Here is a 40669-nt window from a genome sequence, read left to right as displayed (position 1 = left end):
AGCAATCGTTTGGGGGTTTTGTGTTGCCGAATCTATCTTCCTTTCTCTCTGCTTAAATATCTGCGGAATGTGGGTTTTACCGCTATTTATGGACTTCCGCCGGAAAATGCCTAAAACCCTATCAGGGATTGAAACACAACAGCCCCCAAAATGCGAAAAGTCGGAAGTGCGAGCCGGAAAATGCCTAAAACCCTATCAGGGATTGAAACTAAACCACCTGCTCCCGTAGTCGCCCCAGTTGCAGCACCGCCGGAAAATGCCTAAAACCCTATCAGGGATTGAAACATCTCCTTGGGGTAGCTTGCCCGATATTTCAGGCCGGAAAATGCCTAAAACCCTATCAGGGATTGAAACCAATATCAAGAATGGTTACGGCGTTAACAAGTTGCCGGAAAATGCCTAAAACCCTATCAGGGATTGAAACTGCTTGGTGGTAGACTGATAGGAATTCCGGCGAAGCCGGAAAATGCCTAAAACCCTATCAGGGATTGAAACTCATCATAAGAATATCCAATCAAAAAACAACCTTTAGGCCGGAAAATGCCTAAAACCCTATCAGGGATTGAAACAATTGCGGACAGCTTAAAGGTGAAGAAAATCCTTCGCCGGAAAATGCCTAAAACCCTATCAGGGATTGAAACCAGCATCAACAGAGGGCATATTATAGCAAACCGCCGGAAAATGCCTAAAACCCTATCAGGGATTGAAACCTTATGACGGAACAGTTCGACGTGTCAAATTTGTGCCGGAAAATGCCTAAAACCCTATCAGGGATTGAAACATCCCGATCGCCCTTCACTTCGCCCTCCCCCGAAAAGCCGGAAAATGCCTAAAACCCTATCAGGGATTGAAACTAGAAACAACTATTTCTAAGCTCAATGCTAAAGGCGCCGGAAAATGCCTAAAACCCTATCAGGGATTGAAACTGGTGCTTTGCGCCTCCTGTGGTTTGGGGCTTCGGCCGGAAAATGCCTAAAACCCTATCAGGGATTGAAACGCGCCTCAAATCCTCGATAAGATTAGCTTGCAATTTGGCCGGAAAATGCCTAAAACCCTATCAGGGATTGAAACGCTTCAAAAGACGGAGACAACCGAGATAGACGAGCAGCGCCGGAAAATGCCTAAAACCCTATCAGGGATTGAAACTCGCTTGCAACCGGGATGAGTGATACCCGGTAAAGCCGGAAAATGCCTAAAACCCTATCAGGGATTGAAACAGAGAATCAGTAATACAGGTAATACTTTTGATAATATGCCGGAAAATGCCTAAAACCCTATCAGGGATTGAAACACGCTTCGTGTGCTTAACATGGTTCTTAGCCGAGTTGCCGGAAAATGCCTAAAACCCTATCAGGGATTGAAACAAAAAATATGATAAGGAGGATTAATGGGAATTACGCCGGAAAATGCCTAAAACCCTATCAGGGATTGAAACGAGGGCTTTTTTGAAGAAGCCGCGCAACTGGGGGGTGGGCCGGAAAATGCCTAAAACCCTATCAGGGATTGAAACGCCAAAAAACAGGCGGATGAGGACGAAATTGAGTTGAGCCGGAAAATGCCTAAAACCCTATCAGGGATTGAAACGAATTTATAGACGGCTACGCTAAAACAGAGGAAGGCCGGAAAATGCCTAAAACCCTATCAGGGATTGAAACCCATGCTTGTAGTTGTCACCACTTCGGGATTCAATTGGCCGGAAAATGCCTAAATCCCTATTTAAGGCTTGAAACAGAAGCGGGATGGGAAGATCAACGATCGCGCTCAGAAAGCCGGTTGTTTTGCGAGCATACTTCCGAACCCCCACAAACAGCAAAAAACCCGCCTTCTTTGATTTTGATGCCTAGTCCTCTTAATATCCTCAAAACTCAGCCACAATTAACCCCAAACCCTATCAAGGATTTTTTGTCACCCGATCGATCCAACTTGCATAAAATGATACCCGCGTGTCGCCGGAAATTTCCCCAAAACTGCCATTATCGTCAATTTTATCAATATCGCTGATGTTTGTTTTGAAAAATCCTCGATCGCTATAACCCCAAGAACTAATCCCCGCAATCTTCCCGTCAACAAACGAAGGCCCGCCGGAATCTCCGCTAGCCGTAGCTATCTCATTTGTCCCCAAACCGCGATCGCGCAACCTCGGAAAATGCCTCCCCAAAGCATCATGTTCGCTAGTTCCCGCGTCAAAATCAAAGATTAATTGACTTCCCAAAACCAATTCCGACATATCTGATTCTGTAGCATCTTTCAAAACATCAATTAAAGCATCATAGCGATTCTGTCCGCTATATCTTTTCGCCTCAGAATTAGAATTTTCATCTTGTCCCTTTGCACCTAAACCTATATACCCGTATCCAACTTTTGTCAATACTTTACCCACTTCATTTTTGTTTCTATTTATCTCGTACTGTTCTATCCTTGGCGGCGCCATCCTTTTCAGCTTTAAAATAGCAATATCGTTGCCAACTTCCGATTCGTAACCAGTCCAGTCCGGATGGATATAATATTTGCTAACGGGGATGCTAACTTCACCCCTAGGCAATTTAAAAATTGCTTTAATTGCCGTTTCAGCAGGAACCTTAACTCCGCCTTCATTCAGACAGTGGGCCGCCGTGAGAACGTAAAACCCTCCTGTTAGCAGCGAACCAGTACAGGAAGCCGAATCGAGATAGGCGACGCCTGTATATTGATTTAAAGCTAAAGGTTTGCGGGAACTGCTGTCAGGAAAAGCGCTAATTATCGATCGCCCAACTCCGGCAGTTTCTAAAACTAAAAATACCGTCACAACCGCGATTAATAATATTTTGATTCCTGACTTCATTTTTGATAGTGAATTGGTTGGAGAGCTAATCGAGACCTGACTTGTTCAATAAGTCGGGTCTCGCGACTATTTCGTTTGTTAGAATTAGCTTACTTATTGCAACATTTTACTTCGATAATTCGACATTAAGTTCGTTGACAACGCGGCGTTTTAGCGGGATTGATTTTTCACGGGGCAGCAAATCAAATACTTTCCGAAAAGCATCATCCACCTGTTCAAAAGGTATTTGTCCTTTCTCATTAAAAACTACTTTTCCCGATTGGTCGAGGATGAGAGTTTGAGGTACGAAACCTTCGTAATAATGGCTCGGTTCGGTGAGTTCCGGTGACGGTTGGGGAGGCAAAGAGTCAACTGTTATCGGCATAAAATCGGCTTCGCGACCGTAAAATTCCTGAAGTTGAGAGACGACGATCGCATATTGCTTGGAGTCGCTGCTGTCGTCAGTGTAAAACACTAATAATACGGGTTTATGGCGTTTGAAAGAATCTGCAAGCTTGACTTTAGGAGGAACTAGGGAACCGTTACCGGCGTAGAGGGCATAAATAGTGCCGTCGAAGCGATCGTCTGTGAGAGTTGCGAAGGCTGGTGGCGTGCCGGTTAGCAGTATCAAGCTAAGTGCGATCGCCACTGTTAAAAGACAGGCTGACAAGATTCGCTTCAGCAAGCCCAGGCCAGAAGCAGGAGTAACAAGTGAATTTTTGTTCTCAGGAAATATCATAGGTTGTTGGCAGTTGCTGTAAGGAAAGCGAAATCAAATGCAAAAACTTTCCTAATTGTATCAGCAACTGTATGCAAATGTTCCTGAGTAGGTTAACGTAGTTTCGGATAGAGTATGATAATTTGCTTGTTGTAGCGCTCGACACGGTGATTCTACTGATCCAAGAAAACTATTTGCGATCGGCTTTTCAGGAGTGGGCTGAAAGTGTCTGCGCCACAATAAAATTTATTTGTTGCACGCTGAGCTTCTAGCTTCTGAGAATGATGCAAGATGTTAAATCCAATTGATAATTAGAAACTGACAACTGGGAACTTATCACTAATGATAGCTTTGCTTGATACACTCCTCGCCCAAACGCCCGCTGCTGATGTTTCCGGGCCCGCTCAAATCAATCTGTTGCAAGCGATTGTTTTAGGAATTGTACAAGGATTAACCGAGTTTTTGCCCATCAGCAGCACCGCTCATTTAAAGGTAGTGCCGATCGCCCTAGGATGGGGCGATCCGGGGGTTGCTTATACTGCTGTAATTCAGTTGGGCAGCATTGTGGCAGTGCTTTGGTATTTCTGGAAAGACTTGACAACTATAACTTTGGGTGCTGTAGATGCCGTGATGCAGCGGGACTACAAATCCCAAGAGTTTCAAATAGCCCTGGGAATTGTTTTGGGAACAATACCCATACTCTTTTTTGGGCTGCTAATCAAGGCATTGCTTCCAGATTTCGATCACTCGCCGCTCAGGAGTTTGGCCAGCATCGCCATTGCTTCGATCGTCATGTCGCTGCTGTTAGCAATAGCAGAAAAAACTGGCAAGCGCAATCGCACTTATGAAAAGTTAACTGTCTTAGACGGCATTTTTATGGGATTAGCTCAAGCAATAGCTTTGATTCCGGGGTGTTCGCGATCGGGTTCCACTCTCACAGCAGGATTGTTCATGGGATTGGAAAGATCCGCCGCCGCGCGATTTTCTTTTTTATTGGGAATTCCCGCAATTACTCTGGCTGGATTAGTGGAATTGAAGGGTGCTTTAGGAGAAGGAATCAGCGATGCTGGAGTTGCAGCTTTGATAGTGGGAACAATTTCGGCATTTGTGTTTTCTTATTTGTCGATCGCGTGGCTGCTCAAGTTCCTGCAAACTCAAAACACCTGGGTGTTTGTGTGGTATCGGCTGGCATTTGGTGTGGCCATTTTAACAGCGATCGCAGGTGGGGGGCTGAGAAATATCTAAAACACGACTAACTTGAACCTAATTATCGCCCTTCTCAAGGGCAGTGAAGTATGTCCGGTAATGGGTAATCGGTAATAAGTAAGAAAGCAATCGCTCGCCCTAGCACCTTACTCACACTTTTTTGCCCTATATATGCCCTCAGATCTGCCACTTGAGAAGCATGAGAGTTTAAGGCTTTGACAAAAGGATATTCGGCTTTCAACGCTGTATTGTGACGATACATATTTTTTTGTTCCACACCTCGGTTGCCCATCCAAAAACGGACACATTTGTGGCGGACAAACTGAGCGGTTTTAATCGCTTCGTCTGCAGCGTATAGAGTTGTTTTTGCCTTAGCCTTAAACTCTAAAACTATCATTGACGTGGAAAAAAATTACCAGAAAGAATTGGTTTAAAGCCTCTCCGCGATCGGGAGAAATTAAAATAAAACTATTCATTACTCCAATCCTCTTCCTTCCAGGTACAGGTCGCTATCAACTGTCAACTGTCAACGGAAGTAATTATTGTAGTATAGAAAAGCCGTCAAGCTAAGAATGGGGCTTGTATGCTATTAATTTCGGTAACGCTAAAAGGAGAGTGGCTGTGAAAAAAGTAGCAGTATTTGGCAACGCTGGAGGCGGTAAATCAACTCTCAGCAAGAGATTATCGGACATCACTGGGTTGCCGCTTTACGTCTTGGACAAGATTAAATATCGATCGGGCGGCGTTGAGGTGTCACAGGAAGACTACAAGCACGCCCATCAGGAAATTTTGCAGACTGACAGATAGATTATTGACGGGTTTGGCTGCATGGAAACCGTCTGGCTGCGACTTGATGAGGCGGATACTCTGGTTTATGTAGATCTACCGCTATACGTGCATTTCTGGTTGATGACTAAACGAATTATCTCGGGTTACTTTAATTCGCCCGAAGGCTGGCCAGAAAATAGTCCAATATTCAAGGGTTCGACGATCGGTTACTGCGTGCTTTGGTTGTCTCACAAATATTTGACTCCCATGATATCGCGAATATATCGATCGGGCGCGAAGTAGCAAAAGTGTTGCTCACATCAGGTATACTGAACAGATTTCGCAATTTTTTGAGTATATTGAAAATGAGACCAAAATTAAAGATGGTGAACTGATATAATCAACTTAATGACTCAGTTACGGTTCACATTAATACGATTAATTTATGGAAGCCACACTAGAAGCTAAGTTGTGATGCCGATCGAGAGATGGCTGCAACTACCCGCCAAGCTGTACAGGAAAAAATTGCCAGCGATCGCACGTTAATATTTGCCTATCATTTTGGGTATCCGACATTTCCGCGCGCGATAGGGGTGGATTTGAGTGGCAACCTGTCTACTGGCAGTTTGAAAATTAATTCTACTTGCGGAAGTCATGCAAAGGTTATCTGCAGCTACTAACCTTTGCCGTTAGACAGTTTCATTGTAATCTATAATCGAGCAGTAAATTCTTGCTAAGAAATGATGTAGCTCGACGATAAAAAATTATGCAGCAACAGAATTGGCAACCACCAGAATATATCCAACTCAAGGGTCAATTTGTCACGCTGAAGCCCCTCGTTGCAACAAGAGATGTAGGTGAACTCTATTCGATCTCGCATGGCACTCCTGAAAAGCAAGCTGTGTGGAATTATCTGTTCTATGGTCCGTTTGAAAGTCCCTCTGCCATGCAATACTGGATGGAAAGAGAAATGATTGGTAAGTCCGATCCTTTGACTTGGACAGTCTTTGAAAACTCCAGTAATACTCAAGTGGGAATTGTCGCATTACTAGCGATCGTCCCCAATCACAGTCGAGCAGAAATCGGTCATGTGTGGTTTAGCCCTGCTGTACATAAAAGTAAAGTTAATACAGAGTCACAGTTTTTATTACTTCAGCATCTTTTTGACGGCCATTCATACCGTAGAGTTGAGTGGAAATGCGATGCACTTAATCATGCTAGCCGAACTACGGCCGCCAGAATGGGATTTCTCTATGAAGGGCGTTTCCGACAACATATGATTGTTCGTGGCAGAAATAGGGATACTGATTGGTTTGCAATGACAGACAAGGAGTGGGGACGCTGTAAAGTGAATTTTGAAAAGTGGCTTTACTCAAACGACAAACTCTCGTTGATGGAACTCAACAATGGCTGAAGTTAACTTAGAATTATGATGAGGAGTTCTGGCACTATAATATATAGCAGTTTTCAGCTATTGGTACAAAGAAACCGGGTTTGTGGAGTGTGCTTCATAAACTTGGAATCTGTTATATGCTACACCCACTATCACGATTCGGCTTTCGCCGACGCTAAGCGATGTCTACCGAAACATTAGTTAACTGGCTCGAAGAGAGGACGGAATTAGGCATATTATCCCGCGAGATTTTACAGGCGATCGCGGGTGAAATGGAAATGGCAACTTTTCCCGCCGGATTTCGAGTGGTAATTGAAGATACGCCTGTCACTAATCTCTATATTTTAGAACGGGGACAAGCCGATCGCTACCGCCGCAAACAACCGGGATTAATGTGGGCCAGTAGTTTGTTGCCGGGGGCGATCGTGAATTTATCGGCCCTCCAGCGATCGCAACCTGCAGATAGTCGAATTATAACTCGGACAGAATGTCAATTTTGGGTAATTAGTGCCGATCGCTGGCGTGGTTTGCTAGAAAGATATCCACGGATCGCCGAAGCCTACGCTCAACGTTTGGCGGCGAAATTAGAGCAGCTAGAAGCAGAAATTGCCTACGAACGAGAGCGTCAAAATGCCCTCCGCAGCTATCTAGTACCTAGGGCGAGACGGGGAGTCATTGGCAATAGTCGTTATGCAGTGAAATTGCGCCAACAAATTCGCACGGCATCGAGTGACAGCCGATCGGTATTAATCTCTGGCGAACCAGGTTTAGAAAAGGATAATTTAGCTGCTTTAATTCATTTCGGTTCCCATCGCCGCAACGAGCCAATTATTCAGATTAAAAGTGCTTTACTTCAGAGCAATGGAGCGGAATTATTCGGGCGGTTGGGCGGCAAACCGGGGCTGTTGGAATGGTTAGGAGAAGGGACGTTAATTTTAAATGACGTGCAAGAATTACCCGCTCAATTATGCCCCCAAATTCAGCAATTATTAACCGAGGGAACCTATACGCCAGTTGTCAAGGAAGGACAAATACCGCGACCACCGCGTTTTAGTAAGGCCCGGATAATTTTAATCTCAGAAATTGTGCAGCCCAAGCTCGATAAGCTGACACAACACAAGATTAAAGTTCCATCATTGCGGGTGCGAAAATCAGATTTAGAAGCACAGGTTAACTATTATCTCAACCTCATTTGTCGCAAAAAGAAATTAGTCAAGCCCCAAGTTACACCGGAAGCAATTCGCCGCTTACAAGCCTACGATTTTCCAGGGAATTTGCAGGAATTGCAGGGAATGGTCGAGCGCGCTTTAGTTCAAGCACAGGGGAGTCAGGTATTAACGGAAGAAGTGTTTTGGGCCCAGGCAGCAAAGAAACAAAAGTTTCGGCTGAATTTATTAAATATTTATCCAAAATTTCGGCAATTTTTACGGAGCGATTGGTATCCCGATCGCGTGAATTATTGGTTTACCACCTGGGTGTTTGCATTGGTGGTAATTATCCTGTTTGTTGCTCCCCAAGATCGACAACATAATTTTGCGCTAAATATCTTTTGGGCGTGGTGGTGGCCGTTAATTTTATTATTATTCCCCATCATCGGGCGATTGTGGTGTGCTTTTTGCCCTTTTATGATTTATGGGGAAATCGTCCAAAAACTATCTCTGAAAATTTTTCCTCGAACTCTCAATAAATGGCCGCGCCAACAAGCCGAAAAATGGGGCGGTTGGTTTCTCTTTGGACTATTTACCCTAATATTTCTGTGGGAAGAGTTGTGGGATTTAGAAAATACGGCTTATTTGTCCAGTTGTTTGTTGTTGCTCATCACCGCCGGAGCGGTAATTTTTTCCCTAATCTTCGAGAGGCGATTTTGGTGTCGTTACTTATGCCCGATTGGGGGAATGAATGGATTATTTGCTAAACTCTCAATTATCGAACTGCGCGCCCAACAAGGAACCTGCGCGGCGGAATGCAGCACCTACCAATGTTACAAAGGCGGCCCCGGCTTGGGGGAAGGATTAACTACTAATGGCTGTCCGATTTATTCCCATCCCGCCCAATTAACCGATAATAAAGATTGCGTGTTGTGCATGACTTGCTTGAAAGCCTGTCCGCATCGATCGGTAGAATTAAATCTGCGCCCTCCCGGCATCGAATTATGGACTACCCACGTTCCTCACAGTTATGAAGTTGCCCTGTTATTTCTATTATTAGGCGGTATTTATCTGCATCGCTTGCCGGAGATAAATGATTTATTAGGGCTAGGCATTAATTTAGACCAGTTTTTACCTCATTTAGGACTCTCGATCGCAGTGTTAATGATTCCGCCGATGATTCCCCTAATTGCCTACGCAATCATGCAGGCAATTTATCGATTGGGACAAGCAGAAACCATGCCATTTACAGCCTACAAACCCCTCTCATTTGTCTCTCTCGCCTACGGTTATTTACCCTTAGTCTGGGGCGGTAGTTTGGCTCACTATTGGCGATTGGGTTTGCAGGAAGGCGGTCGAGTGATTCCCGTAACTTTTGCCACTTTCGGACAAATTAGAGATGATTTGCCGATTTTTATCGGCGATCCGGCGGTGATTAGCTTCTTGCAAGGTTTAACTTTGATTGTATCATTATTAGTCACAATATTTGTGACTCAAAAAATTGCCAAGCGCTCGATTAAATCTTTGATTCCACAGCATTTAGCGAGTTTGTGCCTGATGGTGAGTTTGTGGTATGCGATCGTAGGAACCTGAGAGGGAGTATGCGCGATACATTACTTTGAGTTTTAATTTTTTACTGGCTCTGACCAATTTAAGAGCAGGCTTCTTGCTGACAGGTACAGCAAAACACCATTAAAAAAGTGCCAGAGGAAATGAGTCCCTGGTGAAAACAAAGGCCAAATTGCCCGATCGCCAAATTCAGCCTAGACAAGTTAAACTGTAAACATTCTCCGCTAGCCACATCCTAAACTATGACCGCACATCAGGAATCCATCATCGACCAGTTCACTCGTCAAGCAATTCCATTCTCTAAATTGTACGCTCACACAAATCAAGAGTCTCTGTACCTGCTGAGAGAAATGGCGAGTGTATCTGACAAAGACACTGTTCTAGATGTTGCTTGCGGTTCAGGTATTGTTAGCTGTGCTTTTGCGGAAGTTGCCAGTCACGTTACGGGTATTGATATCACACCAGCGATGCTCGAACAAGCCCAGATTCTGGCGCAACAGAAAAACTTGATTAATCTGTCCTGGCAACAAGGAGATATTGAAACACTACCATTTCCCGATGCTACTTTTTCTATTGTTCTGAGTCGTTACGCTTTCCATCATTTTTTGCAGCCAGATGTTGTTCTATCAGAGATGGTTCGCGTATGTCGTCCAGGTGGTCGAATCCTGATTGCTGATGTTGCTTTGCCAGCGGATAAAGTGAATGCTTATGACCGGATTGAGAAGTTGCGCGATCCCTCTCATACTCGCGCCTTGACTCTGGAAGAGTTTCCAAAACTAGTCGCAGATGCCAATCTTCAAAATGTTAAATTGGCTTTTTACAAGGTAGAACTTGGGCTAGAACAACAGTTAGCTGCTTCTTTTCCCAACCCCGGCGATGACCAGAAAATTAGAGAAATTTTTAGAGAGGATATTGGTGTTGACAGTCTCGGAATTGGCGCGCATTTCCAAGGCGAGGAGATTTATTATGCGGTTCCAATCGCTGTCATCGTTGGCGATAAAATAGCCTAAGTTTTATAAACTCAAAACAAGTGTAACAGAGTCCCATAAATAACAAAAACTAATAACAAATAACTAATAAATATGAGCGATTTATCAACCAGACCCGCCCTAATCACCAAAGTCATCCCCGACAGCATCTGCGCTGAAATGGGATTTGAACCAGGAGACTCAATCGTCGCCGTCAACGGTCAAAAACCCCGCGATTTAATTGACTATCAATTTCTGTGCGCCGATGAATTTCTAGAATTAGAAGTATTAGACAGTAAAGGCAAAACCCATAAGTTAGAAATAGAAAAAGATTATGACGAAGACTTGGGAGTGGAATTTGAAACCGCCCTATTTGATGGACTAATTCAGTGCAACAATCGCTGCCCTTTTTGCTTTATCGACCAACAGCCTCCGGGGAAGCGGGAAACTCTGTATCTTAAAGATGATGACTACCGCCTCAGCTTCCTTTACGGTAGCTATCTCACTCTGACAAATCTGACTCAAAAAGAGTGGGACAGAATCGAACAAATGCGGCTTTCTCCTCTCTATGTTTCCGTGCACGCTACGGAACCGGAAGTGCGAATTAGGCTGTTAAAAAATCTCCGCGCTGGGAAGATTCTCGAACAAATCAAATGGTTTCAAGAACGCCGCTTGCAAATTCACGCTCAAGTAGTTGTTTGTCCCGGTATTAATGATGGCGAACATTTAGAACGCACTTTGTTAGATTTGGCAAAGTTTCATACCGGAAATATTCCTGCTGTAGCATCGGTGGCTGTCGTGCCAGTGGGTTTAACTCGCTTTCGCCCTCCAGAAGATGAATTAATCGCAGTAACTGCGGAAAAAGCGCGAGAAGTAATCGAACAAGTACAGAAAATTCAAGTGCTTTTGAGTCAAGGAAAAGGTGGCGGAAAACCTAAAAAGCATAATTCAAAATCGCGGTGCATTTGGCTGGCTGACGAGTGGTTTTTAATAGCTGGTTTAGATTTGCCGTCGGCTGCAGATTACGAAGATTATCCACAAATCGGTAACGGTGTCGGTTCTATCCGCCAGTTTATCCAGCAGTTTGAAACGGCTTTTGAGAAGCTACAACCGATGCAAGTCGAGCCTGCGCGAAAGTTAGTTTGGGTGGTGGGGAATGCTGTCGAAAAAGCTTTTGAGCCGATCGTACAACAACTAAACCAAATTCCCGGCTTGTCCGTCAACATGGCAGCACTGTGCAGCCACTACTGGGGACAAACTATCACTGTTACGGGTTTGCTCACCGGGCAAGATTTACTCGAAGCTTTGCAGGGGCGAGACTTGGGAGATGGTATCCTGCTGCCGTCGGTGATGCTAAAACAGGGGGAACCGCGTTTTCTAGACGACATGACCCTAGAACAGCTCGCCAGCTCGCTGAAAACCCGGATTTTGCCGGTGAGCGGAGTAGAGGAACTAATCTCGGCGGCGATCGGTCTGGCAAATGCTGAAGTTAAATTCTAAATTTTGAATCGAACATTCAAAAGTTAAGATGAGTATGGTAATTGTGACTTGTAACCGTCGAGTTCAGGCTACAGACTAGAAACTTGAGACCTCAATCTTCCTCTAAAATTGTCTCTAGGATTGCAGAGTAATTAAAAAATTATGCGTGTTTTTCGTCAAATCATCGTAGTCGGAGTAGGCGCTGCAATTACTTTCAGCAACGCCGCACAGAGTGCTTCAGCACAGCCTCCGGCTCAATCTCAGGACAGTTTGGCCCTTAGCAATCAGCTCGAATTAGGACAGAATGTTCGATCGACCTCGAACACAGCGGCAGAATCAGCATCAGAGGCCCAAGAGTCGATCGCCCTTAACCCTCAAACCTCAAAGTCTCAGCAGCCAGGGGGAGCCAAGATCGCATCAACTCCCCCAACCGGGCCCGAGCAAGCATCAAAGCCTCAACAGGCTGCTCAGGCTTCCCCATCTACTCTGTCTCAGGGCGGTTCGACACTTCTAAGAGGGTTGGAACCGAAAGACGCTCAGCAGTCTTCTCCGAACCCTCCCAACAATATTCCTGTGCCCAATTCCCCGGTACCTATTCTCCGGGGCACTCCCAACGAAAGTTTCCCCCCTGTGCCTCCGAGGGGCATCCTAGACACCAAGCCTCCGGCTTCCCTGGAACCCAACCCTAATCCACTGCTGTTTCCGACAAGCCCGGAGGATGTCAGGATCGAGCAAACTGAGTCAATTACCTTGCAGCAGGCGATCGACCTCGCCCGCCGCAACAGCCAAGTTTTGCAAATCGCCGGACAGCAAGTGGAACAAAGCAGAGCAGCTTTGCGCGAACAGCAAGCTGCTCTTTATCCAGACCTGAATTTTCAAATGGACGCCAGCCGTTCTGTGAGTGCCGGCGGAGAACTCGGAATCCGGGCTGGGCAGCGTCGCCTCAACGCTCTGGCTAACCGAACCGGGCAGCCCGCCGAGCAAGCCGGCACAAATTTCGGCAGCAACAGTCTTAATAGCACTTTGCAGTTGAGCTATGACGTAGATTTGTTCGGAAGACGGCGCGCTAACATCCGCGCTGCAGAGGAACAGTTGCGCCTTCGGGAACTGGATGTGGAACGCCAAGCCGAGGAACTCCGCTTTGACACTGCTGAGGCTTACTACAACTTGCAAAACGCGGACGGGCAAGTTGCCATCCGCCAAGCTTCGGTGAGAAATGCCCAGCAAAGTTTGCGGGATGCCGAAGCCCTGGAACGGGCAGGGGTCGGAACCCGGTTTGCTGTGTTGCAGGCTCAGGCAAATTTGGCTAACGAAGTGCAACAACTGTCAGTAGCCCGTCGCGATCAGCGAGTTGCCCAGCGGCGTCTGGCTGAAATTTTGAATGTCAGCCAGTCGGCGAACTTGACAGCGGCGGACCCGGTAGAGCAAGCGGGGTCTTGGAGGCTGTCTTTGGAAGAGAGTATCGTGCAGGCTTTTAAGAATCGCCCCGAGTTGGAACAGCAGTTGGTGCAGAGGGATATCAGCAAGCAGCAGAGGCGATCGATTCAGGCGGGGCGTTTGCCTCAACTGAGTGTTGGGGGTAGTTACAACGTGCTGGGACAAGACCCTGATAACCCCGATCCGTATACTGCTCGCGGCTGGGCCGATGGTTATTCGATCCGGGCGAGTCTGACTTGGAGTATCTTCGACGGGGGCGCGGCGAACGCGAGGGTGAGACAGCGGGATGCTGATATTACGATCGCCGAAAGTCGATTTGACCAACTCCGCAACCAAGTGCGCCGGGAAGTGGAACAAGCTTATTTTGGCTTGGAATCGAGTTTTGAGAATATCGAAACTTCAGAGGCAGGGGTTTTGCAGTCGAGGGAAGCTCTGCGTTTGGCCAGACTGCGCTTTCAAGCTGGTGTGGGTACTCAGACGGATGTGATTCAGGCGGAAACTGATTTGACTAGGGCTGAGAGAAACCGATTGTCGGCCATTGTCACCTATAACCTGGGTCTTTCGTCTCTCCAGCGCGCTGTGAGCAATCTTCCGACTAATAACCTTTCGGATGCTCCTTGAGATTGAGTTGGGGCGAGCTTTAATTACCAGATCAATTGGACATCCTGTATTAAACGTCCGACACATTAGTTAATATTTTGTAATAGAGTTCCATGTCAACTGCGTTAAGGGATCGGCAATGGCCAATATCAAGTTTGTGAAGGAAAATCAGGAAGTCATCGCAGCAGACGGAGCCAATTTGAGGCTCAAAGCTCTAGAAAACCGCATCGATTTGTACACATTTTCGGGAAAGATGATGAATTGCGGGGGCTACGGTCAATGCGGCACCTGCATTGTGGAAATTGTAGAGGGCAGTGAAAATCTGTCGCCCCGCACTGACTTTGAGAACCGCAAGCTCAAGAAAAAGCCCGAAAACTATCGGTTGGCTTGTCAAGCTACGGTTAATGGCGAGGTCAGCGTCAAGACTAAACCGTGACTTCAGAGGGCAGAAGGCTAGAGATGCTAGAGATAGAGAAGGAAAGAAAAATGCAGAATGCAATAATTTTGTTTTTTTTTCCTATTTCACTGTATAATCACGCATTTTGCCGATCTAGGAAAAGAAACTTGGTTTCTAGGACAAATAAGAGATTGGGCAGCAAGGCATCCAGCCAGAAAGAGGGTTTCGACGCTTGTCGGTAAGCTCTTCTTCTGTCTTCGAGTTTGCCTTTTGCCTTTGAGTGATATCCTAGTTGTGTGTGTTTTTCTATTTTCCGATAGAGGCGAGCGTCTTCATGGAAGTTAACGATTTAGGGTTTGTGGCAACCATTCTGTTTGTATTGGTTCCCAGTGTTTTTCTAATCATTCTGTACATTCAAACAGCTAGCCGTCAAGGTAGAAAAGATTAGCAACTGCTGCTATTTCTGTCAGGCGCAAGCTGCTTGCAAAAAAAAGCGCCAACAGCTTTTTGCTGAGGCGCTTTTTTGTTAACTGTTGAGTTTTAGCTGCTAACTCTTAACAATAAGATCCTAGCCGACTGTGCGGGCTAGCAAGACCGGACAGTTGGCATAAACTCGCACGTAGTCTGATAGCGAATTTCCTAGGAGTCGATCGATATCCACAAAGTTTTTGGCAACGCTGGGTCGCCGATCCGGGGAACCGATTACCAACAAGTCGGCATTCAAGTCGTCTGCAATCCGACAAATTTCTTCCCCTGGCTTGCCTGTAGCACTCACGCAGCGGTAGCTAACTCCCATTTGTTTGGTTAGCGCTACTGCCGGAGCTAATACAGGGTCTTTTTCAGCACTTGCTGTTAAATCTTCGCTGGTTTTTCCCGTCAAATCTTTGGTGACGTGTACTAAAATTATCTCTCCGCCGCTGACTTCTTTGACCAAAGATAGCGCAAGCTGCAATGACTGTTTGGCAGCTTCTGATTTGTCTACCGCTACCATGACGCGCTTGATTTTTTTGACGTAAATGTCGTCTTTGACTAACAGCATCGGTCGGGATGTTAGCTGGAAAACGTACTGGCTTACTGAGTTTTCCAAAATCGATTGCAGCCGTCCGAGTCCCCGGGAACCCATAATTACTAAGTCGGATTGTTCTTCTTCTGCGACTTGGCAAACGGTGGTTTTCGGGTCTCCCTGTTTGAGCCGCGGGTTGACTTTGCTGGGATCTATTTTCAAAGACTGGACTGCTTGTGCTAAAATCTTGCCTCCTTCTTCCAACTTCTCGGCCATGCCATCGGAGGTTACTTGCGGCGGCACGACGTGCAAGACGGTGACAGAGGTTTGTTGCAAGGAAGGGATGTCCATCAACATATTAAACATCTCTTCGCACAAGCCGCGACCGGCTACGGCTACTAAAATTTTTTCTATCATGGTTTTGGCGGTAAAAACAGTTGAGTTTTCTTGTGCGACGTTAAACTAGGGCGTTGGTACTCTAGTTTCTTACTGTCAAGCATAAGCCTGAAGTTTGTCTTATGATTTGTAGAAATGTAGCGTTTTGGAACGATTTGTAAAGTGTTAGAGAACGATCGAACTCAACCAGAACTCGCACCGGCTGGTGCTATTCAAAATCGGCGCGGGATTGACTCTGAGGGCTGGTTTGAATACTTGGTGCGAGTGTATCCTCACCATACTGACTACAGCGGTGTGGTTTGGCACGGCACTTATATTGCTTGGATGGAGGAAGCTAGGGTGGAAAGTTTGCGCTCTCTCGGCATCGAGTATGCAGACTGGGTGGCGCAGGGTTTGGAATTGCCCGTGGTGGAACTTTCGCTGCGCTACCACCGGGCTGTACAAATGGGTCAATCTGTAGCAGTCAGAACGCGGATCGCTGCTACCGAGGGTGTGCGGCTGCTTTGGGATTACGAAATTCGATCGGCTGATACTCAGGAGTTATATGTGACAGCACAGGTAACTTTGGTTGGTGTCGATCGCGACAAGAACAAGATTATCCGGCAATTGCCACCGGCACTAAAAGAGGCTTTGACAAGGCTTTCTGTTAAACCTTCAACCTAAGCTGCTGTTAACTATAAAAAATAGTTAGTGCAGCCCTAGTAAGTAGAGTGCGTGACTTTTGAGTCACTCCATTCGTCGCCCAAATTTTATTTGGTCACGCACCCTACACAACTGCCTTCTGCCTTCATGGGAACTTTTAATAATGTCAAAAAAACTGGGATTGCCAGAGCCAAATATTGAACTTCAGCGCAATATTTTGGAAAAAACAGAGTTAAACTCTGCCTTAACAACTGAAGACAAAACTCTTGTTTCTGGAAAGCCAGACAGTTTAAAGAACGGTGAATTAGCTGAGAGTCAAGGGAAAATTTGGGCGATCGCATCGCTGTCGGCGGCGCTGCTAGCGGTGTCGCTGGCTGCGATTTTTATTAGGTTGAGCGAACGGGAAATCAGCCCGAATGCTACTGTTTTTAACCGTTTGTGGATAGCAACTGTAGTATTTGGGGTGTGGAATGCTGCGGGTGCTGCGCGTCGCCGAATGTCTGGGGCACAAGTTGAAGAGCGATCGAACTACACTCTGCAGGATGTGATGCTGTTAACAGCGGTAGGCGTGGTTTCTTCTGCTTCTGTGGGTTTCTGGGCCTGGTCACTGAGTCAGACTAATGTCGCTAATTCTACTGTACTGCGAAACTTAACTCCTTTATTTACTACTTTGGGGGGATGGCTGCTGTTGGGGCGGCGCTTTGACAGCCGATTTTTGGTGGGACTGGCGGTGGCGTTGTCCGGCGCAATTGCGATCGGCATGGACGATTTGCAAACTGCGGGAGACAATCTTGCCGGCGACATTGCTGCTCTTTTATCGGCGATGTTTTATGCAGGAAATCTGCTCATTTCAGAACATTTGCGAACCAAGTTTCCGGCAACAACTATATTGATGTGGCGATGTTTCATTGGCAGTATATTGTTTTTGCCACTCGTTGTGCTTGCGGGCGATCGAGTTTTCCCTTATTCTTGGCAGGGATGGCTGACTGTAATTGCTTTGGCGGTGATTTGCCAAGCTTTCGGTCAGGGACTGCTTATCCACAGTCTAGGTCGTTTGTCCTCGGAATTTGTAGCTTTTTTCCTGCTGCTAGAACCCGTAATTACGGCTATTATGGCTTGGGTGCTGTTTTCGGAAAGTTTGAGCTTGTTTAATTGGTTTGCTTTTTCTGTGGTTTTGGCTGGAATATATTTGGGAAAATCTAGCAGTTCGGTCGCTAAAAAATGAAACAAAAAGGAAAAATACTTAAATGATTCCAAGATCGATTAGCCGGAATCGCTGGCATTATGACTTTACTTTGCTGCCTCAATATTTGGAGGTACTCTTTGCTAAATTGCGGATTGCTGTGGTGTTCGGTGGCGACTGCGACCGCCCTGGTTCTGTGATTTACAAAACTCACAATCCCCGCGCTTGGAAAAGTTACGAAATCGTCGCCCGCGAGATTGCGAAAGCCTTAGCAGAGATTGGATTTCAGCAAGTTTTTGTCATTCCTGACGACATGAATTTGCCGCAACAACTCAAACAAAACAATATCCATTTAGTGTGGCTGAATACTGGCGGAGTCCAGGGCTACAATCCTGTTTGTCACACTCCCGCATTGTTGGAAATGTTGGGAATGCCTTATGTCGGTCACAATCCTTTAAATAGTTCAACTTTAGATAACAAACACGCTTTTAAGCGGGAACTGCAATCAGTCGGAATTAAAACTGCTCCATTTATGACTTGGCATCCTTCTCAAGGGATCTTGCAGCCTAATTTGCATCAGCGTTTTGCCATTGCTTTTGGTGACTATCAAGGACCGTTTGTTGTTAAACCAGTCTCCGGTCGCGCTTCGCTGCACGTTCATTTTGTAGACAAGATTGAGGGTTTGTCTCAGGCGGTTTCGGAAGTTCACCGAGACACTCACAATACTGCTTTAATTGAAAAGTATTTGCCGGGACGAGAATTTTGTGTAGCGGTCTGCGGCTATGTTACTTATGCTAAAGGCAGATTTTATAAAAATACCAAACCTTTTGCTTTTTCGACTGTAGAGCGGGTGCTGGAGCCGGAAGAACGCATATTTACTTCTATGGATCAAAAGGCGATTACGGCCGACCGAGGACGGTTGATGGGCGGTGACGAACCTGAACTAAAACAAGAGTTAATTGAGTTAGCTCGAAAAATTTATTGGGAGTTTAGTTTGAACAGTTTGGTGCGGATCGATGTCCGAAGTGATGCTGATGGCTCGCTTTATGTTTTGGAAGCAAATCCCAAACCGGATCTGAAACACCCAGGGGAAAATGTGACGAGTTTGGTAGCTTTAGGTTTGGCGGAATACGGGATGAGTTATAACGATTTAATTTTTAGTTTACTGGCGGATAGGTTGGATTATTTGTTGACTCAGCATATCCAAATTATTCCTCATATTGTGGATTTGCTTCATTAATCGGACTGGCAGGTTGCGCTGGGCGCACCTTACCTATAAACAAAAGGGCTTTGTAAAGAAATATAAATTGTTGAGCAAAGTGAACACAGGTTGGCAAGTTGTGATAGCTTTGAGTAAGATAGCGATTTGTAGATGTCCATTTTTCTGTCAGCATTTTCTGTCAGCATCAAAGTCACTCAATTTATATTAATTAGATAAAACAAATGCAAGCATTACTTTTATTTATAGGATTTGGAGGCGGGGCATTAGTCTGCTGGCTAATTTTGAATAAGCGAAATTCACGCAATTTGGTGCGGATGAAGGGTTCGCAGGAGGCTATATCGAATTTGGCGGCTCAGTTGGATGCCCGAAATTCGGAATTGCGGCAAAAGGTTCATAATGAAAATAAGTTAAATTCTGAATTATCCCAGTTGCAAAGTCGGTTTGAGGCTGTGACTCGCGAGCAAGATATTTTAAAAAATCAAGTGTCGGAAATGGAAGATTTTTTGGCAGGAATTGCCCAAGATCGATCGCAAATTGATGCTCTGATTGCTGATTTGCAGTTTCAGCTAGAAAATGCTCAACAAGCTGAGTCGCAGTTAGCAGAAGTGGCAGAACTTAAAGATCGGTTAGAAGTTGCGGAGCAGGAGCGATCGCAGCTTAACGCTCAATTGCTGGAAAAGCAAGCAGAGTTAGAGGCGGTTGATGCAGAACGTTCTCAATTTCAGGCTCTGCTGTCTGAATTTGAGACTCAGTTGGAAACGGCTAGCCAAAGCCGATTGCAGGTACAGTACCAGTTGTCGGAAATTCAAATTAAGTTCGATCGCTCCACTGAAGAGCGGGAGCAACTTCAGTCTCAACTGTCGGGTTTGCAAACTCAACTGCAATTAGTCGAAGCAGAGCGATCGCAATTTACTTTGGAATTGTCAGAGCTACAAGCTCAATTGGAGAGTGCAGAGCAAGAACGCGAAATACTCAACTCTCAATTGCAAACCGCTCGCGAACAAGCACAGCAACCTCCATTTGAATTATTAGAACTGCAAAGACAGTTAGAAGCTGCTAATTTGGATAAAACGCAGTTAAACTCTCAAGTTCAGGAAGTACAAATTCAATCCGAAATGGTTGTTTTAGAGCGAGAGAGACTGCTGGCTAAGTTGTCAGAATTGGAGTCTCAGATACATCGCAAGGAGGGAGATAGCTCGCAACTCCAGTCTCAGTTATCAGAATTGCAAGCTCAATTAGAAACTGCTAACACCGAACGATCGCACCTTTATTCTCAATTGTCGGAATCCCAAAGTCAAATCGAGACAGCCAACCAGAGCCAAACTCAACTTCAATCTCAAGTATCCCACTTAGAAGCTCAGCTAGATAGCCTGCGTCAAACTCGCTCTGAATTAGAATCTCAGCTAGAAACAGCTAACACAGAACGCTCGCAACTTTATTCTCAACTCTCGGAAATTCAAAGTCAAGCCGAGACAGCCAACCAGAATCAAAATCAACTTCAATCTCAAATCTCGGAGTTAGAGCACCACTTAGAAAGTGTGCGTCAAAATCGCTCTGAATTGGAATCTCAACTCACTTCTCAAATCTCGCAATTGCAAAGTCAAACCGAGACAGCCAATCAGAATCAAACTCAACTTCAATCTCAAGTATCCGAGCTAGAAGAACAGTTAGAAACTGTGCGTCAAAGTCGCTCTGAATTGGAATCTCAGCTAACTTCTCAAATCTCGGAATTGCAAAGTCAAATCGAGACAGCCAACCACAATCAAGCTCAACTTCAATCTCAAGTATCCGAGCTAGAACATCACCTAAATAGTGTGTATCAAACTCGCTCTGAATTAGAAGTTCAGCTAGAAACAGCTAACACAGAACGATCGCACCTTTATTCTCAACTCTCGGAATTCCCCGCTCAAATCGAGACGGCCAATCAGAATCAAAATCAACTTCAATCTCAAATCTCCGAGTTAGAACATCAGTTAGAGAGTGTGCGTCAAAGCCGCTCTGAATTGGAATCTCAGCTCACTTCTCAAATCTCGCAATTGCAAAGTCAAATCGAAACAGCTAATCAAAATCAAACTCAACTTCAATCTCAAGTATCCGAATTAGAAAATCAGTTAGAAAGTGTGCGTCAAAGTCGCTCGGCATTGGAATCTCAGCTAGAAACTGCTAACAGAGAACGATCGCGCCTTTATTCTCAACTCTCGGAAACTCAAAGTCAAATCGAGAGAGCCAACCACAATCAAGCTCAACTTCAATCTCAAGTATCCGAGTTAGAACACCAACTAGAGACAGTTTATCAAGAACGCTTGCTGCTAACATCGCAACTTTCCGAAGAGGGCGATCGACAATCTGAGCATTTTGACTCGGAATCAAAGCAAATTGAAGCATCTACTTCTAATCCCAAAGTTTTGAACAGTAAAAAATTTGTTGTTTCTCAGCAGGGTCAAGGCGATTATACTACTATTAGCGAAGCGCTGAAAAATGCAGCACCGGGCACGCGCATTGACGTGCATCCAGGCGTTTACCGCGAAAGTTTAATTCTCGACAAATCGGTAGAAATTATCGGCAGCGGAGAGGTCGCTCGCATTGTGGTTGAAAGTATCAACTCAAACTGCATTAAAATGGCAACTGACCGTGCTTTAGTGCGGGGGTTAACCCTGAGCGCGACAGGGAAATATTACGCTGTAGATATTCGCAAAGGCGAGTTAATCATAGAAGACAGCGATCTCACTTCTGCGGACTATTCTGTGGTGGGAATTTGCGGCCCTGATGCAAATTCTATTCTCCGCCGCAGTCAAATTCATGATGGGGTATGGAACGGAATTTTTATATCGGATAATGCGAAAGCAACGGTGGAAGATTGCAGTATTTTTGACAACGGCAGTTTGGGAATAGGTGTCGGATTGGGAGGAAAATTGATCGTGCGCCGGTGTCGGATTAATGGTAATGAAGGTGAGGCGATCGGCATTTACAGAGATGGCATTGCTACCGTGGAAGATAGTGATTTAACGGGCAATCCTGGAGGTGCTTGGCGCATTGCAGATAACGGATACCTGCGCGGCAAAGGAAATCAAGAATAGAAGAAGGAAGAGGGAAGTTCGGCAACGAGCACTGTACAAGATGTAACGGATGTCAGGAAGAAGGAACAAGGAAGAGAAAAAAGGGAAGAGAATTCCTAATTAGCGATTCCAAATCCCCGATTACCAATTACCAATTACCAATTACCAATTCTAAATGCCTAACAATCGAGCTGGATTGTGTTTCATCATTAAATCAATTTCGTGCGGAGAAATGCCTTCACCTATCAATTTTTCCACAAATAATTTGTAACCTTCCGCAGGCAAAGGATCGGGTTTCCTTCCTAAATCCGTGCTGAGAACAAAATGCTCTGCTCCGATTAGTTTAATCGCTGCTGCCATCTTACTAATAGAAACTTGATGCCAGTTTTTGTGACCGTCATCAGCGGCATTGTCTCCCATCAAATCGTTGACAAATGCGAGTTCTAGAAAAGCTCCCATCTGGGCGGCTGTTTGCATATTTTCTAGGGACAAACCGGGTACATCTGCCATTGCGTGGGTAATCAGGATGTTCTTAATGTTGAGCAGGTTGGCTTCAGCTACAACTGCCATCACTTCTTCTGAGGAAATATGACCAGTTTCCAATACCAAATTATCTTTGGCTACCATCTTCAACACCGCTGCTGTTTCCGGTAGAACCTTGCCATTTTCCGCAACTTTAATCCCCATTCCCGATTTGTGAAAAACCTGGAAGTGATGCTCAGCATCAACTGTTGGCAGCCACACTACTTTACCGTATTTGCCCCCGACGCGGTGCATTGCGTCTACAGCGTCGGGATTAATGCCACCGACAGCATGATTGAGAACAACTCCTCCGAAAACTTCGATTTCTGGTACTATTTTATTAACCAAAACTGCCCGCGCTGCTGTGCTGGCATAATGATTTTTCAATACCACAGCTTTCATCTTCGCCCTAGCAGCTAATTTCGCTACTTCAAAATCATCCAACCTGCGGGGAATCACATCAGGAGAAGAATGAATGTGAAAGTCGATCGCACCTTCGATCGTACTCTTTGGCAAATTGACCATCGGCGAATCTCTGACAGCATAAACTGGCAGACAAAACCAATAGCAAACCATCCAAACTAACGTAAAAAAAACAGCTTGCATTCATCCCCTCTGCGTTCTCTGCGCCCTCTGCAGTTCATTTTCTCTTAATTCTCTAAAATAAAAGATTTAACCGCATTTGCTAAAGCTTCTGCATTCTCTTCGTGCATACCCAAAGAACCGGGAATAACTCGCGATTCAACACCCGGTAATTCCGTTAATGCTTCCATTTCAGCCTTTGATTTTGGCGGCGCATTCTCAGCAATTACAACCATCACCGGCACTGCTAATTGTTGAAAATTATCTGTAAATTCCGATCGCACTTTAGCCGGATCTAAACCACCAGTCACAAAGGCAGCGGGACCGTAGCGAGCACCGGGTTTTTGCGTGATTTTCCACTTATTTTGAATGAAGTCGGGCGTGACTTTTGCAGCATCCACATAGACGTGACGCCGATACATCAAACTCAGGAAAGACGGCGCAGTGTTTAGTTTGTATAGGAATTGTCCCAGTAAGGGCGATCGTACTAATTCTCTCACAATTCTATGCCACCCGCTTTGCTGTTTGCTCATCGTCGGCAAAGGCCCGCGCCAAGTCGGCGCAGCTAACACAATCTTTGACCAAACATTAGGCTTTGATTGCACTAATTGCATCACATAACCCGCAGCGTGACCTGCTGCAACTACAGCAACCGGGCTATTAAAAACTGACTCAACAAAATCTTTCAGAAATTGATGGTACAATTGCGGTTGATAGTCGGTTCGCGGGCGATCCGATTCGCCAAAACCAGGCCAATCTAAGCTCACCACTTGAAAGTTAGAAGCTAACAATTCTGCTAAAGGACGCATTTCTTCTCGCGTGGAAACTGTACTGAAAGCAGGCAGCAGCAATACAGGATTTCCCTGTCCTCTGGTTTCATAAATAACTTTGATTTGCGTTTCTTTCCAATTCCAGAGATATTCTTGAACTGCGGCGGGATAGTTGCCAGAACCGGATTTTGTTAAATTTGTAGTTTGAGTCATAACTGTTTATTCTTTTAATTTGCTTCGGCTTGCTTGTTCAATTCACAAGCAAGTGCCTTATTTTTCATCATTTGAAAGATGTTGTAAAATCCGTTAGCGCGGGAAGGTGTCAGACTCACATTCAATCCGGTGTCTTGAATAAAATCTGGGGTAATGGTGACAATTTCAGCAGGCGTTAATCCGCTCAAACCTTCCACCAGCAAGCCAACTAATCCTTTGACTAACTGAGCGTCTGAATCGCCTTGATACAATACTTTTCCGTCTGCCAAATTTGCAGTAATATAAACTTGCGACACGCAGCCAGAAACTTTGTTTTCCGGCAGTTTGTCGCTTTCGGGAAATGCTGGGAGTCGCTTGGCATACCACAGCAGTTGTTCGTAGCGCTGTTTTGGATCGGAGTGTCGCTGAAAGCGCTGGACGATTTTAGCTAGGGCTGCGGGTAGCGCGGTGTTTGCGGACATGATTCACTCGTAGCGGTTTACTTCGTTAATATTATACATTTAATTTTGCCGGCGGGTGCGATCGCCTGCTCATCTGCTCCCACTGAAGCCGTATTCAGGTGAATCGGTTATTGTTATTGTAGTTAACGAGTTAGAGCATTCAAAACAGAGGAAATATGGTATTTAGTGCTGTTAATGAAGATTGGTGTCGAGTCGTAATGAACCGCGAAACGCGCAGAATAGTTAAAAGCTTGCAGCCAGAGGGCTTGAATGTATTAGAAATATCCGGCAATAGTTGGGGTAATTGGGAGTCTTTCAAAAGCTATAAATCACTTAAGTATCCCGATTTTGATATTTGCGAGTCTTGCCTTGATGAAACATTTGATTTAATAATTGCCGAGCAGATATTTGAACATTTACTTTGGCCTTACCGCGGAAAAAATATATATAGAATGCTCAACAGCAAGTGATATTTTTTAATAACCACACCCTTTTTGATTCGCATTCACGATTGTCCTACAGATTGCTCTCGCTGGACAGAAACTGGCATCAAATACTTGCTTGCTGAATGCGGTTTTAATTTAGAAAGCATTCAAACAGGAGCCTGGGGAAACCGAGCTTGTGTGGTGGCAAACTTTGCCAGGTGGGAGCTTTACAATCCCTCCATTCATTGGCTCGCAAACGAGCCAGATTTTCCCTTGGTAGTTTGGGCCATCGCACAGAAATAACTCGGCAAAAAGACGATTTTATCGAAAAACAAAGCGGTATAATATATTGTGAAAAAACTCTGGCTACAACATCGCATTTTTCCGGCAGTCATCTTCTTAGGATTGGGTTTGCTGTTCACCATCGCCCTTTCGCTTTCTTTTGGTGCGGTATCCATGAGTGCCGATCAATTGTGGCAAGCATTTCTGCACCGAGGTGATGCTGCCAATCAGACTATTTTATGGGAATTGCGTTTGCCCAGAGTTGTGGCAGCGCTGACGGTTGGTGCGGCTTTAGGAATGTCGGGGGCGTTGCTGCAAGGTTTGCTCCGCAACGGTTTAGCAGATCCTTTTGTATTAGGAATTTCGGCTGGTGCGGGGTTGGTTGCGATTACCATGCTGACTTTGGGAATATTTCAAACTTGGGTGCCTTTGGCGGCTTGGATAGGTGCTATTTTAACTTCGATGCTGGTCTACTTTTTGGGAAAAACTAAAACTGGCATTTCTGTTGAACGTTTGGTTTTAGCCGGTGTGGCTGTGAGTTCTCTGTTCGGGGCAATACAAACTACACTGCTGCTGTTAGCTGAAGACAGCCGTTTGCAAGCTGCTTTGAATTGGTTAATCGGTAGTTTGAACGGTCGCGGTTGGTCGGATTTGCAGGTTGCTTCACCTTATATTTTGACTGCTTTGCTGTTAGGATGTTTTTTAGGGCGCTCGATAAATTTGCTGGCTTTGGGCGACGATTTAGCTGTTGGTTTGGGGGTTTCGCTGGTACGATCGCGCTTGTTGATTGGGGGTGTTGCTACTTTGCTAGCTGCGAGTGCTGTCAGCATCGGCGGATTGATTGGTTTTGTGGGATTGGTTGTGCCTCACGGGGTGCGTTTGTTGGTGGGTAATGATTATCGGTTTGTATTGCCGCTGAGTGCGATCGGCGGTGCTTGGGTGTTGGCTTTTGCTGATTTTTTGGCTCGTTTGGGTGCGGTAGAATTGCCTGTGGGTACGGTGACGGCTTTGTTGGGTTCTCCGCTGTTTGTCTGGCTGCTCTATCGGCGTTCTAGTTATTAAGAAGAAGGAAGAAGGAAGAAGGAAGTTCGGCAACTAGCAATGTACGGGATGTAACGGATGTCAGGAAGAAGGAAGACGCAAAATTAATTACCGATTATCCATAACCAATAACCCATAACAAAATATAATGTCTTTAGAAATTCAAAATTTAACTGGTGGTTACGGCGAAGTTGCGATCGCCCGCAACATCACTTTATCTTTACAACCTGGTGAGTGGTTGAGTCTCATCGGTGCCAACGGTTCTGGTAAGTCTACTTTCTTGAAGTTAGTTAGCCGCATCCTAATTCCGCAGCAAGGAAGTGTGTTGCTTGATGGCAAAGCAATTCATACTCAACCTGCTGCTGTTGTCGCTCAAAAATTAGCGATTTTGCCGCAGCAGCAAACAGTACCGGAAGGTTTGACTGTAAAGCAATTAGTTAGTTTGGGGCGTTCTCCTCATCAGGGTTGGTGGCAGTGGGAATTGAGCAAGGAAGATGCGGAAAAGGTGGAAGTTGCTATCAGTCAAACTGGGATTGAGGAATTTCGCGATCGGCCTGTCGAACAACTCTCAGGAGGCGAACGCCAGCGCGCTTTTCTCGCCTTAGCTTTGGCTCAAAACCCGCAAGTTTTGCTATTAGATGAACCTACGACTTATTTAGATATTTGCTATCAGTTGCAATTGTTAGATTTGCTTAATCAACTCAATCAAAAACACAAGTTGACGATTATTACCGTGTTGCATGAAATTAATTTAGCTGCTAGATACAGTTCGCGGATTGCTATGTTAAATAAAGGAGAACTTTTTTCTGTAGGAACTCCGGCACAAGTTTTAACTCCTGATAATTTAGCTAAGACTTTTGGCGTAGAAGCTATAATTTTAGAGACTTCTGTAGGCTTGCAGATTTGTGCGATCGCTCCCACTCTTCACACTTAATCCTTGTATGATAAGTATAACCTTGCCCTCGCACTAAGTTCTCAATTTCTTCCTAATTATTTCTATTAACTGATTGTCACAATCCGCTGTTCTATCTGAGTGCCACAGGCTTTAAACTATTGCTTAGTAGTGGTTCCAAAGGGTAGAATAAAAATTAAGAGATACTTAAAAAATCCGATTTCAGGCAATAAGTGCGGTTTTTTATACAAAATCTACCGTAAACTATTGATATTTAAATACTTAAGCGCTAAAGTGCGCTCGAACTTCCCGTCAATTCTGTCTCAACCTGGTCTAAACTCGGTGTAACTCCAGCCAAAACTATGTACAAAACTTTGTTTTATCGTACCGCTATCCTGTTGCTGAGTTTAGCATTTACCGCTTGCTCCGCCGCCACTTTACCCCAAATTCAGCAATCAACTCCTGCTGTTTCGCCAGCCAATCAACCACAAACAACTAACAGCGAATCAGCACAAAAAGTTGTAGCTTTAACACCTTTAACCGCCGATATTATCCATCAACTCGACCCAACCAAACTTGTGGGAATTCCCGGCAGCGCATTAGTCAGCAGCAACCCCAAATTTACAGGAATTACCGCAGTCACTACCGAACGCACCCCTCCTAATTTGGAAAAAATCATCGCATTGAAACCAAATTTGGTCGTAGGTGCGTCGGGATTTCACGACCAAACAATGCAAAAATTGCAGCAGCTTGGAATAAAAACTTTACTTACTCAAGTTGATAGCTGGAAATCCCTAGAAGAGTTAACAACTACTTTAGCTAAATCCCTCAATACAAATCCAGAACCTCTGTTAAAACGCTACCAAACATTTTTAGCAGACATCCCAAATCAAAGCCCTGCCACTTTAGTTTTGGTAAGCAGACAACCGATTTTATCTCCAAATCAAAGCAGTTGGGCTGGAGATTTGCTGGGTAAGTTTAACGTGAAAAATGTCGCCGCCCAGTTGCAAGGAGATAGCCCTGTTCGAGGCTACGTGACGCTTTCAGCGGAAAAGGTTTTAGAGGCTAATCCTGAAATAATCATTATAGTCGATCGGGAAGAAGGAATTTTAGACCAATTTAAATCTGATTCATTTTGGAATCAACTAACAGCCACTAAAAATAATCGAGTTTACGTTTTTGACTACTACGGATTGGTCAACCCAGGGAGTATCGAAAAAATTGAGCAAGCAACTGCTCAACTTAAACAAGTTCTAGCTAAAAAGTAGAGGGGGTTACAACAACTGAAAGAAGTAAGTCATTACTAAAACCCCAGTTTAACTAGGAACTGTTGAAGAAACCTTGCTAATTACACTGTGGGTAATAGCTGTAGAAGCCGTAAAAGCAGACCCGATTTTGATAGATCCAAAATCTATATAAATGCTGGAACAGATTGACTACCATTTCTCTAAAAGTGAGAAAGGGCGCAGCGATCGGAAACCTGGTTTTTGATCCTGACTTCCAATGCTGTTCGATCGATCGCCCTTACACCGGTAAAAGCGGCACACCGCGCAACTGCCGCAGGGAATTGATACAAACCGGGCAGTCGCAGCCAAACATCGCCACGGCCGCATCGCTTTCTTCTTCCGAAAAATCCAGCATCGCCGTCTGTTCGTCAGCAGGGCGCTGCCAAGCGATCGTCGGTTTAGAATCTGAAGCAGCGGTTTTGGCGGGGAGTCGCACGCAAGTCAGACGCTGAGTGTGGGGCGATCGCACGCAGCGGGGCGAATCAGCCGATTGGCTTGGTGTTTCGCCAATTTGAGCGGGATTTGCGATCGCGCTCAAAGACATCAGAGATCCAAACAGCGTCGGACTTACAAGTAAAGTGAGGAGCAATCTATTCATTTGTCGTCCTTAAGAACTTCAACGTACACATTAGCCCATTATCTGTTGCAATTCAACAAGGTTTTTGTCCCCCATCAGTATGATTTGCCGTTATTAAGGCTTAAAATCCCAATATTTACCGCCCAAAACTTCAACAATTATTCGGGTATTAGCAACCAGCATTTTCTGATAAGTATCACCTTCGCTCCTCAGTTTAAGATTTGTTGCAATTTGAGTAAGTTTAGCTTGCCAGTGATAACAAATTCATCCAAGGCGGGTAAACTGATTTCAGCAAGGGTTACTCGAAGCAGCGAAAAAATTTACCTCAGAAACCAGGTGGGGAGTGATGAGTACAGTTTTAGTGGTGGAAGATTCCCGCAGTCAGCGGGAGTGCATTTCACATCAGTTGAGATGCAGCGGATTGAATGTAATTCAGGCATCTGACGGTGTGGAAGCGCTAGATAAAATTGAGAAAAATTACCCTGATTTAGTATTATTAGATGTCATAATGCCCCGTCTAGACGGTTACGGTGTCTGTCGTTTAATTAAAGCTAATCCCGAAACTCGGAACATACCGATCGTATTTTTAACAGGCAAGGGACAGCAGTTAGCTTTATTTTCCCGGGCGATCGATCGCGCCGAGGCTTATGTTAGCAAACCTTGGCAGCCGAGGGAACTTTTGGCAACGATCAAAAAAGTTTTGCTCAATGCCCATATTAAGTTCGATCGAGCTTCTGCGGAGGCTTGGACGGAATACGGAATTTTAAACTTAAACACAGTCGAACTTTATCAAAGCCACGCCGATGCTTGGACAAAATACAGCGCCCAAATTATTAAATTGTACGATTCCAGCTTAGCAGCTTTCGAGCAAGCGTTGGCAATTGAACCGAGTCACTCGAATGCAAACAAGTATCGCAACCGAGTCCAGACAATCCGGGCAATTTTGATGAAAAAATTAGAGCAAACTAAACCTTGCAAAGTGTGCGATTATTATTACGGTAAGGATGGCATCACTTGTGCAGTGCATCCGCCTGGTCGCCCTCAAGAAGTGTGTCGTGATTGGGAATTTAATTAAACAAAAATGAAAACAAATAACCGTGCTTACTTAGAAACCTTGCTGCAAGAAAGAAACGAATATCCCGAAAGAATGGCTGAAATTGATGAAAAAATTAATGCCACTTTCCGCAAAAATTACGCCATTTTAGTAATGGATATGTCGGGATTTTCGCGCACGACAGTCCGCTACGGAATTATTCATTTTTTGGCAATGATTCACCGGATGCACGGAATTGTCAAACCGATAATTTCCGAATACGGTGGCACTGTAGTTAAGGAGGAAGCAGACAATATTTTTGCAGTTTTTGCTGATGTAAAAGCGGCGGTGGAAGCTGCGATCGACTCTGTGAAACACACGGCGGCTGTCAACACGACACTGCCGCCGGAAATGGATATTTACCTCTGCATTGGTATCGGCTGTGGCGATGTTTTGATGCTGGAAGGAGAGGATATGTACGGTTCAGAATTTAATCTAGCATCCAAGCTGGGAGAGGATCTGGCGGAACGGGGAGAGATTTTGCTCACCTCAGCAGCCTTTGAAAAATTGGAAGGTGATAAGCAAGATTGGGAAAGAGTGGATTTTTCGATTTCGGGTTTGGAGTTGGTGGCGTACAAGCGGCTGTAATCAAGTTAATTTCTGTTGTCTTCTCGTTCTTTACCATGCTGGAAAATGAGAACATGACTTGCGTCAGCCTTGACTAGAAACCCGGTTTCTTCGCAGATATCGGGCGACTCAGCCATTTTGATAGAAACCGGGTTGATGAGGCTATATTTTTAGAGAATATCGAATTTAAATAAAATTTAAAATCAGATGATTGAGGAATACAAAACTTGGCAATCTATCAATTTATCCGCTATTGGACAGCGGCTGGCTTGGCTGCAGCAACAGCCAGACACAGTTATTTTTTGCAAAGAGTCTGGTGTTCACTATGTTGCAGTCACAAAAGAGCGATCGCACATTAAGCTATCTTTAGTAGAAAAAGTAAATCAGCACACAGATTTACTGCAATCTATTTGCGATTTCAACAATCCTTTACATCTAGTGTCGGAATATACTCAGGCGATGATGTTGGGTTTAGTGTGGCAAAGCCAACCTCAAAGAATCTACATAGCTGGATTTGGCGGTGGCAGAATTCCCTTAGTTTTGCACCACTATTTGCCGGACACAGTTATAGAATGCGCGGATGTCGATCCGATCGCGATCCAAGCAGCTACACAGTGTTTTGGGGTAAAATTGGACGATCGGCTAACTGTAACAATTCAAGACGGCAGAGAGTATTTAGAGCAGCAAAAATCAGATACTCAGTACGATATCATCATGATCGACGTAGCTTTTGGCAACGGCTACTTTCCGCATCGCCTATCCACCAAAGAATTTTATCAAATCTGCGAAAAACACTTGTCAAGCGAGGGAGTTGTGCTAGCAAATCTGCTGCACAGAGATCAGTTTTATGCGGAAAAAATCACGACTTTTCAAAGTGTGTTTTCTCAGGTGTGCGTGTGTATTTGCCAGGAAAGTAATAGCATTTTGATTGGTAGCAACAGCCAGATTTTGGAGAAAGATGAGATTGTTGCTAAGGCAAAATATTTGCAAGATAGCTATCAATTTTCCTTTCCATTACCAGACAGGGCGCTTGAGGTGAAAGTAGGTAGAGAATTGGCGGAGGCTATACCTAATTTAGACAAAGCTCAAATTTTTCATGACGATTCGCCGCCCGCTGGTTATTTTGATTGCTGGTTATTCTGATATTAATAGTAAGTCCGGGTTTACTCTTTGTGGAACAGGCATCTTGCCTGTTCCGAAGTCCGAGCAGAGGGGGACTAAGAGAAAAGGGGGTACTAAAGCCGGATTTAATATGATGTGATTTTGTCCCGAATTTTCAGCATCGATCGCCGATCGAGAAAAAATCTATAATAAATCCATATTCTAAAATCTATAATCAAATGGGGACACCAGTTGATTTTCCTAAATATCTGCAATCCCTGGTTGAGTCTTATAAAAAACAACAGCATCTCTACACGCTGACTGATTTACAGGTGGAGGTGCGGGTGGAAAAGCCACCGGAGGATTCATCGCAACCTCGATCCCCAGAAAATAAACCAGAAACGAAAATCGAGCGGCTGGAAGTGCTGGCGGGAATCCGCAAGTACCTGCAGCAGGGAAAAGTGCTGCTAGTGGGCAAGCCCGGTTTGGGAAAATCCACGGTTTTGCAGCGTTTTCGGTGGGAATTGGCACTAGAAGCGCTCCATGAGGGCGATCGACAGATTCCGGTGTTGGTGCAGTTGAGGTATGATCGCTCGATTTTAGAAGCAATATGTGCCGAATTTCGACAGGCAAAGCTGAGAGTTAGCCGGGAAGAGGTGGATGATTTGCTGCTGGATGGCAGGTTGCTGCTGTTGCTGGATGGCGTGAATGAGATGCCATCGCAACAACGGCGGCAGGATTTGCAGCTATTCCGCGACGACAATCCCGATACGCCGATGATTTTCACGACGCGGGATTTGGCGCTGGGCGGATCTTTGGGCATTGAGAAACAACTGGAGATGTGCGCGCTGACGCAACCGCAGATGCGGGAGTTTGTGCACAAGCATTTGCCGCAAGATGGGGATTTGCTGCTGCGACAATTGCGCGATCGCCTGCGAGAGATTGCCGAAACGCCGTTACTACTGGAAATGATGTGTAAGGTGTTTAAAAATAGCGGGAAAATTCCCCAGAGTAAGGGCGAGTTGTTTCAGGAGTTCGATCGCCAGTATGACGAGTTTAAGGGCGCTGCGTTGGTTTCGGATGATTTTCGGCGCTTCAAGTCGGAGGTTTTGCAGCAGTTGGCTTTTGTGATGTTGCAGGGTGACTCGCAGCGCCCCACGGATGGTTGGGTGGCGATTTCTCGCGATCGGGCTGAGGGGATTTTGGAGGGCTGGTTGGGCGATCGGGGGGTGGTAGATGCGCCAACCAAGGCGAAGGAGTGGCTAGAGGATTTGCTGGAGCACCATCTGTTGCAGGTGGCGGCAAAGCAGGAGGAAATTGAGTTTCATCACCAATTATTTCAGGAGTATTATGCGGGGCGGGCGTTGCTGAAACTGTTGGTTGAAAGGCATATTGATGCGATCGATGATGAACGGTTGCAGCATTTCTATTTGAATTATTTTAAATGGACGGAGCCTCTGGCGTTCATGCTGTCGTTGTTGCGGGATGAGGCGCAGGCGGTGCGGGTGGTGCGGCTGGCATTAAAGGTGGATTTGAGGTTGGGGGCGCGGCTGGCGGGGGAGGTGCAGCGGGTGTTTCAGAAGTGTACGGTTGGGTTGGTGGATGAGTTGGATGTGCCGGGGTGGTTGAAGGTTGAGCTTTTGGAGGAAGTGCGATCGGATGAGGCGATTGGGGGATTACTTAAACTCGTTGAACATTCACACCCTTTTGTGCGTAGGAGGGCGGCAGATGCCTTAGGCAAAATCGGTGACGATCGGGCGATTCCGGGATTACTTAAACTCGTGGAAGATCGAGACTCTCATGTGCGTAGGAGCGCGGCAGATGCCTTAGGCAAAATGGGTGACGAGCAGGCGATTCCGCGATTACTTAAACTCGTGGAACATTCAGACTTTGATGTGCGTTGGATCGCGACAGATGCCTTAGGCAAAATGGGTGACGAGCAGGCGTTTCCGCGATTACTTAAACTCGTTGAAGATCCAGACTCTGATGTGCGTAGGAGCGCGACAGATGCCTCAGGCAAAATCGTTTACGAGCAGGCGTTTCCGCGATTACTTAAACTCGTTGAAGATCCAGACTCTGATGTGCGTAGGAGCGCGGCAGATGCCTTAGGCAAAATCGGTGACGAGCAGGCGATTCAGGGATTACTTAAACTCGTGGAAGATTCACACTCTGATGTGCGTAGTAGCGCGGCACGTGCCTTAGGCAATATCGGTGACGATCGGGCGATTCCGGGATTACTTAAACTCGTGGAAGATCCAGACTCTGATGTGCGTAGTAGCGCGGCACGTGCCTTAGGCAATATCGGTGACGATCGGGCGATTCCGGGATTACTTAAACTCGTGGAAGATCCAGACTCTGATGTGCGTAGTACCGTGGCATATGCCTTAGGCAATATCGGTGACGCTCCGGCGATTCCGGGATTACTTAAACTCGTTGAAGATTCAGACTCTGATGTGCGTTGGATCGCGGCAGATGCCTTAGGCAATATCGGTGACGCTCCGGCGATTCCGGGATTACTTAAACTCGTGGAAGATCCAGACTCTGATGTGCGTGGGATGGCGGCATATGCCTTAGGCAAAATCGGTGACGATCGGGCGATTCCGGGATTACTTCAACTCCTTGAAGATTCACACTCTTATGTGCGTAGTACCGCAGCAGATGCCTTAGGCAAAATCGGTGACGATCGGGCGATTCCGGGGTTACTTCAACTCCTTGAAGATTCACACTCTGAGGTGCGTAGGAGGGCGGCAGATGCCTTAGGCAATATCCGTAACGGTCGGGCGATTCCGGGATTACTTAAACTCGTTGAAGATTCAGACTCTGATGTGCGTAGTACCGCGGCAGATGCCTTAGGCAATATCGGTGGCGCTCGGGCGATTCCGGGATTACTTAAACTCGTTGAAGATTCAGATTCTGGTGTGCGTGGGATGGCGGCATATGCCTTAGGCAAAATCGGTGACGCTCGGGCGATTCCGGGATTACTTAAACTCGTTGAAGATTCATACTCTCGTGTGCGTTGGAGCGCGACAGATGCCTTAGGCGAAATCGCTAAGCAGCACACAGAGAAAGTCGCCCCCCATCTCCCCCACCTCCTTACCTTAATCCCCTCCAAATCCGGCGAAAAAGTTCACAGCCTCATCCTCGCCATCCAAGCCGCCTGCAAATACTACAACTACCCGATACATCAGTTATCCCTAGCACCGCACCCAGCCAAACCATCCCAGCCAACCGAACTCCTTGCTAAAATTGACCAAACCACCCAGCAAATCCACAAAAGAACAAAACAAATGGCTGACCAACCCACCCAAGACTTCTCCCATGCAACCTTCCAGGCCCTCGTCAACTTCGGCCCCAACCACGGGACCCAAGCCCACCACCTCCACATCGCCGCCCAGCAATCCTCCCCTGAAGCTGCACTGAATGCAGTAGTGCAAATCATTCAGGCATTAGAAAAAAAATATACTAATGTGCAAGACGAGCAACAAGCACTCAATATTATTGATGCAGAATTTAAGGAAATCAAAGAGCAAAAACCCATCGAGTGGCAAAACCTAATCAGCGTCAAACGGCTTTACAACGGTGGCAAAAAAGCAGCCGTGAAAGTTGGCGAACACTTCGCCGAATCAAACCCCTGGGGCAAAGGACTTGTTGCCTTCATTGAAGGCGTATCCGAAGACGTGAAATAGCCAGCCAACCCAAAAGTTTGCTGAAATATTGCAACATTTTTAATAAGGCTTTCAGGGGGGGGCGAGACGCCCACCCCACAAGAAAATTTACTCTTTGTGGAACAGGCATCTTGCCTGTTCCTAAAAGGGATGCAAGATGTAAAATAAAACAGCAGTAAGCTCTATGCAAACCGGAGGCTAACAGTATGATTCAAAATCCCGCATACTATCAGATGGTGCTAGACACCTTCTGCACCGCCCTAGAAGATGCCCGCCCCGCTGTCAGGGCGAAAGCTGCAGAAGCACTGGGAAAAATGGGAGATGTCGCGATGGTGCCCATATTAGTTAAAGCCTTGAAAGACACCTCACCAGAAGTCCGTTCCAGCGTCATCCAAGCCCTCGGACAACTGATACTAAATGAGGCTTAAATACTCCTTTCATTTCTTAGTCCCTCTCAGCAGGGACGAAAGTTTGTGTAGACGCGATTTCAAGATCCGAGCAATCTTATCATTTCATATATTCAACCATCTGCTGTTCCAGCTTAGCCAACAAAGTATCAACATCCGTCGCAGCTTCCTCAAAACAAACAGGAGGTTCAGGCTTAGGTTCAAAAAGAATCAACTTAATTTGACCTTCACCGATCGCCAAAATCGCCACTTCTGTCTCAGGCTTGTGAGCGTTCAACACACCTACAACTTCCTGAATATGACTTCTCACTTGACGGTTCAACTCCTCAACCGCCTCTTTCTTACAATACACAAATCGCGCAGTTTCTGCCACATCAATTGCCAAAATCTCCTCGCTTTCCTCTCCCCTTTCTAGAAATAGCCCCCAAGCCAAAGCAGCCAATTCATTTTGATTAGCTTTCACGAATTTATCTAATTTGCGGCTCCAGCTATTTTCGTTGGGTTTGGACTCAGGGCTATCAAATAGAAACATTTTCTCTTCTTGTTTGTATAAACTAATATTTTACAGTCAGCAGTCAGCAGTCAGTTGGGAGTTGGCAGTTGGCAGTTGACTGTTGTCATTAGTTAGCCATGCCCAATGCCCCATCCCTAATTACAAATTAGCAATTTCCAATTACTCCAAACCGCTGCGTTTCTATCTTATACCAGATTGCACGCGCCAGAGCGCCGCATAAATTCCGTCCTGTTCGATCAGTTGTTCGTGCTGCCCCGATTCTACCACTAGCCCTTCTTCCATGACACAAATGCAATCGGCATTGCGGACAGTAGAAAGACGGTGGGCGATCGCAATTGTAGTGCGATTCTTGGTGATTCGTTCGAGCGATCGCTGAATTGCGGCCTCAGTCTCGTTATCCACCGCTGAAGTAGCTTCGTCAAGAATCAAAATCGGCGGATTCTTCAAAACAGCCCTCGCAATTGCAATTCGCTGCCGCTGACCCCCCGACAATTTTTGACCGCGTTCCCCTACAATAGTGTTGTAACCGTCCGGCAATTGTACGATAAACTCGTGCGCTTCTGCAATTTTCGCAGCATTTACTATCTCTCGATTGCTTGCTTCAAAACTGCCGTAAGCAATATTCTCGGCAACCGTACCGTGAAACAAAAACACATCTTGACTCACCAATCCGATCGCTCTCCGCAAATCTTTTAAATTCAGGTTATTTAATTCTATCCCGTCGAGATAAATATTGCCGTACTGTACCTCGTACAGCCTCAAAATAAGCTTCACCAGGGTACTTTTTCCCGAACCAGTAGCCCCAACAATCGCAGTAGTTTTTCCTGCCGGCAGAGTCAAGGAGAAATACTGCAAAATCGGCTTTCTTTGATTGTAAGAAAAAGTAACATTTTTAAATTCCAACTCACCCTTAATCGAACTAACGGGCCGCCGAATATCACCCGTGTGAATTGCGATCGGAGTATCCAACAAATTCATCACCCGATTAGTAGAAGCCATTGCGCGCTGGTATTGATCCAGAGTATCTCCCAGACGAGTCAGCGGCCACAGCAACCGCTGGGTCAAAAACACCAAAACGCTGTAAGTTCCCACAGACAACCGGCCCGCCACCACCTCCAAACCGCCCAGAAATAGCGTTGCAATAAACCCCAAGAAAATCACAACCCGAATCAGCGGAATAAAAGCGGCCGAAAGTACGATCGCCCGTCGGTTGCTTTCGCGGTAAGCTTGGCTTTGTGCTTCGATGCGCTGAATTTCATAATCTTCGGAAGTAAAACTTTTAATAGTAGTAATTCCCATTAAATTATTCGACAGTTGCCCGTTCAGAAAACTCACCTTTTCCCGCACATCAGCATAGAGAGGAGCGAGGCGATTTTGAAAGGCGATCGAACCCCAAATAATAAAAGGTATGGGCAGCATAGACAGCCCAGCAACAAGAGGAGATGCCGCAAAAAAAGCCGCGCCAATCACAACAACCGTTGTCATTACCTGAATTATCTCATTAGCGCCGTCGTCCAAAAAACGTTCGAGTTGATTGATATCATCATTGAGAATAGAAATCAAACCGCCCGTGCTGCGTTCTTCAAAATAAGCTAATTCTAATTCCTGCAAATGGCTGTAAGCTTCCAGACGCAAATCGTGCTCAATATCCTGAGCCAAATTGCGCCACAAATAATCATAGGCATATTCAAAAAGAGATTCCAACGTCCAAATAACCGCGCTCAAAAAAGTGATAATTGCCAGTTGCCAAAAGACATCTTTTATGCCCCACTGAGCGAGGATAGAATCTTGCTGTTTCACCACCACATCAACGGCAATACCGATTAATGCTGGCGGTGCTAAATCGAAGAATTTATTCAGCAGCGAACAGATACTTGCCAGCCAAGCTTTCAGGCGGTAGCGGCGGCCGTACTTCAGCAGCCGCTTTAGGGGATGGACAGGTTTTGATGGATTTGGTGATGCTTGAGAATCATTCATAGGGCATGGGGCATCGGAAATAGGGCCGAGAATTAAAAATTAGTAGGGTGATCCGCGCGCACCTTACCCTTGTTTAATTTTTAATTCTCAAATGCCCTGTTCCTAGGCTTTAAATGTTAACACTGGCTTCATTTTAGCGACTACACCAACTATTTGCGCCTCAACCTGAACGTCAATTACTGGGTCAACTACCCAGCATCAAGCGGAGTACCGCTATGATGTGGGCTTGTATCTGAACTCCACCGCAATTCCGAAAACCTTTGCAGGATTTGGGCTTTGGTTTCACCGCTCGATACATCAGGGGATGCTGACAAGCTCCCCGTGCTCATCCAGTCTTGCCGGACAAGCAACGCTCTCATTGCAATATTTCGCGCACCAACCAAATCAGCGTGTAACTCATGACTACAACATTCGCATCGAAACAATAGTCCTTTGTTTGGTCTATTAGCATCCGAAGTATGTCCACATTTAGGACAACTTTTCGATGTGTAATGAGCCGGAACTTTAGTTGCTAACGAACCATTTAGATTGGCTTTGTAGTCGATATATCCGTGCAATTCGGCATAAGACCATTTAGCTTTATTTCGATTAGCTCTACGTCTCTTTTTGCTTGCCGTCTTGCTCGATTTTCTCCTAGTCCTGTCCCGTATTCCGGTGAGGTTTTCTAGTCCAATTAGGGTGTTAGGTTTGGCAATATCCTTACTGATCTGGTGGTTTACATCAGCGATAAACCGTCTTTCTTTCCCAGACAAAGCGATTAGTCTTCGCTTCGCTGAACGAGTGTCTTTACGCTGAAGAGTCATCCGTGCTTTATGGTAGCGGTTAGCTTTATGTATAGCATTCTTCCCTGAGTAGAATTTAGCCTTATTTTGCAAGTCTATTTCCACCGCTAAGTAGCGCATACCCACGTCAACACCAGAGACTCTAGTTATTTTCAGTGGGTCAATCTTAGGCGTTTCTACTTCGATACTTACCATCAGATAGTAGATCGTGGAGGAACGCTGATAGACAATTTTAGCCGCTCCAATCCTTGCACCATTAGCAATTAAATCTAAATGCTTATTGTAACCATCATACGAGACCACTATCCGACCTTGGAGAGTGATGATACTCACTTGCCTCTCGGCTTTAAAAGAGTAGTCACGTTGATAATTTAGGGTACAAGTTCGAGATATATATTTGGGGGCTTTGTCTAGCCCTTTATACCGTCTCTTAGTGTAGCCTTTAGCAATAGCATCGTTAGATTGTTTTACCTTAGTCCACAGAGTCTTATAGGTTCCAGACACTTGTCTGGGTACATTGCAAGCCATTTGCGCTCCCAGCCCAAATCGAACCCGCAATTCGTTGTAGACCGCTTTCTGTAACTTAGCACCATTGCTGGTTTTGCCTGCATCAAAAGCAACTTGTGAAGTGTAATTCAAGGCATCTCGGTAGGCTAAAGCAGTCTGAGACACCAAAGCTTTTTGCTCGGCAGTCAGTTTTAGTTTTAGCTTGGCGGTGATTACTTGGGACATTATTTTCACGAACTTTGGTATTATTGTATCTCGTGAAGATAGTAAAAACAAGGGGCAGGATCAGGAATCTGTTCGTTCTTCGACCACCCCTTCCCGTACAATATCTAAAGATTGTCGGTTTTGGTCAGGGGTGGATCTCTTCACTTACGCGCATTCCTCCCGACGCTCACGCCCTGCGGTAGAGCGTGGGACTCCTGCTGTCTAGTTGAATAGGCTTGTAAATCGATCGTTCCCCGAACCAACCAGCAAAAAAGACGGCGCGCCCATCGAACCCGGTATAATTACAGGCTGACCGGAATGTGCGGGACAAGCGCCTTTGCGCGTTACCCAGCCGGCACCTTCAGCCAAAGTGAGATTGTGAGGCAAATCGTATACTAAGGGAGCTTCGACATCGCCGAAAACTTGCCGCAAACGCAACCGCAGAAGTTCTGCTAGCAGCAAACGGTTAATAAAACCGTAGTTAGCGGCGGTTGCTTCCGCTTTCAGGTAGCTGTTCACAAGTTCGGGATTTGCTGCCGCAGACAGCGGGAAAAGCCTGGATTCAGGATGTTTCAGAGTTTTCGGCCAGGCGTCGCAAGCTCGATCGCGCCACATTCCGCCGATGTATTTGCCGACATTCCGCGAACCCGAATGAATCATGAAAGCGATTTGTCCCGATCGAACTCCCCAAGTATAGAACCCATTTGAGATCTTTTGACGATCGCCCGTAGAGATGCGATCGGCTCGTGTCACGGGCGATCGGCTCGTGTCACGGGCGATCGGCTAATGTAAAATTACAATCAAAATACTCAGAGCGGATAATGCCATACTCTACTA

36 protein-coding genes and 1 CRISPR repeat array are annotated in these 40669 nt (G+C 45.7%); of the genes, 24 read left to right on the top strand and 12 right to left on the bottom strand.

Going from position 1 to position 40669, the window contains the following annotated elements; genetic code table 11:
• Nucleotides 1–98: 98 nt before the first annotated feature.
• Nucleotides 99–1655: direct repeats of the CRISPR family, unit length 37 nt; unit sequence GCCGGAAAATGCCTAAAACCCTATCAGGGATTGAAAC.
• Nucleotides 1656–1891: 236 nt separating this feature from the next.
• Both QUA53_RS22975 and QUA53_RS22970 read right to left on the bottom strand, forming a co-directional pair.
• Complete coding sequence (locus QUA53_RS22975; RefSeq protein ID WP_333099966.1) at nucleotides 1892–2821, bottom strand: S1 family peptidase; 930 nt, start codon at nucleotides 2819–2821, stop codon at nucleotides 1892–1894.
• Nucleotides 2822–2927: 106 nt separating this feature from the next.
• Nucleotides 2928–3539, bottom strand: a complete 612-nt coding sequence (locus QUA53_RS22970) for a thylakoid membrane photosystem I accumulation factor (RefSeq protein WP_333074377.1) — start codon at nucleotides 3537–3539, stop codon at nucleotides 2928–2930.
• Between the two features lie 321 nt (nucleotides 3540–3860).
• On the opposite strand from QUA53_RS22970, the gene QUA53_RS22965 reads away from it, so the two are divergent.
• Entirely contained in the window at nucleotides 3861–4763 is a 903-nt protein-coding gene (locus tag QUA53_RS22965) for an undecaprenyl-diphosphate phosphatase (RefSeq protein ID WP_333099965.1), read from the top strand.
• Nucleotides 4764–4797: 34 nt separating this feature from the next.
• Here QUA53_RS22965 and QUA53_RS22960 read toward each other — a convergent pair whose 3' ends face one another.
• On the bottom strand, nucleotides 4798–5121 hold the full coding sequence (locus tag QUA53_RS22960; protein ID WP_333099964.1) for a hypothetical protein: 324 nt from the start codon (nucleotides 5119–5121) through the stop codon (nucleotides 4798–4800).
• Nucleotides 5122–5345: 224 nt separating this feature from the next.
• Between QUA53_RS22960 and QUA53_RS22955 the strand changes: the two genes are divergently transcribed.
• The 10 genes from QUA53_RS22955 to psbM all read left to right on the top strand — a co-directional run bounded on the left by QUA53_RS22955 (nucleotide 5346) and on the right by psbM (nucleotide 14931).
• Complete coding sequence (locus QUA53_RS22955) at nucleotides 5346–5531, top strand: hypothetical protein (protein ID WP_333099962.1); 186 nt, start codon at nucleotides 5346–5348, stop codon at nucleotides 5529–5531.
• A 21-nt stretch (nucleotides 5532–5552) separates the two neighbouring features.
• Nucleotides 5553–5795 (top strand): hypothetical protein, encoded by a 243-nt coding sequence (locus QUA53_RS22950; protein WP_333099961.1) that lies wholly within the window; start codon nucleotides 5553–5555, stop codon nucleotides 5793–5795.
• Between the two features lie 185 nt (nucleotides 5796–5980).
• Complete coding sequence (locus QUA53_RS22945) at nucleotides 5981–6172, top strand: hypothetical protein (protein ID WP_333099960.1); 192 nt, start codon at nucleotides 5981–5983, stop codon at nucleotides 6170–6172.
• An 86-nt stretch (nucleotides 6173–6258) separates the two neighbouring features.
• Nucleotides 6259–6906, top strand: coding sequence for a GNAT family protein (locus tag QUA53_RS22940; RefSeq protein WP_333099958.1), 648 nt, complete (start codon nucleotides 6259–6261; stop codon nucleotides 6904–6906).
• 161 nt (nucleotides 6907–7067) lie between these two features.
• The gene (locus QUA53_RS22935; protein WP_333099957.1) at nucleotides 7068–9626 is read left to right on the top strand and encodes a sigma 54-interacting transcriptional regulator; all 2559 of its coding nucleotides are present in this window, start codon (nucleotides 7068–7070) and stop codon (nucleotides 9624–9626) included.
• Between the two features lie 218 nt (nucleotides 9627–9844).
• Nucleotides 9845–10612, top strand: coding sequence for a methyltransferase domain-containing protein (locus QUA53_RS22930; RefSeq protein WP_333099956.1), 768 nt, complete (start codon nucleotides 9845–9847; stop codon nucleotides 10610–10612).
• Between the two features lie 72 nt (nucleotides 10613–10684).
• Entirely contained in the window at nucleotides 10685–12070 is a 1386-nt protein-coding gene (locus QUA53_RS22925) for a TIGR03279 family radical SAM protein (protein WP_333099955.1), read from the top strand.
• A gap of 141 nt (nucleotides 12071–12211) precedes the next feature.
• Nucleotides 12212–14107 carry a TolC family protein gene (locus tag QUA53_RS22920; RefSeq protein WP_333099953.1) on the top strand — a complete coding sequence of 632 codons (1896 nt, stop codon included), beginning with the start codon at nucleotides 12212–12214 and terminating at the stop codon, nucleotides 14105–14107.
• A gap of 118 nt (nucleotides 14108–14225) precedes the next feature.
• Complete coding sequence (locus QUA53_RS22915) at nucleotides 14226–14522, top strand: 2Fe-2S iron-sulfur cluster-binding protein (RefSeq protein ID WP_333099952.1); 297 nt, start codon at nucleotides 14226–14228, stop codon at nucleotides 14520–14522.
• Nucleotides 14523–14817: 295 nt separating this feature from the next.
• Nucleotides 14818–14931, top strand: coding sequence for a photosystem II reaction center protein PsbM (gene psbM / locus QUA53_RS22910; protein ID WP_015177760.1), 114 nt, complete (start codon nucleotides 14818–14820; stop codon nucleotides 14929–14931).
• A gap of 120 nt (nucleotides 14932–15051) precedes the next feature.
• Here the strand turns inward: psbM and QUA53_RS22905 are convergent, their stop codons facing one another.
• Nucleotides 15052–15903: a universal stress protein gene (locus tag QUA53_RS22905; RefSeq protein WP_333099951.1), complete on the bottom strand. Its 852-nt coding sequence runs from the start codon at nucleotides 15901–15903 to the stop codon at nucleotides 15052–15054.
• A gap of 141 nt (nucleotides 15904–16044) precedes the next feature.
• Here QUA53_RS22905 and QUA53_RS22900 point away from each other — a divergent pair, with 141 nt between their 5' ends.
• The 4 genes from QUA53_RS22900 (at nucleotide 16045) to QUA53_RS22885 (ending at nucleotide 22006) form a co-directional block, all read left to right on the top strand.
• Nucleotides 16045–16545 carry a thioesterase family protein gene (locus QUA53_RS22900; RefSeq protein ID WP_333099950.1) on the top strand — a complete coding sequence of 167 codons (501 nt, stop codon included), beginning with the start codon at nucleotides 16045–16047 and terminating at the stop codon, nucleotides 16543–16545.
• Nucleotides 16546–16687: 142 nt separating this feature from the next.
• Entirely contained in the window at nucleotides 16688–17749 is a 1062-nt protein-coding gene (locus QUA53_RS22895) for a DMT family transporter (protein ID WP_333099949.1), read from the top strand.
• 22 nt (nucleotides 17750–17771) lie between these two features.
• Nucleotides 17772–18947, top strand: a complete 1176-nt coding sequence (locus QUA53_RS22890) for an ATP-grasp domain-containing protein (protein ID WP_333099948.1) — start codon at nucleotides 17772–17774, stop codon at nucleotides 18945–18947.
• A 203-nt stretch (nucleotides 18948–19150) separates the two neighbouring features.
• Nucleotides 19151–22006 carry a right-handed parallel beta-helix repeat-containing protein gene (locus QUA53_RS22885; protein WP_333099947.1) on the top strand — a complete coding sequence of 952 codons (2856 nt, stop codon included), beginning with the start codon at nucleotides 19151–19153 and terminating at the stop codon, nucleotides 22004–22006.
• 150 nt (nucleotides 22007–22156) lie between these two features.
• Here QUA53_RS22885 and QUA53_RS22880 read toward each other — a convergent pair whose 3' ends face one another.
• From QUA53_RS22880 to QUA53_RS22870, 3 genes are read right to left on the bottom strand one after another with little or no spacing between them, the layout of a single operon-like run.
• The gene (locus tag QUA53_RS22880; RefSeq protein ID WP_333099946.1) at nucleotides 22157–23113 is read right to left on the bottom strand and encodes a DUF6282 family protein; all 957 of its coding nucleotides are present in this window, start codon (nucleotides 23111–23113) and stop codon (nucleotides 22157–22159) included.
• Nucleotides 23114–23157: 44 nt separating this feature from the next.
• Nucleotides 23158–24072: an alpha/beta hydrolase gene (locus tag QUA53_RS22875; RefSeq protein WP_333099945.1), complete on the bottom strand. Its 915-nt coding sequence runs from the start codon at nucleotides 24070–24072 to the stop codon at nucleotides 23158–23160.
• A gap of 14 nt (nucleotides 24073–24086) precedes the next feature.
• A complete protein-coding gene (locus QUA53_RS22870; protein ID WP_333099944.1) occupies nucleotides 24087–24533 on the bottom strand; it encodes a SufE family protein in 447 nt (148 codons plus the stop codon).
• Nucleotides 24534–24688: 155 nt separating this feature from the next.
• Here QUA53_RS22870 and QUA53_RS22865 point away from each other — a divergent pair, with 155 nt between their 5' ends.
• The 4 genes from QUA53_RS22865 (at nucleotide 24689) to QUA53_RS22850 (ending at nucleotide 28420) form a co-directional block, all read left to right on the top strand.
• On the top strand, nucleotides 24689–24982 hold the full coding sequence (locus tag QUA53_RS22865) for a hypothetical protein (RefSeq protein ID WP_333099943.1): 294 nt from the start codon (nucleotides 24689–24691) through the stop codon (nucleotides 24980–24982).
• 306 nt (nucleotides 24983–25288) lie between these two features.
• Entirely contained in the window at nucleotides 25289–26281 is a 993-nt protein-coding gene (locus QUA53_RS22860) for an iron ABC transporter permease (RefSeq protein ID WP_333099941.1), read from the top strand.
• Between the two features lie 127 nt (nucleotides 26282–26408).
• Nucleotides 26409–27194 carry an ABC transporter ATP-binding protein gene (locus QUA53_RS22855; RefSeq protein ID WP_333099940.1) on the top strand — a complete coding sequence of 262 codons (786 nt, stop codon included), beginning with the start codon at nucleotides 26409–26411 and terminating at the stop codon, nucleotides 27192–27194.
• 320 nt (nucleotides 27195–27514) lie between these two features.
• Nucleotides 27515–28420 carry an ABC transporter substrate-binding protein gene (locus QUA53_RS22850; RefSeq protein ID WP_333099939.1) on the top strand — a complete coding sequence of 302 codons (906 nt, stop codon included), beginning with the start codon at nucleotides 27515–27517 and terminating at the stop codon, nucleotides 28418–28420.
• 256 nt (nucleotides 28421–28676) lie between these two features.
• On the opposite strand, the gene QUA53_RS22845 is transcribed toward QUA53_RS22850, so the two are convergent.
• Nucleotides 28677–29036, bottom strand: a complete 360-nt coding sequence (locus QUA53_RS22845; RefSeq protein WP_333099938.1) for a hypothetical protein — start codon at nucleotides 29034–29036, stop codon at nucleotides 28677–28679.
• A 325-nt stretch (nucleotides 29037–29361) separates the two neighbouring features.
• On the opposite strand from QUA53_RS22845, the gene QUA53_RS22840 reads away from it, so the two are divergent.
• The 5 genes from QUA53_RS22840 to QUA53_RS22820 all read left to right on the top strand — a co-directional run bounded on the left by QUA53_RS22840 (nucleotide 29362) and on the right by QUA53_RS22820 (nucleotide 35869).
• Nucleotides 29362–30090, top strand: a complete 729-nt coding sequence (locus QUA53_RS22840; protein WP_333099937.1) for a response regulator — start codon at nucleotides 29362–29364, stop codon at nucleotides 30088–30090.
• 6 nt (nucleotides 30091–30096) lie between these two features.
• The gene (locus QUA53_RS22835; protein ID WP_333074421.1) at nucleotides 30097–30696 is read left to right on the top strand and encodes an adenylate/guanylate cyclase domain-containing protein; all 600 of its coding nucleotides are present in this window, start codon (nucleotides 30097–30099) and stop codon (nucleotides 30694–30696) included.
• Nucleotides 30697–30882: 186 nt separating this feature from the next.
• Nucleotides 30883–31818, top strand: a complete 936-nt coding sequence (locus tag QUA53_RS22830) for a fused MFS/spermidine synthase (RefSeq protein WP_333099935.1) — start codon at nucleotides 30883–30885, stop codon at nucleotides 31816–31818.
• A gap of 197 nt (nucleotides 31819–32015) precedes the next feature.
• Entirely contained in the window at nucleotides 32016–35462 is a 3447-nt protein-coding gene (locus QUA53_RS22825; RefSeq protein ID WP_333249107.1) for a HEAT repeat domain-containing protein, read from the top strand.
• Nucleotides 35463–35647: 185 nt separating this feature from the next.
• Nucleotides 35648–35869 (top strand): HEAT repeat domain-containing protein, encoded by a 222-nt coding sequence (locus tag QUA53_RS22820; protein WP_333099932.1) that lies wholly within the window; start codon nucleotides 35648–35650, stop codon nucleotides 35867–35869.
• 79 nt (nucleotides 35870–35948) lie between these two features.
• On the opposite strand, the gene ccmS is transcribed toward QUA53_RS22820, so the two are convergent.
• The 4 genes from ccmS to QUA53_RS22800 form a co-directional block, all read right to left on the bottom strand.
• Complete coding sequence (gene ccmS / locus QUA53_RS22815; RefSeq protein WP_333099931.1) at nucleotides 35949–36380, bottom strand: beta-carboxysome assembly chaperone CcmS; 432 nt, start codon at nucleotides 36378–36380, stop codon at nucleotides 35949–35951.
• Nucleotides 36381–36542: 162 nt separating this feature from the next.
• Nucleotides 36543–38339, bottom strand: coding sequence for an ABC transporter ATP-binding protein (locus QUA53_RS22810; protein ID WP_333099930.1), 1797 nt, complete (start codon nucleotides 38337–38339; stop codon nucleotides 36543–36545).
• Between the two features lie 188 nt (nucleotides 38340–38527).
• Nucleotides 38528–39853, bottom strand: coding sequence for a transposase (locus QUA53_RS22805; RefSeq protein ID WP_333099967.1), 1326 nt, complete (start codon nucleotides 39851–39853; stop codon nucleotides 38528–38530).
• A gap of 201 nt (nucleotides 39854–40054) precedes the next feature.
• Nucleotides 40055–40585: an RtcB family protein gene (locus QUA53_RS22800; RefSeq protein ID WP_333099929.1), complete on the bottom strand. Its 531-nt coding sequence runs from the start codon at nucleotides 40583–40585 to the stop codon at nucleotides 40055–40057.
• Nucleotides 40586–40669: the final 84 nt, after the last annotated feature.

The sequence above is a fragment of the Microcoleus sp. Pol12B3 genome (assembly GCF_036701355.1).
GTDB lineage: Bacteria > Cyanobacteriota > Cyanobacteriia > Cyanobacteriales > Microcoleaceae > Microcoleus.
The sequence above is the reverse complement of the archived record's forward strand: the minus strand, read 5'-3'. Positions and strand labels throughout refer to the sequence as shown.

What these genes read in the sequence shown, in the direction of transcription:
- psbM (WP_015177760.1), top strand. Translation starts at nt 14,818, where the DNA reads ATGGAAGTTAACGATTTAGGGTTTGTGGCAACCATTCTGTTTGTATTG.
- QUA53_RS22970 (WP_333074377.1), bottom strand. Translation starts at nt 3,539, where the DNA reads ATGATATTTCCTGAGAACAAAAATTCACTTGTTACTCCTGCTTCTGGC.
- QUA53_RS22850 (WP_333099939.1), top strand. Translation starts at nt 27,515, where the DNA reads ATGTACAAAACTTTGTTTTATCGTACCGCTATCCTGTTGCTGAGTTTA.
- QUA53_RS22835 (WP_333074421.1), top strand. Translation starts at nt 30,097, where the DNA reads ATGAAAACAAATAACCGTGCTTACTTAGAAACCTTGCTGCAAGAAAGA.
- QUA53_RS22870 (WP_333099944.1), bottom strand. Translation starts at nt 24,533, where the DNA reads ATGTCCGCAAACACCGCGCTACCCGCAGCCCTAGCTAAAATCGTCCAG.
- QUA53_RS22925 (WP_333099955.1), top strand. Translation starts at nt 10,685, where the DNA reads ATGAGCGATTTATCAACCAGACCCGCCCTAATCACCAAAGTCATCCCC.
- QUA53_RS22825 (WP_333249107.1), top strand. Translation starts at nt 32,016, where the DNA reads ATGGGGACACCAGTTGATTTTCCTAAATATCTGCAATCCCTGGTTGAG.
- QUA53_RS22875 (WP_333099945.1), bottom strand. Translation starts at nt 24,072, where the DNA reads ATGACTCAAACTACAAATTTAACAAAATCCGGTTCTGGCAACTATCCC.
- QUA53_RS22940 (WP_333099958.1), top strand. Translation starts at nt 6,259, where the DNA reads ATGCAGCAACAGAATTGGCAACCACCAGAATATATCCAACTCAAGGGT.
- QUA53_RS22945 (WP_333099960.1), top strand. Translation starts at nt 5,981, where the DNA reads ATGGCTGCAACTACCCGCCAAGCTGTACAGGAAAAAATTGCCAGCGAT.
- QUA53_RS22890 (WP_333099948.1), top strand. Translation starts at nt 17,772, where the DNA reads ATGATTCCAAGATCGATTAGCCGGAATCGCTGGCATTATGACTTTACT.
- QUA53_RS22830 (WP_333099935.1), top strand. Translation starts at nt 30,883, where the DNA reads ATGATTGAGGAATACAAAACTTGGCAATCTATCAATTTATCCGCTATT.
- QUA53_RS22975 (WP_333099966.1), bottom strand. Translation starts at nt 2,821, where the DNA reads ATGAAGTCAGGAATCAAAATATTATTAATCGCGGTTGTGACGGTATTT.
- QUA53_RS22805 (WP_333099967.1), bottom strand. Translation starts at nt 39,853, where the DNA reads ATGTCCCAAGTAATCACCGCCAAGCTAAAACTAAAACTGACTGCCGAG.
- QUA53_RS22905 (WP_333099951.1), bottom strand. Translation starts at nt 15,903, where the DNA reads ATGATAGAAAAAATTTTAGTAGCCGTAGCCGGTCGCGGCTTGTGCGAA.
- QUA53_RS22855 (WP_333099940.1), top strand. Translation starts at nt 26,409, where the DNA reads ATGTCTTTAGAAATTCAAAATTTAACTGGTGGTTACGGCGAAGTTGCG.
- QUA53_RS22880 (WP_333099946.1), bottom strand. Translation starts at nt 23,113, where the DNA reads ATGCAAGCTGTTTTTTTTACGTTAGTTTGGATGGTTTGCTATTGGTTT.
- QUA53_RS22810 (WP_333099930.1), bottom strand. Translation starts at nt 38,339, where the DNA reads ATGAATGATTCTCAAGCATCACCAAATCCATCAAAACCTGTCCATCCC.
- QUA53_RS22935 (WP_333099957.1), top strand. Translation starts at nt 7,068, where the DNA reads ATGTCTACCGAAACATTAGTTAACTGGCTCGAAGAGAGGACGGAATTA.
- QUA53_RS22820 (WP_333099932.1), top strand. Translation starts at nt 35,648, where the DNA reads ATGATTCAAAATCCCGCATACTATCAGATGGTGCTAGACACCTTCTGC.
- QUA53_RS22965 (WP_333099965.1), top strand. Translation starts at nt 3,861, where the DNA reads ATGATAGCTTTGCTTGATACACTCCTCGCCCAAACGCCCGCTGCTGAT.
- QUA53_RS22920 (WP_333099953.1), top strand. Translation starts at nt 12,212, where the DNA reads ATGCGTGTTTTTCGTCAAATCATCGTAGTCGGAGTAGGCGCTGCAATT.
- QUA53_RS22930 (WP_333099956.1), top strand. Translation starts at nt 9,845, where the DNA reads ATGACCGCACATCAGGAATCCATCATCGACCAGTTCACTCGTCAAGCA.
- QUA53_RS22840 (WP_333099937.1), top strand. Translation starts at nt 29,362, where the DNA reads ATGAGTACAGTTTTAGTGGTGGAAGATTCCCGCAGTCAGCGGGAGTGC.
- QUA53_RS22960 (WP_333099964.1), bottom strand. Translation starts at nt 5,121, where the DNA reads ATGATAGTTTTAGAGTTTAAGGCTAAGGCAAAAACAACTCTATACGCT.
- QUA53_RS22915 (WP_333099952.1), top strand. Translation starts at nt 14,226, where the DNA reads ATGGCCAATATCAAGTTTGTGAAGGAAAATCAGGAAGTCATCGCAGCA.
- QUA53_RS22895 (WP_333099949.1), top strand. Translation starts at nt 16,688, where the DNA reads ATGTCAAAAAAACTGGGATTGCCAGAGCCAAATATTGAACTTCAGCGC.
- QUA53_RS22865 (WP_333099943.1), top strand. Translation starts at nt 24,689, where the DNA reads ATGGTATTTAGTGCTGTTAATGAAGATTGGTGTCGAGTCGTAATGAAC.
- QUA53_RS22885 (WP_333099947.1), top strand. Translation starts at nt 19,151, where the DNA reads ATGCAAGCATTACTTTTATTTATAGGATTTGGAGGCGGGGCATTAGTC.
- QUA53_RS22845 (WP_333099938.1), bottom strand. Translation starts at nt 29,036, where the DNA reads ATGAATAGATTGCTCCTCACTTTACTTGTAAGTCCGACGCTGTTTGGA.
- ccmS (WP_333099931.1), bottom strand. Translation starts at nt 36,380, where the DNA reads ATGTTTCTATTTGATAGCCCTGAGTCCAAACCCAACGAAAATAGCTGG.
- QUA53_RS22950 (WP_333099961.1), top strand. Translation starts at nt 5,553, where the DNA reads ATGGAAACCGTCTGGCTGCGACTTGATGAGGCGGATACTCTGGTTTAT.